General features: G+C 72.8%; 53 protein-coding genes (1 of these 53 only partly in view). 31 read left to right on the plus strand and 22 right to left on the minus strand.

Going from position 1 to position 55,872, the window contains the following annotated elements:
• Positions 1-229: 229 nt before the first annotated feature.
• Positions 230-1,378, plus strand: coding sequence for a cystathionine gamma-synthase (locus tag ACIF6F_RS30845; RefSeq protein WP_399954260.1), 1,149 nt, complete (start codon positions 230-232; stop codon positions 1,376-1,378).
• Between the two features lie 90 nt (positions 1,379-1,468).
• Here ACIF6F_RS30845 and ACIF6F_RS30850 read toward each other — a convergent pair whose 3' ends face one another.
• The 3 genes from ACIF6F_RS30850 to ACIF6F_RS30860 all read right to left on the minus strand — a co-directional run bounded on the left by ACIF6F_RS30850 (position 1,469) and on the right by ACIF6F_RS30860 (position 2,815).
• The gene (locus ACIF6F_RS30850; protein ID WP_399954263.1) at positions 1,469-1,720 is read right to left on the minus strand and encodes a hypothetical protein; all 252 of its coding nucleotides are present in this window, start codon (positions 1,718-1,720) and stop codon (positions 1,469-1,471) included.
• The gene (locus tag ACIF6F_RS30855) at positions 1,717-2,235 is read right to left on the minus strand and encodes a sigma factor-like helix-turn-helix DNA-binding protein (RefSeq protein ID WP_399954266.1); all 519 of its coding nucleotides are present in this window, start codon (positions 2,233-2,235) and stop codon (positions 1,717-1,719) included. Before ACIF6F_RS30855 ends, ACIF6F_RS30850 begins: the two co-directional genes overlap by 4 nt.
• Before the next feature lie 70 nt (positions 2,236-2,305).
• Complete coding sequence (locus ACIF6F_RS30860) at positions 2,306-2,815, minus strand: MarR family winged helix-turn-helix transcriptional regulator (protein ID WP_399954269.1); 510 nt, start codon at positions 2,813-2,815, stop codon at positions 2,306-2,308.
• A 144-nt stretch (positions 2,816-2,959) separates the two neighbouring features.
• Between ACIF6F_RS30860 and ilvA the strand changes: the two genes are divergently transcribed.
• The 3 genes from ilvA (at position 2,960) to ACIF6F_RS30875 (ending at position 6,170) form a co-directional block, all read left to right on the plus strand.
• A complete protein-coding gene (ilvA, locus tag ACIF6F_RS30865; protein WP_399954272.1) occupies positions 2,960-4,189 on the plus strand; it encodes a threonine ammonia-lyase in 1,230 nt (409 codons plus the stop codon).
• 125 nt (positions 4,190-4,314) lie between these two features.
• Positions 4,315-5,331, plus strand: a complete 1,017-nt coding sequence (locus ACIF6F_RS30870; RefSeq protein WP_399954277.1) for an ATP-binding cassette domain-containing protein — start codon at positions 4,315-4,317, stop codon at positions 5,329-5,331.
• The gene (locus ACIF6F_RS30875) at positions 5,328-6,170 is read left to right on the plus strand and encodes an ABC transporter permease (protein WP_399954280.1); all 843 of its coding nucleotides are present in this window, start codon (positions 5,328-5,330) and stop codon (positions 6,168-6,170) included. Before ACIF6F_RS30870 ends, ACIF6F_RS30875 begins: the two co-directional genes overlap by 4 nt.
• A 122-nt stretch (positions 6,171-6,292) precedes the next feature.
• Here the strand turns inward: ACIF6F_RS30875 and greA are convergent, their stop codons facing one another.
• Together greA and ACIF6F_RS30885 are read right to left on the minus strand one after the other, a co-directional pair.
• Entirely contained in the window at positions 6,293-6,790 is a 498-nt protein-coding gene (gene greA, locus ACIF6F_RS30880) for a transcription elongation factor GreA (protein ID WP_399954284.1), read from the minus strand.
• Positions 6,791-6,911: 121 nt separating this feature from the next.
• Positions 6,912-7,319 carry a DUF4307 domain-containing protein gene (locus ACIF6F_RS30885; protein WP_399954287.1) on the minus strand — a complete coding sequence of 136 codons (408 nt, stop codon included), beginning with the start codon at positions 7,317-7,319 and terminating at the stop codon, positions 6,912-6,914.
• A 119-nt stretch (positions 7,320-7,438) separates the two neighbouring features.
• Here ACIF6F_RS30885 and mca point away from each other — a divergent pair, with 119 nt between their 5' ends.
• Together mca and ACIF6F_RS30895 are read left to right on the plus strand one after the other, a co-directional pair.
• Positions 7,439-8,320: a mycothiol conjugate amidase Mca gene (gene mca / locus ACIF6F_RS30890; protein ID WP_399954290.1), complete on the plus strand. Its 882-nt coding sequence runs from the start codon at positions 7,439-7,441 to the stop codon at positions 8,318-8,320.
• Positions 8,313-8,549 (plus strand): hypothetical protein, encoded by a 237-nt coding sequence (locus ACIF6F_RS30895; RefSeq protein WP_399954293.1) that lies wholly within the window; start codon positions 8,313-8,315, stop codon positions 8,547-8,549. The genes mca and ACIF6F_RS30895 overlap by 8 nt, the downstream gene beginning before the upstream one ends.
• A gap of 254 nt (positions 8,550-8,803) precedes the next feature.
• On the opposite strand, the gene ACIF6F_RS30900 is transcribed toward ACIF6F_RS30895, so the two are convergent.
• Complete coding sequence (locus tag ACIF6F_RS30900) at positions 8,804-12,046, minus strand: tetratricopeptide repeat protein (RefSeq protein ID WP_399954296.1); 3,243 nt, start codon at positions 12,044-12,046, stop codon at positions 8,804-8,806.
• Between the two features lie 315 nt (positions 12,047-12,361).
• On the opposite strand from ACIF6F_RS30900, the gene ACIF6F_RS30905 reads away from it, so the two are divergent.
• Entirely contained in the window at positions 12,362-14,407 is a 2,046-nt protein-coding gene (locus tag ACIF6F_RS30905) for a thioredoxin domain-containing protein (RefSeq protein ID WP_399954299.1), read from the plus strand.
• A 97-nt stretch (positions 14,408-14,504) separates the two neighbouring features.
• Here the strand turns inward: ACIF6F_RS30905 and ACIF6F_RS30910 are convergent, their stop codons facing one another.
• Complete coding sequence (locus tag ACIF6F_RS30910) at positions 14,505-15,164, minus strand: hemolysin III family protein (RefSeq protein WP_399954303.1); 660 nt, start codon at positions 15,162-15,164, stop codon at positions 14,505-14,507.
• 227 nt (positions 15,165-15,391) lie between these two features.
• Between ACIF6F_RS30910 and ACIF6F_RS30915 the strand changes: the two genes are divergently transcribed.
• Positions 15,392-17,215 (plus strand): phosphoenolpyruvate carboxykinase (GTP), encoded by a 1,824-nt coding sequence (locus tag ACIF6F_RS30915; RefSeq protein ID WP_399954308.1) that lies wholly within the window; start codon positions 15,392-15,394, stop codon positions 17,213-17,215.
• Between the two features lie 160 nt (positions 17,216-17,375).
• Here ACIF6F_RS30915 and ACIF6F_RS30920 read toward each other — a convergent pair whose 3' ends face one another.
• From ACIF6F_RS30920 to ACIF6F_RS30950, 7 genes are all read right to left on the minus strand, one after another.
• Positions 17,376-18,326 (minus strand): S41 family peptidase, encoded by a 951-nt coding sequence (locus ACIF6F_RS30920; protein WP_399954311.1) that lies wholly within the window; start codon positions 18,324-18,326, stop codon positions 17,376-17,378.
• Positions 18,327-18,386: 60 nt separating this feature from the next.
• Entirely contained in the window at positions 18,387-19,001 is a 615-nt protein-coding gene (locus tag ACIF6F_RS30925; RefSeq protein WP_399954314.1) for a hypothetical protein, read from the minus strand.
• Positions 18,988-20,568 (minus strand): substrate-binding domain-containing protein, encoded by a 1,581-nt coding sequence (locus tag ACIF6F_RS30930; RefSeq protein WP_399954317.1) that lies wholly within the window; start codon positions 20,566-20,568, stop codon positions 18,988-18,990. Before ACIF6F_RS30930 ends, ACIF6F_RS30925 begins: the two co-directional genes overlap by 14 nt.
• Entirely contained in the window at positions 20,565-21,749 is a 1,185-nt protein-coding gene (locus ACIF6F_RS30935; protein WP_399954320.1) for a toxic anion resistance protein, read from the minus strand. Before ACIF6F_RS30935 ends, ACIF6F_RS30930 begins: the two co-directional genes overlap by 4 nt.
• Positions 21,749-22,840, minus strand: coding sequence for a substrate-binding domain-containing protein (locus tag ACIF6F_RS30940; protein ID WP_399954323.1), 1,092 nt, complete (start codon positions 22,838-22,840; stop codon positions 21,749-21,751). Before ACIF6F_RS30940 ends, ACIF6F_RS30935 begins: the two co-directional genes overlap by 1 nt.
• 52 nt (positions 22,841-22,892) lie before the next feature.
• On the minus strand, positions 22,893-23,972 hold the full coding sequence (locus ACIF6F_RS30945; protein WP_399954326.1) for a diiron oxygenase: 1,080 nt from the start codon (positions 23,970-23,972) through the stop codon (positions 22,893-22,895).
• 200 nt (positions 23,973-24,172) lie between these two features.
• Positions 24,173-25,171, minus strand: a complete 999-nt coding sequence (locus tag ACIF6F_RS30950; RefSeq protein WP_399954329.1) for a LuxR C-terminal-related transcriptional regulator — start codon at positions 25,169-25,171, stop codon at positions 24,173-24,175.
• A 327-nt stretch (positions 25,172-25,498) separates the two neighbouring features.
• Here ACIF6F_RS30950 and ACIF6F_RS30955 point away from each other — a divergent pair, with 327 nt between their 5' ends.
• The 4 genes from ACIF6F_RS30955 (at position 25,499) to ACIF6F_RS30970 (ending at position 28,710) form a co-directional block, all read left to right on the plus strand.
• Positions 25,499-25,681 carry a hypothetical protein gene (locus tag ACIF6F_RS30955; protein WP_399954332.1) on the plus strand — a complete coding sequence of 61 codons (183 nt, stop codon included), beginning with the start codon at positions 25,499-25,501 and terminating at the stop codon, positions 25,679-25,681.
• A 423-nt stretch (positions 25,682-26,104) separates the two neighbouring features.
• On the plus strand, positions 26,105-26,914 hold the full coding sequence (locus ACIF6F_RS30960) for an SDR family NAD(P)-dependent oxidoreductase (protein ID WP_399954335.1): 810 nt from the start codon (positions 26,105-26,107) through the stop codon (positions 26,912-26,914).
• Positions 26,915-26,918: 4 nt separating this feature from the next.
• Entirely contained in the window at positions 26,919-27,671 is a 753-nt protein-coding gene (locus ACIF6F_RS30965; RefSeq protein ID WP_399954338.1) for a TSUP family transporter, read from the plus strand.
• 61 nt (positions 27,672-27,732) lie between these two features.
• Complete coding sequence (locus ACIF6F_RS30970) at positions 27,733-28,710, plus strand: TauD/TfdA family dioxygenase (RefSeq protein ID WP_399954342.1); 978 nt, start codon at positions 27,733-27,735, stop codon at positions 28,708-28,710.
• Between the two features lie 188 nt (positions 28,711-28,898).
• Here ACIF6F_RS30970 and ACIF6F_RS30975 read toward each other — a convergent pair whose 3' ends face one another.
• From ACIF6F_RS30975 to ACIF6F_RS30995, 5 genes are all read right to left on the minus strand, one after another.
• Positions 28,899-29,276, minus strand: a complete 378-nt coding sequence (locus ACIF6F_RS30975) for a hypothetical protein (RefSeq protein WP_399954345.1) — start codon at positions 29,274-29,276, stop codon at positions 28,899-28,901.
• 144 nt (positions 29,277-29,420) lie between these two features.
• Entirely contained in the window at positions 29,421-30,632 is a 1,212-nt protein-coding gene (locus ACIF6F_RS30980) for a pyridoxal phosphate-dependent aminotransferase (RefSeq protein ID WP_399954349.1), read from the minus strand.
• Between the two features lie 296 nt (positions 30,633-30,928).
• Positions 30,929-31,939: a YdcF family protein gene (locus ACIF6F_RS30985; protein ID WP_399954352.1), complete on the minus strand. Its 1,011-nt coding sequence runs from the start codon at positions 31,937-31,939 to the stop codon at positions 30,929-30,931.
• Between the two features lie 67 nt (positions 31,940-32,006).
• Positions 32,007-33,578, minus strand: coding sequence for an amidohydrolase family protein (locus ACIF6F_RS30990; RefSeq protein ID WP_399954355.1), 1,572 nt, complete (start codon positions 33,576-33,578; stop codon positions 32,007-32,009).
• 89 nt (positions 33,579-33,667) lie between these two features.
• Positions 33,668-34,957 (minus strand): alanine racemase, encoded by a 1,290-nt coding sequence (locus ACIF6F_RS30995; RefSeq protein WP_399954358.1) that lies wholly within the window; start codon positions 34,955-34,957, stop codon positions 33,668-33,670.
• Positions 34,958-35,075: 118 nt separating this feature from the next.
• Between ACIF6F_RS30995 and ACIF6F_RS31000 the strand changes: the two genes are divergently transcribed.
• Genes ACIF6F_RS31000 through ACIF6F_RS31010 form a run of 3 tightly spaced genes read left to right on the plus strand, consistent with a single transcriptional unit; the run spans position 35,076 to position 37,305 of the window.
• The gene (locus ACIF6F_RS31000) at positions 35,076-36,104 is read left to right on the plus strand and encodes a sugar kinase (RefSeq protein WP_399954361.1); all 1,029 of its coding nucleotides are present in this window, start codon (positions 35,076-35,078) and stop codon (positions 36,102-36,104) included.
• A complete protein-coding gene (locus ACIF6F_RS31005) occupies positions 36,101-36,898 on the plus strand; it encodes an IclR family transcriptional regulator (RefSeq protein WP_399954365.1) in 798 nt (265 codons plus the stop codon). Before ACIF6F_RS31000 ends, ACIF6F_RS31005 begins: the two co-directional genes overlap by 4 nt.
• On the plus strand, positions 36,895-37,305 hold the full coding sequence (locus ACIF6F_RS31010) for a RidA family protein (RefSeq protein ID WP_399954369.1): 411 nt from the start codon (positions 36,895-36,897) through the stop codon (positions 37,303-37,305). The genes ACIF6F_RS31005 and ACIF6F_RS31010 overlap by 4 nt, the downstream gene beginning before the upstream one ends.
• A gap of 109 nt (positions 37,306-37,414) precedes the next feature.
• On the opposite strand, the gene ACIF6F_RS31015 is transcribed toward ACIF6F_RS31010, so the two are convergent.
• Positions 37,415-38,746: a M14 family metallopeptidase gene (locus ACIF6F_RS31015; RefSeq protein WP_399954375.1), complete on the minus strand. Its 1,332-nt coding sequence runs from the start codon at positions 38,744-38,746 to the stop codon at positions 37,415-37,417.
• A gap of 158 nt (positions 38,747-38,904) precedes the next feature.
• Complete coding sequence (locus ACIF6F_RS31020; protein WP_399954378.1) at positions 38,905-40,599, minus strand: chitinase; 1,695 nt, start codon at positions 40,597-40,599, stop codon at positions 38,905-38,907.
• Between the two features lie 405 nt (positions 40,600-41,004).
• On the opposite strand from ACIF6F_RS31020, the gene ACIF6F_RS31025 reads away from it, so the two are divergent.
• The 16 genes from ACIF6F_RS31025 to ACIF6F_RS31100 all read left to right on the plus strand — a co-directional run bounded on the left by ACIF6F_RS31025 (position 41,005) and on the right by ACIF6F_RS31100 (position 55,714).
• Positions 41,005-41,850, plus strand: coding sequence for a hypothetical protein (locus tag ACIF6F_RS31025; RefSeq protein ID WP_399954381.1), 846 nt, complete (start codon positions 41,005-41,007; stop codon positions 41,848-41,850).
• 419 nt (positions 41,851-42,269) lie between these two features.
• Positions 42,270-43,553, plus strand: coding sequence for an RNA-guided endonuclease IscB (gene iscB / locus ACIF6F_RS31030; protein WP_399954600.1), 1,284 nt, complete (start codon positions 42,270-42,272; stop codon positions 43,551-43,553).
• Between the two features lie 117 nt (positions 43,554-43,670).
• Positions 43,671-44,372 (plus strand): Flp pilus assembly protein CpaB, encoded by a 702-nt coding sequence (cpaB, locus tag ACIF6F_RS31035; RefSeq protein WP_399954384.1) that lies wholly within the window; start codon positions 43,671-43,673, stop codon positions 44,370-44,372.
• A gap of 7 nt (positions 44,373-44,379) precedes the next feature.
• The gene (locus ACIF6F_RS31040) at positions 44,380-45,687 is read left to right on the plus strand and encodes a CpaE family protein (protein ID WP_399954388.1); all 1,308 of its coding nucleotides are present in this window, start codon (positions 44,380-44,382) and stop codon (positions 45,685-45,687) included.
• Positions 45,688-45,690: 3 nt separating this feature from the next.
• A complete protein-coding gene (locus tag ACIF6F_RS31045) occupies positions 45,691-46,092 on the plus strand; it encodes a TadE/TadG family type IV pilus assembly protein (protein WP_399954391.1) in 402 nt (133 codons plus the stop codon).
• Position 46,093: 1 nt separating this feature from the next.
• Complete coding sequence (locus ACIF6F_RS31050) at positions 46,094-46,453, plus strand: TadE/TadG family type IV pilus assembly protein (RefSeq protein ID WP_399954394.1); 360 nt, start codon at positions 46,094-46,096, stop codon at positions 46,451-46,453.
• Entirely contained in the window at positions 46,450-47,808 is a 1,359-nt protein-coding gene (locus ACIF6F_RS31055) for a CpaF family protein (protein WP_399954397.1), read from the plus strand. Before ACIF6F_RS31050 ends, ACIF6F_RS31055 begins: the two co-directional genes overlap by 4 nt.
• Positions 47,809-47,847: 39 nt before the next feature.
• Positions 47,848-48,786, plus strand: a complete 939-nt coding sequence (locus tag ACIF6F_RS31060) for a type II secretion system F family protein (RefSeq protein ID WP_399954401.1) — start codon at positions 47,848-47,850, stop codon at positions 48,784-48,786.
• Positions 48,787-48,797: 11 nt separating this feature from the next.
• Positions 48,798-49,688, plus strand: a complete 891-nt coding sequence (locus ACIF6F_RS31065) for a DUF5936 domain-containing protein (RefSeq protein ID WP_399954404.1) — start codon at positions 48,798-48,800, stop codon at positions 49,686-49,688.
• Between the two features lie 6 nt (positions 49,689-49,694).
• Positions 49,695-51,053, plus strand: a complete 1,359-nt coding sequence (locus ACIF6F_RS31070; RefSeq protein WP_399954407.1) for a sensor histidine kinase — start codon at positions 49,695-49,697, stop codon at positions 51,051-51,053.
• A gap of 50 nt (positions 51,054-51,103) precedes the next feature.
• Positions 51,104-52,000, plus strand: a complete 897-nt coding sequence (locus tag ACIF6F_RS31075; RefSeq protein WP_399954410.1) for a response regulator — start codon at positions 51,104-51,106, stop codon at positions 51,998-52,000.
• A gap of 215 nt (positions 52,001-52,215) precedes the next feature.
• Entirely contained in the window at positions 52,216-52,446 is a 231-nt protein-coding gene (locus ACIF6F_RS31080; protein ID WP_399954603.1) for a hypothetical protein, read from the plus strand.
• 2 nt (positions 52,447-52,448) lie between these two features.
• The gene (locus ACIF6F_RS31085) at positions 52,449-53,081 is read left to right on the plus strand and encodes a pilus assembly protein TadG-related protein (RefSeq protein WP_399954413.1); all 633 of its coding nucleotides are present in this window, start codon (positions 52,449-52,451) and stop codon (positions 53,079-53,081) included.
• Positions 53,082-53,110: 29 nt separating this feature from the next.
• Positions 53,111-53,707: a hypothetical protein gene (locus ACIF6F_RS31090; RefSeq protein WP_399954417.1), complete on the plus strand. Its 597-nt coding sequence runs from the start codon at positions 53,111-53,113 to the stop codon at positions 53,705-53,707.
• 4 nt (positions 53,708-53,711) lie between these two features.
• Entirely contained in the window at positions 53,712-54,371 is a 660-nt protein-coding gene (locus ACIF6F_RS31095; protein ID WP_399954420.1) for an OmpA family protein, read from the plus strand.
• Between the two features lie 224 nt (positions 54,372-54,595).
• Entirely contained in the window at positions 54,596-55,714 is a 1,119-nt protein-coding gene (locus ACIF6F_RS31100) for a hypothetical protein (protein WP_399954423.1), read from the plus strand.
• Here the strand turns inward: ACIF6F_RS31100 and ACIF6F_RS31105 are convergent.
• On the minus strand, positions 55,711-55,872 hold the end of the coding sequence (locus ACIF6F_RS31105) for a Uma2 family endonuclease (protein WP_399954426.1). It continues 330 nt past the right edge of the window; 162 of the gene's 492 nt are visible here — the last part of the coding sequence; the start codon falls outside the window, past its right edge; it ends in the stop codon at positions 55,711-55,713. The genes ACIF6F_RS31100 and ACIF6F_RS31105 overlap by 4 nt on opposite strands.

Raw genomic sequence — 55,872 nt, forward strand, 5'->3', positions numbered from 1 at the left:
ACCAGGCCAGGCCCTTCAAGTGGACCAAGACCGCCGACCAGATCCTCGACCGCATCTGCCGCTACTGCGACAGGATCTCCAAACCAGGTCACTAGTCGTCCGCGGCCGACCCGCGCCTGCGGCCGCGCGACCGGCGCGCGGCCGCTCAGGGCCTGTCCGGCGGATCGCGGTCGGGGCCGCGGCGCCCCGCTCCGACCCTGTTCCGCCGGACAGGCCCTAGGCTCTGACCATGAGCCACGAGCAGCAGAGTTTCGAGACCCGCGCGATCCACGCGGGCAACACCGCAGACCCGCTGACCGGCGCGGTCGTGCCCCCGATCTACCAGGTTTCCACGTACAAGCAGGACGGCGTCGGCGGACTGCGCGGCGGCTACGAGTACAGCCGCAGCGCCAACCCGACGCGCACCGCGCTGGAGGAGAACCTGGCTGCCCTCGAAGGCGGCCGCCGCGGCCTGGCCTTCGCCTCCGGCCTGGCTGCCGAGGACTGCCTCCTGCGTACGGTCCTCTCGCCCGGCGACCACGTCGTCATCCCGAACGACGCGTACGGCGGCACCTTCCGCCTGTTCGCCAAGGTCGTCTCCCGCTGGGGCGTCGAGTGGTCCGTCGCGGACACCTCCGACCCGGCGTCCGTGCGGGCCGCGCTGACCGACCGTACGAAGGCCGTCTGGGTCGAGACCCCCTCCAACCCGCTTCTCGGCATCACCGACATCGCGGCGGTCGCGGACATCGCCCGCTCGGCCGGTGCGAAGCTGGTCGTGGACAACACCTTCGCCAGCCCCTACCTCCAGCAGCCGCTGGCCCTGGGCGCGGACGTGGTCGTCCACTCGCTGACCAAGTACATGGGCGGCCACTCCGACGTGGTCGGCGGCGCGCTGGTCACCGCGGACGAGGCGCTGGGCGAGGAGCTCGCGTACCACCAGAACGCCATGGGCGCGGTGGCCGGTCCGTTCGACTCCTGGATCGTGCTGCGCGGCATCAAGACCCTCGCGGTCCGCATGGACCGGCACAGCGCGAACGCGGCCCGCGTCGCGGAGATGCTGACCCGGCACCCCAAGGTCACCCGCGTGCTCTACCCGGGCCTGCCGGAGCACCCGGGCCACGAGGTCGCCGCGAAGCAGATGAAGGACTTCGGCGGCATGGTGTCCTTCCAGGTGCAGGGCGGCGAGGCGGCGGCCGTCGAGGTCTGCAACCGCGCCAAGCTCTTCACGCTGGGCGAGTCCCTGGGCGGCGTCGAGTCCCTGATCGAGCACCCGGGCCGGATGACGCACGCCTCGGTGGCGGGCTCGGCCCTGGAGGTCCCGGCGGACCTGGTGCGCCTCTCCGTGGGCATCGAGGCCGTCGACGACCTGCTGGCCGACCTCACGCAGGCGCTGGGCTAGCGGCGGGTCCCGCCCCTGGCGTACGGGGCTCCGGGCGCCGGCCTTCCGGTCGGCGGCCCGGACCCCCGGCGGGGCGTACGCGGTGCCGTCTCACCAGTCCAGCGGCGGCGCGATCGTCGACGGCGGCACGACCCACGGCCGGACGACCGAGGCCCACACCGCGAACGCGATCGCGGCCAGCACCAGCAGCGTCCAGCCGGCCCGGCGCAGGGCCCGCCGGCGGCGGAGCAGCCGGGCGCCGCGTACGGCGGCCTGCGCGGCCAGGTCCGTGGGCACCGCGGGATGCGGGCCCTCCAGCATCCGGCGGACCTCAAGCTCCTTGCGGTCGGGCAGCCCGCTCATGCGGCCCCCGCCCCGGCCCCGCTGCCGGCCGCGCCCGTTCCGGCCCCGCTCCCACCGGCCGCGCCCGCACCCGCCCCGGCCGCCGGCGAGCGCAGTGCCGACGTGGCCCGGCCGGCCAGCGCGCGCACCCGCTCGGGCGGCAGCCCCAGCAGGGCCGCGGTCTGCTCCTCGGCCACTCCCTCGTACACCCGCAGGGTGATCACCAGGCGTTCCTGCGGGGAGAGCCGCGACAGCACCCCGCCCCGGCCCCGGTGCCACCGCCAGGCGCCGCGGGCGAAGGCCAGGGCCAGCTCGGCGCGGGTGCGGTTGTACGGGTCGTCCGCACGCGCCCGCTCCCACCCGGCGTACGTCCGTGCCAGCGCGCCCGCGAGCAGCCGGCGCGCGCCGGGGTTGGCCTGGTCGGTTTCGGCCGTCAGCAGCGTGGCGACGTGCAGCAGCCGGCCGGCGGCGCCCGCGACGAATGCCTCGAACTCCCGGTCCCGGCGGTGTGCTTGACCGTCCGACCGTCCTGTCACACCCCTCAGTTGAGGGCAGCGGGCGGCCCCGGTCAAGAGGCGGGAAACCGGCGGTCGCGCGCGGTGCGCGTCAGGAGGCGGGACCGCCCTCGCCGGGGGCGCCCATGCGCTCCGAGAGGGACAGGTTGAACCGCGTGAGCAGGGAGGTGAAGGCCTCGCGCTCCTCCTCCGACCAGCCCTCCGTCACCTGCGCCATCAGCTCGCGGCGCGAGGAGCGGACCTCCTCCAGCCGGGCCAGGCCGCGCGGCGAGAGCGCCAGCACCACCGCACGCCCGTCCTCCGGGTGGGAGGTCCGCTTGACCAGGCCGGTGTCGACCAGCGGGGCCACCTGGCGGGTGACGGTCGAGGAGTCGATGCCCATGCCCGCGGCCAGTGCCTTGACGCCCATCGGGCCTTCCCGGTCCAGCCGGTTGAGCAGCAGGTACGCGGCGCGGTCCATCGAGTTGCGGGCCTGGCCGACACCGCCGAGCCGGGTCTGCTCGGCCCGCCGGGCGAACAGGGCCACCTGGTGCTGGAGGGCGTCGAGGAGACCGGTTCCGGCCTCGGCCGGCAGGTCGGGGTGGGCCGGGGTAGCGGGCATGGACTGGGGCTCTCTTCGCCAGGGGTCGACAGGATGGGGGACAGCGTACGCGGCCGGCGGGTGCCCCGTAGAGGGGCTGCGGAATCCCGGTGCGGGTATCCGCCGCCCCGGGCGTCCCGGTGGATCCGCTGCGAGACTTGCGGCATGAACTACCGCCTGTCCGCCCATGTTCCGCCGCTGATCCTCGACGACGTGCGAGGCGCCCAGAAGATGCTCTCGGGGGTCGCGAGGGTCACCGCCATGGAGGGCAGCAGGCACCTCTCCGCGCTGATCGGCTCCCCGGTCCACCTCAAGTGCGAGAACCTCCAGCGCACCGGTTCCTTCAAGCTGCGCGGCGCGTACGTGCGCATCGCCGGCCTGCGCCCCGAGGAGAAGGCGGCCGGCGTGGTCGCGGCCAGCGCGGGCAACCACGCGCAGGGCGTCGCCCTGGCCTCCGCCCTGCTGGGCGTGCGCTCGACGGTGTTCATGCCGGTCGGGGCGCCGCTGCCGAAGGTGGCCGCGACCAGGGAGTACGGAGCCGAGGTGCGCCTCCAGGGGCACGTCGTGGACGAGACGCTGGCCGCGGCCCAGGAGTACGCCGACCGCACCGGGGCGGTGTTCATCCACCCCTTCGACCACCGCGACATCATCGCGGGCCAGGGCACGGTGGGCCTGGAGATCCTGGAGCAGTGCCCCGAGGTGCGGACCATCGTGGTCGGCGTCGGGGGAGGCGGGCTGGCCGCCGGCATCGCGGTGGCGGTGAAGGCGCTGCGGCCGGACGTGCGGATCGTGGGCGTGCAGGCCGAGGGCTCCGCGGCGTACCCGCCCTCACTGGCGGCGGGGCACCCGGTGGTGCTGGACAACCCGGTGACCATGGCCGACGGGATCAAGGTGGGGCGGCCGGGGGACGTGCCCTTCGACATCGTCCGGGACTTCGTCGACGAGGTGCGCACGGTCTCGGAGGACGCCCTCTCCAGCGCCCTCCTGCTGTGCCTGGAGCGGGCGAAGCTGGTGGTGGAGCCGGCCGGGTGCAGTCCGGTGGCCGCGCTGCTGAGCGAGCCCGAGCTGTACCGGGGGCCGGTCGTGGCGGTGCTGTCGGGCGGGAACGTCGACCCGCTGCTGCTCCAGCGGATCCTGCGGCACGGCATGGCGGCCGCCGGGCGCTACCTCTCGCTGCGGCTGCGCGTGCCGGACCGGCCGGGGGCGCTGGCCGGCCTGCTGGGGGTGTTGTCAGTGGCGGATGCCAATGTTCTGGACGTGAGCCACGTACGTACGGACCCCCGGCTGGGGCTCACGGAGGTGGAGGTGGAGCTGCACCTGGAGACCAAGGGGCCCGAGCACTGCGCGGAGGTCGCGCGGTCGCTGCGGGACGCCGGGTACACCGTCCTGGCGTGATCGCGGCGGCAGGCGCCGTCCGTCCGTCCCGTTCGTGTCCGCCCCGCTCACCGGGCCGGGCGGCGCAAGCCCGCCGACCCTAGGATTTGCGTAGGAAACACCCGTTTGACACTGGGAGAATCCATATGCCAGGCGCGATCTACGCCGAAGGTCTGGTGAAGACCTTCGGCGACGTACGGGCCCTGGACGGCGTGGACCTCGATGTGCCCGAGGGAACCGTCCTCGGCCTGCTCGGCCCCAACGGCGCGGGCAAGACCACGACCGTGCGCGTCCTGACCACCCTCGTCCAGCCCGACAGCGGCACCGCCTCCGTCGCCGGGATCGACGTGCTCAAGCACCCGAACGAGGTGCGCCGCAGCATCGGCCTCTCCGGCCAGTTCGCCGCGGTGGACGAGTACCTCACCGGCCGCGAGAACCTCCAGATGGTCGGCCGGCTCTACCAGATGAACGCGAAGGCGGCGAAGGCCCGCGCGGCGGAGCTGCTGGAGCGCTTCAACCTCGCCGACGCCGCCGACCGCACGGCCAAGACCTACTCCGGCGGCATGCGCCGCCGCCTCGACCTGGCCGCCGCCCTCGTGGTCAGGCCGCCCGTGATGTTCATGGACGAGCCGACCACCGGCCTCGACCCCCGCAACCGGCAGGCCCTCTGGGACGTCATCGAGGAACTGGTCGCGGGGGGCACCACGCTGCTCCTGACCACCCAGTACCTGGAGGAGGCGGACCGGCTGGCCCACGACATCTGCGTGGTCGACCACGGCCGCGTCATCGCCCGCGGCACGTCCGACCAGCTCAAGGCCCAGACGGGCGGCGAGCGCGTGGAGGTGGTGGTGCACGAGCGGGAGCACATCGCGGACGCCGCCGGGGTGCTCACCGGCTTCGGCAAGAGCCCGGCCACCGTCGAGGAGCACACCCGCAAGCTCACCGTCCCCGTCACGGGCGGCGCCAAGCTGCTCGCCGAGGTCATCAGGGAGCTGGACGCCCGCGGGATCGAGATCGACGACATCGGGCTGCGCCGCCCCACCCTCGACGACGTGTTCATCTCCCTCACCGGCCACGCGGCCGCGCTCGCGGAAGAGGAGAACGGCACGGCGAAGGCGGACCGGCCCAGGGGCCAGAAGGCCCGTAAGGAGGCGGCCCCGTGACCGTCACCGGCACCGCACCGGCCCCGCGTCCGCGCGGCGGCGTGGTCCAGTCGATCGGCGACTCCCTGGTCGTCGCCAAGCGCAACCTCATCCGGATGGCCCGGATCCCCGAGATGATCATCTTCGGTCTGATCCAGCCGGTGATGTTCGTCGTGCTGTTCAGTTACGTCTTCGGCGGGTCGATGCAGGTAGGCGACACCACCGACCCCGCGGTCTACCGCGAGTTCCTGATGGCCGGCATCTTCGCGCAGACCGTCACCTTCGCCACCGCGGGAGCGGGCGCCGGCATCGCCGACGACATGCACAAGGGCCTGATCGACCGGTTCCGCTCGCTGCCCATGGCGCGCGGCGCGGTCCTCACCGGCCGCACCCTGGCCGACCTCGTGCAGACCGCGCTCACCCTGTTCGTGCTGGCGATGGTCGCCCTGCTCGTCGGCTGGCGCACGCACACCAGCGCCGGCGAGGTCATGGCCGGCTTCGGACTGCTGCTGCTCCTCGGGTACGCGTTCACCTGGATCGGCGCCCTGATCGGGCTGTCCGTACGCACCCCCGAGGCGGCCACCTCGGGCGGGCTGATCTGGCTCTTCCCGGTCACGTTCGTGTCGACCGCCTTCGTCGACACCAGCCAGATGACGCCCTGGCTGCGGCACGTCGCCGAGTGGAACCCCTTCAGCGCGACCGTGCAGGCGTGCCGGGAGCTGTTCGGCAACCCGGGCGTGGTGGACTCGCCGGCCTGGCCGATGCAGCACCCGGTGGAGGCCTCGCTGATGTGGTCCGTACTGATCATCGTGGTGTTCCGGACGCTCTCGGTCCGCAAGTACCGGTCGGCGTCGGTCTGACACGAGCCGGGGCCCGCCGGCCCGCCGGGCCCCGGCTCGACGGCGACGCGGACACCCGGATACGGCAGGAGCCCCCGCCCGGAGCGTTCCGGGCGGGGGCTCCCGCGTGAGCCGTGCGAGCGTCAGCCGGTGTACGGCTTGACGTCCAGGATGCGCACCGAGGCCTTCTTGCCGTTCGGCAGCTCGTACTCCGCGTCCTCGCCGATCTTCTTGCCGGCCACGCCCTGGCCCAGCGGCGACTGCGGCGAGTAGGTGTCGATCTCCGTGGAGGCGTACTCGCGGGAGGCCAGCAGGAAGGACATGGTGTCGTCCGGGTCGCCGTCGAAGGCGATGGTCACGACGGTTCCGGGGGCCACCACGCCGTTGGAGGACGGCGCCTCGCCGACCTTGGCGGACTCGAGCAGCTGCGTCAGCTGGCGGACGCGGAGCTCCTGCTTGCCCTGCTCCTCCTTGGCCGCGTGGTAACCGCCGTTCTCCCGCAGGTCACCCTCCTCACGGGCAGCCGCGATCTTCGCCGCGATCTCCGTGCGTGCGGGACCAGACAGGTACTCCAGCTCGGCCTTGAGCTGGTCGTAGGCGTCCTGGGTCAGCCAGGTGACGCTCTCGCTCGTCTGGGTCACAGGTGCTCCTCGTCGGTACTGGGATTACAAGCCGCCTCGCTCTGCCAGGCGAAACCACGAGCCTAACAATTCGGGGGAAAAAGGGGGAGGAGGCGACGAGTATGAAGTGTGTCAGTGCAGGTCAGCGGGAAGCGGCCGGCTGACACCCGACCAGCTCGACCGTCGTGGCCCTGCTGGTCGTCTTCAGCACGACCACCTCGTCGATACGGGATGCCCGCTGATCGAAGACGTAATCCTTGCGGCCGACCTCATTGTGGTCCCGGTCCTGGGAGCTGAGGGTGCACACCCCGCGCACCGAGGAGTCCTTGCGGACCTCCAGGTGCACCTTGACCTCGCCGTCCGAGGCCTGGAACTTGATCACCTCGGCGCTGACGGACTGCCCGGCGACGTAGTCCCAGCCGATCCAGCCGACCACGCCCAGCAGACCCACGCCCAGCACCGAGCCGATGATCTTGAGCTTCCGGTCCGCGCGCTCGTCCTGGGTACGGCCGTAACGGCCCTCCGGCAAGCCCTCGCGCACCGCGCTCATGATCGTTCCTCTCCTGGGGCCGTGGAATTTTCCGCCCCCCGATTCGGTCACTATAGAAGCCGCCCCCCGTCCGGCCGGGACGGCCCCGTGTTCGGCGCCGAAACACTGAGGATCGAGTCTTGACTGAGCAGCTTCGCCTGATGGCAGTCCACGCGCACCCCGACGACGAGTCGAGCAAGGGCGCCGCGACGATGGCCAAGTACGTGTCCGAGGGGGTGGACGTGCTGGTCGTGACCTGCACGGGCGGCGAGCGCGGCTCCGTCCTGAACCCCAAGCTCCAGGGCGACAAGTACATCGAGGAGAACATCCACGAGGTGCGCCGCAAGGAGATGGACGAGGCCCGCGAGATCCTCGGCGTCTCCCAGGAGTGGCTCGGCTACATCGACTCCGGCCTCCCCGAGGGCGACCCGCTGCCCCCGCTGCCCGAGGGCTGCTTCGCCCTGGAGGACGTCGACGCCGCCGCCGGCCGCCTGGTCGCCAAGATCCGCGCCTTCCGTCCGCAGGTCATCACGACGTACGACGAGAACGGCGGCTACCCGCACCCCGACCACATCATGACCCACAAGATCTCGATGGTGGCCTTCGAGGGCGCGGCGGACACCGAGAAGTACCCGGAGGCGGAGTTCGGCCCCGCCTACCAGCCGCAGAAGCTCTACTACAACCAGGGCTTCAACAAGCCGCGCACCGTCGCCCTGCACGAGGGCCTGCTCGCCCGCGGCCTGGAGTCCCCGTACGGCGAGTGGCTGGAGCGCTGGAAGGAGTTCGAGCGCACGGAGCGGACCCTGACCACGCACGTCCCGTGCGGCGAGTTCTTCGAGATCCGCGACAAGGCCCTGATCGCCCACGCCACGCAGATCGACCCCGACGGCGGCTGGTTCCGCGTCCCGCTGGAGATCCAGAAGGAGATCTGGCCCACCGAGGAGTACGAGCTGGCCAAGTCGCTCGTGGACACCACCCTCCCCGAGGACGACCTCTTCGCGGGCATCCGGGACAATGCCTGACATGAGCGCTACTCACGCCGCACTGGCCCAGCTCCTCCCGCTCGCCGGGGACGCCTTCGACAAGAACAAGGTGACCCCCGGCATCCTGGGCTTCATCGTGTTCGCGGTGCTGGCCCTGGGGACGTGGGGCCTGATGAAGTCGATGAACCGGCACATGGGCCGGGTCTCCTTCGAGGAGGCCCCGGAGCCGGCGGCCGCCGACGACCCGTCGAAGCCGGCCAAGGCCTGACCCGCGCCTCAGCCGCCGGTGAGGCCGGTCTCCGGTCTCGCCGGCGGCTGAGGCACGCGCCGACGCGGGGCATGGTCTGAGGCACGGGCCGAGGCGGCATGGCCTGAGGCACGCGCCGAGGCCGGGCATGGCCTGAGGCACGGGCCGAGGCGGCATGGCCTGAGGTGCGGGCCGAGGCGGCGCGGGCCGAGGCGTGGGCTGAAGCAGCGCTGCCTGAGGCGTGGGCCGAGGCATGGACTGCCCGGCGGCGCCCCTCAGCCGGTGCCGGCGGTGTCCTGGTCCCGCGCCGGGACCGGGACCCCCATGACCTCGCGGGCGTGGCGGGACGGGATCATGCCCAGGCGGTAGCCCTGCCAGCCCTCGGCGGGGTCCACACCGCGGTCCAGCATCACCGCGTACGCCTCCACGCAGTCCGCCAGCTTCGGATCCCGGGCCGGGTGGCCGCCGGCCAGCGACGCCAGCGCCTCCCGCGCCGCGTCCTCGCCGCCCGCGGCGGCGTACGGCAGCAGGGTGGCCCGCAGCAGCACCGCCCAGTCCGCGCCGCGCAGGTCCCCGTACGAGCGGAACAGCGCCACCGCCTCCTCGCACAGCGCCACCGCCTGCGCCACCCTGCTGTTCCCCGCGTCCACCACCGCCAGCTCCAGGCACGTCCACGCCTCCCCGTGGGCCACCCCGATCCGGTGGAAGTCCGCCCGCGCGTCCACCAGCAGCTGCCGGGCGAACCCCGAGTTCCGCAGGTTCCCCGTCTGCGCCGCCCGCAGGTCCCGCGTCACGCGCCCCGAATGGTGCCGGGCACAGGCCAGCCCGTACACGTCCCGCATCCGGGAGAACATCGTGCGGGCGCGCTCCAGCTCCCGTACCGCCTGGTCCGCGTCGCCCTGCTCCTCCAGCGCCTGGCCCAGGTAGTACAGGGTCCACGCCTCGCCCCGCGCGTCCTCCGCCTCCCGGTGCCGCAGCAGCGCCTCCCGCAGCCGCTCCACCGCCGCCGAGGCGTCGCCGTCCACCAGCCGCGCCCGGGCCAGCTGCGTCAGCGCCCACGCCTGGCCCCGGTCGTCGTGCGTGCGCCCGTACAGCTCCAGCGCCAGCCGCAGCTCCGCGTCCGCCGCCGGCACCTCACCCATCCGCAGGTACACCTGGCCGCGCTGGAAGTGCGCCCAGGCCTCGCCGTGCAGGCTCTCGCTGTCCCGGTGCAGCCGCAGCGACTCCGCCAGCAGCTCCAGCGCCTCGCCCAGCCGCGCGTTGTCCCGCTCCACCGAGGCCAGTGCGTGCAGCGCCCAGGCCCGGTCGCCGGCCAGCTCCTCGCCGGTCTGCAGCGCCAGCGCCTCGCGGATCCGGGCCGCCGCCTCCGTCAGGTTGCCCTGGTGGTGCAGCGTGATGCCCAGCGACACCAGGGCCCGCGCCGCGCCGGACTCGTGCCGGGCCTCGAAGTACGAGTCGACCACCGACGCCAGCGTGGTGCGCGCCTTGTCCAGCTCGCCCAGCTGCCGGGCCGCGATGCCCGTGCGCCACTGCACCGACCGCACCAGCAGCCCCTGGTCCACGGCCTGGGTCAGCTCGTTGATCTCCCCCAGCCGGTACAGGTCGCCGCGCAGCAGGCAGTAGTCGCACAGCGCGCCGAGCAGGTCCAGCACCGCGCGCTGGTCCACGCCCTCGGTGTGCCGCAGCGCCGCCGTGATGAAGCTCGACTCGTCGTCCAGCCACTGCAGCGCCGCCTCCAGGGAGGTGAAGCCGTGGCCGCCGACCGCGCCCTTCACGAAGGTGTCGGCGCGCGTCGAGGTCTTGCCGTCGACCATCCGGATCACGGTGTCGGCCAGCTGCGCGTAGTTCCGGATGAGGCGCTCGTGCGCCGCCGCGATCTCGGTACGGTCCTCCTCCTCCGCCAGCTTCGCGGCCGCGTACGAGCGCACCGCGTCGTGCAGCCGGTACCGCTCGCCGCGCACGTGGTCGATCAGGCCGGTCTTGGCCAGCTTGCCCAGCAGCCGCTGGGCCTCCGCCTCGTTGGTCTCCGTGAGCGCGGCCGCGGCCGCCGCGCCGAGCGAGACCCGGCCGGCCAGCGCCAGCCGCCGCAGCAGCCGCCGCGCCGGGTCGGCGAGGTGCGCGTACGACAGGTCGAGCGCCCGCTCGGTCACGTCGAGCGAGCCCGCGCGGTCCCGCAGGTGCAGCTCGAAGCGGCGGGCCGTGTGCGTGCCGAGCAGCGGGCCGGTCAGCCGCAGCGCCAGCGGCAGACCGCCGGTGAACCGCTGGATCGCGGCCAGCGCCTGCTCGTCGTACACGCTCGTGCCGGCCGCCTCGACCGCCTCCCGCAGCACCTCGGCGCCGTCCGCGTCGGCCAGCGCGGTCACCGGCAGCTGGTACACCCAGGCGGGGGTGTCCTCCGGCAGGACCAGCGGCCGGCGCGCGGTCACCAGCACCAGCGAGTCCGAGCGCTCCGGCACCAGCAGCCGCACCTGCGCCGGGTCCGCCGCGTCGTCCAGGACCACCGTCACCGGCAGCCCCTGGAGGTGCTGGTGGTACAGCTCCGCCAGCCGCCTGACCTGCTGTTCCGCGGAGGACCGCTCCCGGAAGAGCAACTGCTCGCGCGGGGCGCCCAGCCGGTTCAGCAGGTGCAGCAGCGCCTCCCGGGTGGGCAGCGGGGTCTCGCCGCTGAGCGAGCCGCCCCGCAGGTCCACCACGCAGGCCCCGCGGTACTGGTCCCGCAGGTGGTGGGCGGTCCGCACGGCCAGCGTGGTGCGGCCCACGCCCGGTTCGCCGTGCAGCACCACGACCACGGGCCGGGTCTCGGTGCTGGCCCGCGCGGCCTGCACCCACTGGGCGATCCGGGCCACCTCGGCCCGCCGCCCGGCGAACGGCCCGGCCGGCTCCGGCAGTTGCCCGAAGGACTGGGCCAGTACGTTCCGGCGCCGGGCCGCCGCGCTGCGGTCCGCCCCGCGCAGCTGCGGGGCCGCGCCGGTCTGCTTCGGGACGGTGCGGCGGGCGGCCTCGGAGACCATCCGCTGCTGGTCCAGGAAGGGCCGTACGCCCCGCACCTCCAGCGCCGTCAGCCACTGGAGCCGCAGCTGCTCGGGGCCGCCGGGCTGACCCAGGGCGCCGGCCTGGCGGTGGGCGGCGGGCCAGTAGTCGGCCGCGACCTTCGCAGCGGTGGCCGCCGCTCCGGCCGCCGCGACCACTGCCCCGGTACCGAGTGCCGCGCCGGCCTCCAGGCCCAGGGCCAGGTCCGTGACGGCGGCGGTGAGCGCGGCAACGCCGGTCACCAGGGCTGCCGTTGACGCGTTCACCCGGAAGGCGGCGCCGAGCGAGGGTGCCCCGGCGGCGGCTTCGTCGAGCGCCCGGGTGTAGGCCGCGTACTCGGGGGCCGCGGCGGCCGCCATCGCGTCCAGCGCCTCTCTCGCCCGCACGAGCAGGGGCCCCTCCTCCAGCCGCCCGCCGGACCGCCGCACCGCCTCCCCGACGGCCCGCGCCACCAGCTGCTCCGCCTCGCTCCGATGGCCGTCACGCATGCGCATCCCCCTCCGAGAGCCTGGCCAGGAGAACCAGTGTGCGGCGCGGAGCACGCCCGCGCGAGAGAACCCCGCGTGCATCAACCGGAGTTGAGCAGGATCAGAGCTTCGCGCTAAACCTCCGTGCGCGACCTCCGCGCGAGACGCCTGTGCAGCCGTCCGCGTACGCGCCCGCCCCGGCCGCCCCGGTCCGCCCCGCCCGCCCCGGTCCGCCCCGGCGCGGCCCCCGGACCGCGTCCCCTTTTCCGGTACCGGTGCGGGGTCCGGTTCGTGGCTTCGGGTGGTGGGGTTCCGGGCGTGGGGCAGGATGTGCGCATGCCGAACCACCTCGCTCATGAGACCTCCCCGTACCTCCTGCAGCACGCGGACAATCCGGTGGACTGGTGGCCCTGGTCGCCCGAGGCGTTCGCCGAGGCGCGTGAGCGGGGGGTGCCGGTGCTGCTCAGCGTCGGGTACTCGAGCTGCCACTGGTGCCACGTGATGGCGCACGAGTCCTTCGAGGACGAGCCGACGGCGGCCTACCTCAACGAGCACTTCGTCAACGTCAAGGTGGACCGCGAGGAGCGGCCGGACGTCGACGCCGTCTACATGGAGGCGGTGCAGGCGGCCACCGGGCAGGGCGGGTGGCCCATGACGGTGTTCCTGACGCCGGACGCCGAGCCCTTCTACTTCGGTACGTACTTCCCGCCGGAGCCGCGGCACGGGATGCCGTCCTTCATGCAGGTGCTGGAGGGCGTGCGCACGGCCTGGGTGGGGCGCCGGGACGAGGTGGCCGAGGTCGCGAAGAAGATCGTGCGGGACCTGGCCGGGCGGCAGCTCGACTACGGGCGGGCCGGCGTGCCGGGGCCCGAGGAGCTGGCACAGGCGCTGCTCGGGCTGACCAGGGACTACGACTCCCGGCACGGCGGGTTCGGCGGGGCGCCCAAGTTCCCGCCGTCGATGGTGGTCGAGTTCCTGCTGCGGCACCACGCCAGGACCGGCGCGGAGGGCGCGCTCCAGATGGCCGCCGACACCTGCGAGGCGATGGCGCGGGGCGGGATCTACGACCAGCTCGGCGGCGGTTTCGCGCGCTACTCGGTGGACCGGGCCTGGGTGGTCCCGCACTTCGAGAAGATGCTCTACGACAACGCGCTGCTGTGCCGTGCGTACGCGCACCTGTGGCGCAGCACCGGCTCCGACCTGGCCCGGCGGGTGGCGCTGGAGACCGCCGACTTCATGGTGCGGGAACTGCGCACGCGGGAGGGCGGGTTCGCCTCCGCGCTGGACGCCGACTCCGACGACGGGAGCGGCAAGCACGTCGAGGGTGCGTACTACGCCTGGACCGCCGCCGAGCTGCGCGAGGTGCTGGGCGACGAGGACGCCGGGACGGCGATGGCGTACTTCGGGGTGACCGAGGAGGGCACCTTCGAGCACGGCAAGTCGGTGCTCCAGCTCCCGCAGGACGGGCCGGTGGTCGAGGCCGCGCGGATCGCCTCCCTCAGGGAGCGGCTGCTGGCCGCGCGGGCGGGCCGGCCGGCGCCGGGCCGGGACGACAAGGTGGTGGCGGCCTGGAACGGCCTGGCCATCGCCGCGCTGGCCGAGTGCGGCGCGTACTTCGACCGCCCCGACCTGGTCGAGCGGGCCACCGAGGCGGCGGACCTGCTGGTGCGCGTCCACTTCGACGCGACCTCCGGGCGCGCGCGGCTGGCCAGGACCAGCAAGGACGGCGTGGTCGGCGGGAACGACGGGGTGCTGGAGGACTACGGCGACGTGGCGGAGGGCTTCCTCGCGCTGGCGGCGGTGACGGGCGAGGGGGTCTGGCTGGAGTTCGCCGGCTTCCTCGCCGACCTGATCCTGGACCAGTTCACCGCCGAGGACGGCACGCTGTACGACACCGCGCACGACGCGGAGCAGCTGATCCGCCGGCCCCAGGACCCCACCGACAACGCGGCGCCGGCCGGGTGGACCGCCGCCGCGGGCGCGCTGCTGTCCTACGCGGCCCACACCGGCTCGGAGGCGCACCGCACCGCGGCGGAGCGAGCGCTGGGGGTGGTGCACGCCCTGGGGCCGCGCGCCCCGCGGTTCATCGGGTGGGGGCTGGCCGTTGCGGAGGCGCTGCTCGACGGGCCGCGCGAGGTCGCCGTGGTCGGGCCCGCCGAGGACGCCGCCCTGCACCGGCTGCACCGTACGGCGCTGCTCGGGACGGCGCCGGGCGCGGTCGTCGCGGTGGGGGAGCCGGGCGGGGACGAGTTCCCGCTGCTGGCCGACCGGCCGCTGGTCGGGGGCCGGCCGGCGGCGTACGTCTGCCGGCATTTCGTGTGTGCGGCGCCGACCGGGGACGACCGGGCGCTGGCACGTGAGCTGGGGGCGGTCAGGTCGTAGTCGCAGTCATGGTGGAGGCTCACCGGCGGAGCGCCGGTGAGCCTCGTCGCCCTGGGCGTACGCCGTCCTGGCCATGCCTGCGCGTACGCCGTCCTCGCTACGCGTGCGTGTACGCCACCAGCGAGATGCCCACGTAGTGGGTGATGAAGGCCGCGAGGGTGAGCGAGTGGAAGACCTCGTGGAAGCCGAAGAAGCGCGGTGAGGGGTTCGGGCGCTTGATGCCGTAGATGACCCCGCCCGCGCTGTACAGCAGGCCGCCGACGATCACCAGGACCAGTACGGCGATCCCGCCCGCGCGCATGAACTCGGGGAGGAAGAAGACCGCGGCCCACCCCATCGCGATGTAGCAGGGGGTGTAGAGCCAGCGCGGTGCCCCGACCCAGAAGACGCGGAAGGCGATGCCGGCCGCGGCCGCGATCCAGACCGCCCACAGCAGCGTCCGTCCGGTGGAGTCCGGCAGCAGCAGCACGGTCAGCGGGGTATACGTCCCCGCGATGATCAGGAAGATGTTGGCGTGGTCCAGCCGCCGCAGGATCGCCTCGCCGCGCGGTCCCCAGGTGCCCCGGTGGTACAGCGCGCTGATCCCGAAGAGCAGGCAGGCGGTGAGTACGTACACGCCGCAGGCCACCCGCGCGCGGGTCGAGTCCGTGAAGGCCATGAGGACCAGGCCCGCGATCACCACGGCGGGGAACATCCCGGCGTGCAGCCAGCCGCGCATGACCGGCTTGGCGGGGGCATCAAGAGTCATGGCGGCCATGCTACCTACGGGTCCGTAGGTTGCCGGGAGGTGTCTTTTGCCGATTGTTCGCTTTGCCGAAGATTGAACCGAGTGGCGATGCTCACGTGAGAGGCCCCCTGGACATATGGGCACACGGCACGGATGATCAGATGAGTGCGGTCGGCACCGGATGAGCAGCTACGACGCGTCCGGGTCGCAGCCCCCACGGGGCATACATCTTAAAAACCCCTCTACAAGGAGCAATCGTGGCGCGCGACAACGCGGCTCCCCTTTCCACCCCCACCAACCACCAGGAGCTCGTCTCCTGGGTCGAGGAGATCGCAGCCCTCACCCAGCCCGACCGGATCGTCTGGTGCGACGGTTCCGAGGCCGAGTACGAGCGCCTGTGCGAGGAGCTCGTCGCCAAGGGCACGTTCAAGAAGCTCGACCCGGTCAAGCGCCCGAACTCGTACTACGCGGCCTCCGACCCCACCGACGTCGCGCGCGTCGAGGACCGCACCTTCATCTGCTCCGAGAAGGAGGAGGACGCGGGCCCGACCAACCACTGGAAGGCCCCGGCGGAGATGAAGGAGATCTTCGCGGGAGAGAAGGGCATCTTCCGCGGTTCCATGAAGGGCCGCACGATGTACGTCGTGCCCTTCTGCATGGGCCCCGTCGGCTCGCCGCTGTCCGCGATCGGCGTCGAGATCACCGACTCCGCCTACGTCGCCGTGGCGATGCGCACCATGACCCGCATGGGGCAGCAGGTCCTGGACGAGCTCGGCACCGACGGCTTCTTCGTCAAGGCCGTCCACACGCTCGGCGCGCCGCTCGCCGAGGGCGAGGCCGACGTGCCGTGGCCCTGCAACAGCACCAAGTACATCTCGCACTTCCCGGAGACCCGCGAGATCTGGTCCTTCGGCTCGGGCTACGGCGGCAACGCCCTGCTCGGCAAGAAGTGCTACGCCCTGCGCATCGCGTCCGTCATGGCCCGCGACGAGGGCTGGCTGGCCGAGCACATGCTGATCCTGAAGCTCACCCCGCCGCAGGGTGAGGCCAAGTACGTGGCCGCCGCCTTCCCGTCCGCCTGTGGCAAGACCAACCTCGCCATGCTGGAGCCCACGATCCCCGGCTGGACGGTCGAGACCATCGGCGACGACATCGCCTGGATGCGCTTCGGTGAGGACGGCCGCCTCTACGCGATCAACCCCGAGGCCGGCTTCTTCGGCGTCGCGCCCGGCACCGGCGAGCACACCAACGCCAACGCCATGAAGACGATGTGGGGCAACTCCGTCTTCACGAACGTCGCGCTGACGGACGACGGCGACGTGTGGTGGGAGGGCATGACCGAGGAGGCGCCCGCGCACCTCGTCGACTGGAAGGGCAACGACTGGACTCCGGACTCGGAGACCCCCGCCGCCCACCCCAACGCCCGCTTCACCGTCCCGGCCTCGCAGTGCCCGATCATCGCGCCCGAGTGGGAGGACCCCAAGGGCGTCCCGATCTCCGCGATCCTCTTCGGCGGCCGCCGCGCCTCCGCGGTGCCGCTGGTGACCGAGTCCTTCGACTGGAACCACGGCGTGTTCCTCGGCGCGAACGTCGCCTCCGAGAAGACCGCCGCCGCCGAGGGCAAGGTCGGCGAGCTGCGCCGCGACCCGTTCGCCATGCTGCCGTTCTGCGGCTACAACATGGGCGACTACATGGCCCACTGGGTCAAGGTCGCGGCGGACAAGGACCAGGCGAAGCTCCCGAAGATCTACTACGTGAACTGGTTCCGCAAGAACGACGCGGGCAAGTTCGTGTGGCCGGGCTTCGGCGAGAACAGCCGCGTCCTGAAGTGGATCGTCGAGCGCCTCGACGGCAAGGCCGAGGGCGTCGAGACCCCCATCGGCATCCTGCCGGCCAAGGACTCGCTCGACACCGAGGGCCTGGACCTGCCGGCCGAGGACCTCGACTTCCTCCTGACGGTGGACAAGGAGGTCTGGCGCGAGGAGGCGGCGCTGGTCCCCGACCACCTCAACACCTTCGGTGACCACACCCCGAAGGAGCTGTGGGACCAGTACCACGCGCTCGTCGAGCGCCTGGGCTGAGCCCTGACCCCCGCGAGGGGGTGACGAAGAACGTGGGAGCCCCCGACCAAGCGGCGCCCGACGCAGCAACGGCCCGCCGGTCCTCGTGACCGGCGGGCCGTCGCCGTTCCGCGGCGGGGGCGGCCCGCAGTCCCGGCAGCCGTCCCGCGCGGGCCGGTCCTCAGCCCCGGCAGCCGTCCTGTGCGCGCAGCCACTGCTCGGCGGCCGCCGGCGCCCGCTCCTCCCCGGTCTCCTCGTCCGGGGCGAGCGGGCCCTTGTGCACCGTGCCCGTACGGTCGGCCTCGTACGAGCCGGCGAGCAGCAGCAGGGCGCCGTCGGACAGCCGGTGGGCCGCGTTCCCCGTCGTCAGACCGGCCGTCGGCTCGCCGAACGTACGGGTCGCCGGGCGGCCGCGGAAGGCGATGGCCGCGGCCTCGGCGGCGCTGGCCGTGCGGTTGCTCGTCAGGACGGCGACCGGCGGCCCGGGCCGGGGGAGCGGCTCGGCCGGTCCCCAGTCGGGGAGCTGCCCGCCGGGCGTACCGCTCCGGACGACCCAGGGCGTACGCCCTCCGCCGGGCGTCACGAACGCACCCACCGTGCCGTCACCCAGTACCGCCCCCACCGCGCCCAGCAGCGGGAACATGTCGCCGCCCGGGTTGGACCGCAGGTCCACCATCCACCCGCACGCCCCCGCCGCGGCCGCCTTCGCCACGGCCTCCCGCCCCCGGCGCACGTACTCCGCGCCGGCCCGCTCGTTCGGCACGGCCGGCAGCGTGACGTGCGCGATGCGCCCCGGCAGCAGCTCCACGACCGGCGGCTCGGCGTCCTCCGCACCGGTGACCTCCGCCGCCTGCGCCGGATCCAGCAGTTGGCTGTGCCGGTCCCCCAACTCCCGCAGCGCGTCCCGGATCGCCGGGTACGTCTGCGCGGGCGTCCGGGCCCGGTCCCGATCCGCCCGCCGGAACGCCGCCTCCCGCACCGCGGCCCAGTCGGCGGTGTCCCGCAGCACCGAGTGCCGCTCCGCCACGGCGAGGGCGTCCTCCAGATACGCCCGCGCCTCGCCCCCCAACGCCCCGTCACCCGCCCCGCCCCCGGAGCACCCGGCCCCGGCCAGCACGACTCCGGCCACCACGACCGCCCACCTGCGCACAGCGCCCCCCCGTTGATCATCGGTGGGCCGACCCTAGCCCGGTCAGGAGCGGCCGCGGTCTTCCAGGTAGGTCGTGTGGGTCTGCTGGCGGCGGGATTCGGTGTCGCGGAGGGCGGTGGTGAGGCGGTCGGCCTCGTCGTAGAGGAGGTTCAGCTGGTGTTCCAGGTGGCGGTCCGGGGATTCGGTGCCGGGGTTCAGGCGGCTCCACCAGCGGGCGCGGTGGTACGTGTCCACGCACTCCGGGACGTCCTGGCGGACGGCCCGGGAGAGGGTGTGGACGGCCTCCGGGTCGGCGGCCAGGACGTCCGAGACCCAGGTCGGGTCCAGCAGCGCCTCGTAACGGGCCATCAGCTCCGTCAGCTTGCCGGCCGCCGCCGGGTTCAGCTCCACCTCCGCGATGTACTGCTTCAGCGTCGCGAAGTCGTCCCGGAGGGTGCTCAGCTGCTCCGCCGGGTCCGGGAAGTCCGGTACGGCCACGTGCTCCGGCGGGGCGATCAGGGCGGCCGCCCCGTACAGGCCGGCCACCACGACCGGCCAGTACGGGCCCGCCACACCGGCCAGGGTGAGGCCGACGCCCACGACGCCGGCCGCGCTGCCGGCCAGGTTCTTCTTCGATTCCAGGTACGTCAGGGCGCGGTTGCCCCTACTGGTAGCCACGGATCTCCTCGAAGGCGCCGTCCAGGGAGCTGTTGCCGCCCGTCGCGTCGAAGAGGCGGCCGCCGGTCAGCTCGGTGATGTGGGTCAGTTCGGCCTTGTCGGAGTCGCCGAAGAGGATCGCGAAGACCGGCGTGGACTTCCCCTCCGGGGACTGCCGGGCGTAGAAGGCGTCGAACTCCGAGGCGTCCGCGCCCTCCGTGTTCTCGCCGTCCGTCATCAGGACGATCGAGGTGAAGGCATCCCCGCTGCCGCCGCCGATGTGCTCGTACGCCTCCTTCAGGCTGCTGTAGACCGCCGTGCCGCCGTCCGGTGTGAGCGCGTCGATGTCCGAGCGGATCGCGTTCAGGGCGGTCGTCGGGCTGCCCGGGTCCACCACGTGGGTCGTGGTCTTCTTCACCTTCGAGCCGAAGGGCATCAGCGTCACCTCCTCGCGGTCCCGGAAGCGCCGGCCCACCGGGGAGTCCCCGCTGCCCGTCAGCTTCGCCAGGGCGTCGCGGAGCCTGCCGATGCGGTTCTCCTCCTCCATGGAGCCGGAGGTGTCGAGCACGTACACCGTCCGCGAGGGGCGGCGCAGCTCGTTCTCGTACGAGGCCAGCAGGCCGTCCGCCACGGAGCGGGTGCCGGGGAAGGGCAGTTCGCGGCGCTTCGTGGGCGACAGGCCCGGGCCGAGCGCCACGCCCGCCGTCACCGGCCGCCGCAGCGTGGTGTCCGTGATCCGCTTCTGGGCCTCCGGCGTCCGCAGGTACGCGGTCAGCGAGCGCATCGAGGTGCGCGCACCCTGCGGCGCCGAGGTGAGCAGCGCGAGCGGGTAGTCGGCCGTGACCACGCCGTCCTTCGGACGGATCACCGTCAGGTCCTGCTTCAGGGAGAGCAGGACGGATTCGTAGTTGACGAGGGCGTCCACCGAGCCCCGGCGGGTGTAGGCGTCCGCCAGCCAGCCCGAAGAGCCCGAGGTCAGCTTCTGGCCCTTGAAGAACTCCTTCAGGGCCGGGGAGGCCTTGGCCACGTCCGCGTCGGTCAGGGCCGCCTGCGCGCCCGACAGCCCCGAGGCCACCGAAACCAGTGCGGAGAAGCCCGAGTTGGAGCGGACCGGGTCGGTCATCCCGTACGTCAGCCGGCCGGCCTTCACCGCCTGGTGCAGCTGCGACCAGGTCAGCTCGCCGTCCTTCCAGCCCAGCCGGTCGGCGGTGGCGCGCCTGACGCCGATCGCCACCGGCGAGGTCATCACCGGCGTCTCGTTGGTGACCTTGCCGCCCGCCTCGGGCCGCAGCCTGAGGTAGTCGTTGGAGGACAGCCAGACCGCGTCGTACGCGCCGTCCGCCTTCCCGGAGGCCAGCTTCTCCACCGCGTCGAGCGTGCCCGACCAGGTGAACTTCACCGTGACGCCGGTCTTCTCGCGGGCCGCGTCCAGCACCGGCTGCATGTCGGACAGCTCGGAGGAGGCCAGCACCCGCAGCGTGCCCTCCTGGTACGGGAGGGGGCCGGCGTCGGGCTCCGGCGCGCTGTCGCACGCCGTCAGCACCAGGCCCAGCGCGAGCAGTGCGGCGGTCGTGATGCGCTTCCTCACCGGCCACCGCCTTCCAGGGCACCGGTCTGCCGCGTCCGCTCCAGGTACGCCGTCGCCGCCTGGAGCTCCCCGGTCAGCGACTCGACCGTCGCCGCCATCGACTCCGTGGCCTGCACCTTGTACGTGTCGATCGCGTCCAGCGTCCGGTAGATCTGCCCGAACGCGGTCCGCAGCGTCTCCGCGCCCACCGCCGGGTCCGCCGCGATCCGCTGGATCTCGCCGGTCTGCGTGGCCAGCATCTCCGCGTTGCCGCGGATCAGCTCCTCGGTCGTCCCCCGCAGGGCGTTGACCTGCTCGACCACCTTGCGCTGGTTGTCCAGGGCGGAGGCCAGCATCACCGCGATGCGCAGCGCCGACACCGTCGTGGTCGCCGCCCGCTCCACGCCCTTGATCAGCTCGTCGTTGTTGCGCCGGACCACGTCCATGGCCAGGTAGCCCTGGGCGCAGACCGCGAGCTGGGTCAGCAGGTCCTGGTGCTTCTGCCGGACCGGGAAGAGGACGTCCGCACGCAGCGCGTCCGCCTGCTGCGGGTCGGCGGCCCCGACCTCGGCGACGCGCTGCTCCACCGCCGCGTCGAGCGCCTCGGTGAGCACCGCGTACTCCTGGAGCTTGCCCATGGTCTCCCACAGGCGGGTGCGCTCGGTGTGCAGCGCGGCGTTGTCGCGGCGCAGCTCGTCCTGGCCGCCGCGCAGGGCGCCGACGATGCGGTTGAGGGTGGCCTGCGACGAGGCGTACTTCGCGACGTGGTCGCGGAACCTGTTGCCGCCCGGCAGCTTCGACAGCAGCTTGCCGAGCCCCTTGCCGGGGGTGTCGCGCGGGTCGAGGTCCTCGACCGTGCGGCGCAGCTCCACCAGCGAGGACGCGACGCGGGCCTGGGCCTCGCCGCCGCCGTCCGCGCCCAGGGAGCGTACGGCCCGGTCCAGCATCCGGTTGGACTGCTGGGCGGCGCTGCGGATCTCGCCCGCGCCGAGCCCCGCGATCTCCCCGATGCGTCCGGCGAACTCCGGCGAGCGGGCGTCGAGGCCGGCCAGCGAGCCGACGTACTCCCCGGCCCGGCGGGCCATCTCCTCGCGTACGCCGTCCTGGAGCGGCACCAGGCCTGCGGCCTGCTCCCGGCGGACCGGGGCCACGGGCTCCGGGGCGGTCAGGACGAGCTGTCCCGGCTCTTCTGCGGTGGTCATCAGTGGCCCCCCTGGCCCTTCGCCCGCGCGGCCATCTCGTGCAGGACCTCGACGGTCGGCACGGGCGCCTGGCGGATCCCCGTCAGCTTCTGGTTGAGGTAGGCGGTGTGCGGCGCGGTGGCCGCGGTGAACTCGGACAGCGCGCCCTGCGGCCGGTAGCCGTGCCGTACGGCCAGCTCGCGCAGCCGCTTGTCGGTGCTCAGCAGCTCGCCGAGCGCCTTGCCGTCCTCGGTGAGCGGCACCAGGGTGTGGTCGCTGGGGACCGTGGTGTCGGGGTAGAGGACCACCAGGTCGCCGGTGTCCTGCTTCTGCTGGAGCAGGGCGGCCACCTGGGACTCGTACACGAGCACCAGGGGGTTGCCCACCCCGCTGATGAAGTCCCGGAACGGCGCGTCGGTGCTGGTCTGCTGGGCGCCCTGGGGGGCGATGAGCCTGCGCAGCAGCGGTGCCGTGCGGTCGATGCCGGCCTTGTCGGCGACCACCCTCTGCTGCTCGGCCACGAAGGAGGTCATGGCCAGGTACAGGGCACCGGAGTTGGAGCTCCCCGGGTCGGTGGTGCTGATGTAGAGGGAGCCGCTCAGCTCGGCGTGCGCGCCGGCGCCCTTGAGCTGCTGCCAGGTGCGGTCGGCGGCCACGGCCTTCAGGAACGGGTCCATCAGCAGCGTGCCCGACTTGGCGCCGGCCTTGCGGACCAGGCCGTTGTCCGCCAGCACCCCGGCGGCCGCGCTGTGCGCCACGATCACCAGTGGCGAGTAGAAGGGGCGGGCCGCGGTCACCTTCAGGGGTGACTTCGCGCGGACCGCGTCGGCGGGAGCCTTGCTCCCCGGAAAGGCGAAGTCGTAGTCCTTCAGCGGGAGCTGGTCCATCGCCCAGGACCCCGAGGTCTCCGTCTCCACCGTCCAGCCCTTGCCTGCAAGGGCCTCGACCACGTCGGGATCGTCGAAGAACTCGGCCTTCTCCGACCCGATCACACCACGCACGGTCTTCGTTGCCGTGCCGCCTATTCCCTGACCTCCGCGCCCTGCCAGAACGGCGAAGACAACTCCGCCGATCAGCAGGACCGCCAGGGCGATTCCCAGGATGCGTCTCACAGGGGGCAGCGTGCTCGCGGAAACCCAGGTTCCGGTGTTGGTCGAATGAACGTCAGGTGACGTGACCGTCCCAACTGAGCCCGTGCGCGGCCAGTTCCTCCCGTACGTACGGATCGTCCAGCGCCCCCAGCTCCGCGAAGTGGCGCAGGGCGGGCCGGGCGGCCTCACGGCCGTACGCGGCCACCGCGTGCGGCGGGTGGGTCTCGGCCAGCACCTGCTCGGCCTCTCCCGGCCGCAGCCCGGCCGCGGCCAGGTCGGCGCGGAGGGCGGGGAGGTCGGGGCCGAGGAACGCGGCGACGGCCCGCGGGACCAGCCGGCCGGCCGTGCGGCGCTGGCGGGCGTCGAGCCGGGCCCAGAGCAGGCGCAGGAAGGCCGCGAAGTAGGCGTGGTGGCGGGCTTCGTCCCGGGCGTGGTCGCGCAGGGTGTCGCGGAGCGCGACGGGCATCAGGGGGTCCTCGGCGCCGGCCGGCAGGGTGGCGGAGACCAGGGTCTCCGAGCAGACCACGAAGACCAGTTCGGCGAGCTGCGCGGACCGGGGCCCCACGGCCTCCCGGACCGTCGCCAGCCGGGCCAGGAAGGCCGGGGCGCCGGTCTCGGGTGCCGCGACGCCGGTGGCGTGGCGGAGCTGGCGGGCGAGGTCGGCGGCGGTCAGCGCGTGCCAGGCCTCGTCGCAGTAGAGCTTGTACGCGTCGAAGCGCATCTCCTCCGGCAGTTCGACGCCGAGGGTGCCGTGTGCGATGCCGAGGGCCGTGCGGTTGACGACCAGGTGCTCCAGGCGTGCGGTGAAGTCGAGGTAGCGGTGGGCGTGCAGCGCGAGCAGCCGGGTCCGGGCGGGGGCCGGCAGCGCCCGGACCAGGGGGTGGCCCGTGACGGGCGCGAGGGCCGGCGAGAAGGGTGCCGTCCCCGCGGGGAGCACGAGCGTCCGGCGCAGCGGGGGGCGGGCGGCGACCCGCTCGTACCAGTCGCCGAAGGGGCTGCGGTACGGGGCGGGGCCGTACGGGGAACCGTCCGCGGGGGCGTCCGCCGGTGCGGCCGGGTACGGGGGGCCGCCCGCGCCCGGCGGGACGGGCGGCGGCGGGGGACAGGGGGCGAGGGCGGTACAGCCCGTGAAGAGCCCGGCTACGCCGCACATGACGAATCCACCTCGGGGAAAGGGGCCTTAAGGGGGTGAATCGATCGTGAACCGGTCCGGCCGGGGACGCCAGGGCCCGGCGCTGGCCACAACCAGCCGCGGCCTCACCCGGCCAGTGGCCGCGGCCGCGCGGGACGGGCGCAGCGCGGCGCCGGCCGGCCGCCGTCGGCCCCGGGCGACGGGTGCGCCGGGCCCCCGGCTCACTCCTCCGTGAGCCAGCCGCGGGCCATCGCGCGGGCGCCCGCCTGGAAGCGGCTGTCGGCGTCCAGCTTGGCCATCACGTCCGTCAGCAGCCGGCGCAGGGTGCGCGGCGAGACGCCCAGGGAACGGGAGACGGCGTCGTCCTTCATGCCCTGGAACAGCATCCGCAGCAGCGCGCGCTCGCGTTCCGTCAGGGGGTCGTCGGCCGGTGCCGGCGGTTCGTTGTCCGGCAGCTTGGCCCCGTGCACCCAGAAGTGCTCGAAGACCCGGCACAGCACCTCCACCACCCGCGGGTCGGTCATCAGCACCGCCGCCTGCCGGTCGTCGGGGGAGGGGGCCGCCGCGTACGCCTGGATCCCGTCGACCACGATCAGCCGGAACGGCAGCACCGGGGCGATCCGCACCTCCGCGCCGGACTCCTCCAGCGCCCGCAGGTGGGCGCGGCCGTGCGGGACCCGCAGCATCGCGTCCAGCTGGAGCGTCCGCATGCCCACGCCCCGGTCGAGGAGTTCGTGGTTGCGCCGCATGCCGTCGGCGAGCTGCGCCGGGCTGCGGGGGCGGCCCGGGTGCATGGAGAGGATCTCCTTGCGGGCCCGGGCGGTGGCGCTCTCCAGGGAGGCGCCGATCTCGGCCTCGCCCACGATCAGCTCGCTGCCCGAGCCGAGTGCGGGCTCGGCCAGACCGGGCGCGGAGGTCAGGCGCGCGTCGATGGCGGCGAGGGTGGTCTGGAGCTGCTGGAGCCGGGCCATCCGCTCGGCGTTGTACTGCTGCTCCTGCTCGAAGAGCCGGGCGAGGGCGGCCTCCGGCGTGACCGGGAGGGGCTCGCCGGTCACCGCGTGCCGGTGTACCAGCCCGCACTGGGTCAGCCCGGCCAGCGCGGCGGCGAGTTCCGCCTCGGAGAGGAGCAGCTCGGCGCGGAGCGCGGCCAGCGGTCTGCCGGGTGCGGCGATCAGCTGCCGGAACACCTCATGGGTGAAGTCGAACTCTTCCTTCTGCATGGTCAGCAACCCCCCGTGGTGGCCCGTCCCCCCTGGCCGTCCCCACCGCGCGGGATCATAACTATGTGAGCCTCCGAATGCCCACCGTGATTGGTTCGGTCCAACATGCGGGCGGCGGACGCCACCCCCGATGTCCAGGATGCGGACCGGGATCTCGGAATGGCCGTGTCCAGCCATGGCCGAACCTGGCCGATGGAACTCCCTTTCCCAGCTCCTGTGGCCGGGACAAGATCTCCTTGAAAGCGCCGACCAGGGAGCGGCGCCGCCCGGCCGGGCTTCCGGCCGTACCGGCACCGGCTCCCACTCGCCCTCAAGGACTGAGAACTTATGCGCCTCTCCGCTCTGCTGCCCTCCTCCTCCTCCGCTTCCGTCGCGGCCGCCGTCGCCCTCGCCGCCGGTGCGCTGGTCGTCGCGGCGCCGCTCGCGGCCGCCGCCGGCACCACCGCGCAGCCGGGCCAGACCGTCACCGCTCCGGCCGCCGGCGCCGGTACGGACGACATGACCTGGTAACTCCCGCCGCCACCGGGCCACTTGGGCCAGGAGCACCGGCACGACCCGTACGACCGCACCACCCCGTACGCGGCGGCCCACCCCGTACGACCGCACCACCCCGTACGACGCCCCACCCGGCACCACCGCCCCACCCCGCGCGCCGTACCCGCGCCCCGTACCGCCCGCGCCCCGCGCGACCCGTGCGCCACCCGCACCGCCCGCGCCCCGCGCCATACCACCGCTCACCGCTCACCACCCGCGCCGCCCGGACCCGTACCGATCCGGCCGCACGGCACCCCGCGCGCCATCCGCGCCGCACCACCCGCACCACCGACGGCAGTCCTGACGGCCCCCCGCGCCGCAGGACCGGGCCGCCATGCCCCGGCACGCCCCACGACCGGCCGCCGGGCACGAAGGAACCGCACTCAGGAGGACACTCACTTGACCCCCACACCCACCCCCACGGACGCCGGCGCCCCCGCCCGCCGCGTCAGCGTCGTCACCGGCGCCGGCAGCGGCATCGGGGCCGCCACGGCCCGCGCCCTGGCCGCGGCCGGCCACCACGTGGTCCTGACCGGCCGCCGCGCCGAGCTCCTGGAGCGCGTGGCCAAGGAGATCCGGGCGGCCGACGGGACCGCCGCGTCCGGGGGCAGCGCCGAGGTGTACCCGCTCGACATCACCGACGCAGCCGCCGTACGCGCCTTCGCCGAGCACGTCGGCCCGGTCGACGACCTGGTCAACAACGCGGGCGGAGCGGTCGGCGCGGAGAGCGTCGCCGACGCCGACCCGGCCGACTGGCGGGCGATGTACGAGGTCAACGTCCTCGGCACGCTCCGGCTGACCCAAGCCCTGCTGCCCGCCCTGGAGGCGAGCGGCCGCGGCACGGTCCTGGTGCTGTCCTCCACCGCGGCCTTCACCGCCTACGAGGGCGGCGGCGGTTACGTCGCCGCCAAGGCCGGCGCCCACGCCCTGGCCGCCACGCTCCGCCTGGAGCTGTGCGGCCGCCCGGTCCGCGTCGTCGAGATCGCCCCCGGGATGGTCAGGACCGACGAGTTCGCCGTCAACCGCTTCCGCGGCGACGAGGCCAAGGCCGCCGCCGTCTACCAGGGCGTGGCCGAGCCACTGCTCGCCGAGGACGTGGCCGACACCGTCGTCTGGTCCCTGACCCGCCCCCCGCACGTCAACGTCGACCTGCTCGTCGTCCGTCCCCGGGCCCAGGCGGCCCAGCACAAGATTCACAGAGAGGCCTGAGCCCGTGGAGATCGGACTCCTCACCGCGGCGGCCTTCGTCGCCGGATTCATCGACTCGATCGCCGGCGGCGGCGCGCTGATCCTCGTACCGGCGGTGCTGTTCGCCGGCTACGCGCCCCAACTCGCCCTGGGCACGGAGAAGTACGTGTCCACGGTCGGCACCGTGGCCGCCCTGTGGAACTTCGCCCGCAGCAAGAAGGTCATCTGGAAGCTGGTCGGCGCGGGCGTGGTCTTCGCGCTCGTCGGCGCGTACGCCGGAGCCAAGGTCATCCTGCTCTTCGACGCCGACACCATCGGCAAGCTGATCACCTTCCTGATCCCGGTCGGCCTGTTGCTGACCCTGCTGCCCAAGCGCAACAAGCACGCCGAGACCCTCACCGAGCTGCACGGCCTCACGCTGTGGCTGTGGGTGCCGCTGCTCTGCTTCGGCATCGGCTTCTACGACGGCTTCTTCGGCCCCGGCACCGGCTCCATGCTGATCCTGGGATTCCACCTGCTGCTGCGGGTGGGCCTGGTGGAGTCCTCGGCGACCGCGAAGGTCTTCAACCTCGCGTCCAACGTGGGCGCGCTCGTCGCCTTCGTCATCTCCGGCCACATCCTGTGGCTGATCGGCATCCCGATGCTGCTGGCGAACATCGCGGGCAACTGGGTCGGCAGCAAGGCCACCCTGCGCGGCGGGGCCAAGGTGGTCCGCGCCACCCTCGTCGCCTCGCTCAGCGTCCTCTTCGCCTCCCTGATCCTGCGCTACGTCGTCTGACGCGCGCCGAAAGAAAGCAGGTCCCTTCGCGGGGACACCCTCTCAAGGAGCAGACATCACCGTGCTCAGCACCGCAGTACCGCCCGTCGTCCAGCTCGCCCTCACCGACGCCGAGTCGGAGCGGGCCCACCGCAGCATCCTCGCCAACCTCCCGCCGGACGGGCTCGACCCGGACCTGGAGACCGTCATCCTCGGCCGGATCGGCGCCGAGGCCCTGATCGGCGCGCTGTCCCCGGAGGCGCTGGCCGAGGTGGCCGGCTTCCCGCGCTCCGGCTCCTGCCTGATCGTGGTGCGCAACCTGCCGCAGCAGGAGCGCTGGCCCGCCTCGCCCACCAGCGGCTGGGCCGCCGAGCGCGACCTGTCCGTGGTCAACGCCCTGCACCTGGGCATGCTCCAGCTGATGGGCATCGCGCCGTTCGCGGTCGGCTACGAGAACGCCGGGCACCTGCTGCGGAACGTCGTCCCCAACCCCGCGGCGGCCGGCACCACCAGCTCCTGGGGCGCCGACCAGGAGTTCTTCTGGCACACCGACAACCCCCACCTGGGCTTCGGCGCCCCGGGCTGCGACCCGCGCCGGTACGTGCCGCGCTTCCTGACCTTCTGCGGGATCCGCAACGAGGAGCAGGTCCCCACGGACGTCATGCCCCTGCCGTACGCGCTGGAGGCGATGGACGAGGGGCTGCGCGAGGACCTCGGGCGGGCCTGGTACGAGGTGGCCGCGCCGGACTCGGTGCGCCCGGGGGAGGGCGGCGACCGCCAGGCGCTGCGGTCCGTCCCGCTGCTGGAGCCGGCCGGGGCCGAGGGCGGGCTGCCGCGGATCCGCTTCGACCGGGGGACCACCACGGCGGCGGTGCCGGAGGCGTTCGACGTGCTGGCGCGGTTCTCGGACGCGCTGGAGGCGGCCCCGTACGAGAGCCTGCTGCTGGGTGCCGGGGACTTCCTGGCCTTCGACAACTACCGGGTGCTGCACCGGCGCGTGGGCTTCACCCCGGCGGGCAGCGGCCGCGAGCGCTGGCTGCGCCGCTGCTACGCGGGCTGAGCGGGCGCCGCTCTGCTGCGCGGGCCGAGCGGCAGCCGCGCCGGCTGAGCGGCAGCCGCGCCGGCTGAGCGGCAGCCGCGCCGGCTGAGCGGCAGCCGCGCCGGCTGAGCGGCAGCCGCGCGGGCCGAGCGCGTACCGGAAGGTCGTGGCACCCGGTCCGGAGCCTCCCCGGCCCCGGACCGGGGCCGTCAGTGGGCCGCGGCCGGCTTGAGGGCGGCGGTGTGGGCGTCCATGCGCGTGGCGGCCAGGATCGCCGCGGCGGTGTCGGCGCGGGACGCGGCGACGACCAGGGCACGGGCGGCGAGGTCGTGGGCGCGGTGGTGCAGGGCCTCGGTGTCGGCGTCGGAGAGTCCGGCGTGCCGGGCCGGCGGGGTGCCCCGGAGTCGGGCCACCTGGCCCGCGATCTCCTCGGCCGCCTCGTCCAGGCCGAGCTCGTCGGTCACGGCGAGGAGGGCGGCCAGGTGCCCGGCGAGCTGGATGTCCAGCTCCTCACCGCGGCTGCGGTGGGGGTAGTCGGGGCGGCCGGGCATGCGGTGGACCGACTTGGTGCGGATCGGCTCGTACATGGGGATGGCCTCCTGGCGTGGTCAGGAGGCCATCCTACATTGGAATGGTTCTAAAGTAGAGCTGGGTCCAGGGTATGTGTCAGGTAAAGGAGTCGGGCCCCGCGTCCCCTGCTGTGCGACAGGAGATGCGGGGCCCGAAGTGCGTCACGGCTGGCCGTAGCCGTCGAGGAAGTTCCCGATCCTGGTCACCGCGTCGCCGAGGTCCTTGGCGTTCGGCAGGGTGACGATCCGGAAGTGGTCCGGCTCGGGCCAGTTGAAGCCCGTACCGTGCACGACCATGATCTTCTCGGCCCTGAGCAGGTCGAGGACCATCTGCCGGTCGTCCTTGATCTTGTAGACGGCCGGGTCCAGCCTCGGGAAGAGGTAGAGCGCGCCCTTGGGCTTCACGCAGCTGATGCCGGGGATCTGCGTGAGCAGCTCGTACGCCGTGTCCCGCTGCTCCAGCAGCCGCCCGCCGGGCAGCACCAGGTCCTCGATCGACTGCCGGCCGCCCAGGGCCGTCGCCACGGCGTGCTGCGACGGCATGTTCGCGCACAGCCGCATGTTGGCGAGGATGGTGAGGCCCTCGATGTACGAGGCCGCGTTCTTCTTCGGGCCGCAGACCGCCATCCAGCCGGCGCGGTAGCCGGCGACGCGGTAGTTCTTCGAGAGGCCGTTGAAGGTCAGGGTGAGCAGGTCCGGCGCGATGGCGGCGGTGTTGGTGTGCGTGGCGCCGTCGTACAGGATCCGGTCGTAGATCTCGTCGGAGCAGACGATCAGGTTGTGGCGGCGGGCGATGTCCGTGAGGCCGCGCAGCATCTCCTCGCCGTAGACCGCACCCGTGGGGTTGTTCGGGTTGATGATCACGATCGCGCGGGTGCGGTCGGTGACCTTGCGCTCGATGTCGGCGAGGTCCGGCATCCAGTCGGACTGCTCGTCGCAGCGGTAGTGCACGGCGGTGCCGCCGGCGAGGGAGACCGAGGCCGTCCACAGCGGGTAGTCCGGCGCCGGTACGAGCACCTCGTCGCCGTCGTCCAGCAGCGCCTGCATCGACATCTGGATCAGCTCGGAGACGCCGTTGCCGAGGTAGATGTCCTCGACGTCCAGGTCGATGCCCTTGGTCTGGTAGTGCTGCATCACGGCGCGGCGTGCCGAGAGGAGGCCCTTCGCGTCCCCGTAGCCGTGGGCGTTGCCCAGGTTGCGGAGCATGTCCTCAAGGATCTCGGGAGGGCACTCGAAACCGAACGCCGCCGGGTTTCCGGTGTTGAGCTTGAGGATGCGATGACCTGCTGCTTCAAGCCGCATCGCCTCTTCGAGCACAGGGCCCCGGATCTCGTAACAGACGTTCGCGAGCTTCGTCGACTGGATCACCTGCATACACAGGAGACTACGGGGCCGCGGCGGTGGCCCGCTGGGCCTTTCCGCCCACCGCCCGTCCGGCGATTTGTCCGGTTTCCCCCTTCGTAAGGTTCCCCGGCACCGGCCCCCTTGGATTCCTGCCCCCCGACCCGGTCCGGGCCTGTGGATCCCACCCCTCCGGTGACCGTCCCCGGCTCCCGTGTTGCGCTCGTCACGCTGCTGCGCGCGGGGCGTGCGCGGGGGCGCGGGCAGGAGGCGAGGTCGACGGGCAGCCTTGCGGGTCTGGTCGTCTGTCCGTTGTGTTCCGGGGAGGGTCAGAGGGCGTGGGTCGTGGCCAGCGCCCCGAAGGCGACGATCAGGGCGCTGATGGTGAGGTTGACGGCCCGGTGCTCCCAGAAGACCGCCACGAACTCGCGGATCGTGGCGCTCGGCCAGAAGTAGCGGGCCGTCGGGGACCCCAGCACCTGGCCGTTGACCCCCGCCCGGCGGGCCGTCATCGCGGCCCGGAACGCGTGGAAGTTGTTGGTGACGACCACGCAGCGGTACGCGGGGTCCTCCGCCAGCATCAGCTCCCGGCTGAACCGCATGTTCTCGTCCGTCGTACGGGACCGCTCCTCCACCCGCAGGTGCTCCTCCGGCACGCCCCGCTCCCGCAGCCAGCCGGCCATCGCCCGCGCCTCAGGCAGGCTCTCGTCCGGCCCCTGCCCGCCCGAGGTCAGCAGCAGCGGCGCCGGCCCGCCGCGGGCCACCTGGGCGGCGTAGATCTCGCGGCCCTTCTCCAGTCGCGAGGCCAGCAGCGGCGGGACGCGCTCGCCGCCGATCAGCCCGGAGCCCAGCATCACCACGAAGTCCACGTCGCCGCGCACCCGGATCCGGCCGTAGAGGTAGGCGTACCCGAGGAAGCACAGGAAGATGAACGAGACGTAGGCGACCAGCATCACCAGCGTGCCGACGATGCCGTCCAGCACCGGCGAGCCCTCCGTGCCGACGGCCACCAGCAGCCCGATCATGCAGAAGATGCCCACGCCCGCCATCAGGGACAGCAGGTTGGCCGGGCCCCGGCCCTCCTTGCGGACCATCGTCATCCCGTTGGCGACCAGGAAGACGCCGAGCGCGACCGTGCCGAGCGCGGGGACGGCGAAGACGGTCAGCAGGATGATCTCCGCCGCGAGGTACGGGAGGTGGCGGATCTGGGCCAGCAGCGCCAGGGACAGCGTGATGAAGGTCAGGCCGAGCAGCACCGCGTTGCGGAAGCGGCGCCGGTCCTCGCGGACGCTCAGGCAGAAAGCGGCGAAAAGCAGGGCAGCGGGGACGAAGGCCAGCATGCCGCCATCGTAGGCCGCACACGTTCGACGACGCGGGGTTCCCGGTGATCCGCCCCGGGGCCCCGGATCAGTCCCCGCGCCGGACCGCGCGGCCCGCCAGCACGTCCGTCCGCCGCCCGTCCCGCACCGTGAAGCGCCCGTCGACCAGCACGTACGGGATCCCGGTCGGCGGGGTCCGCGGCGCCGCGAAGGTCGCGCCCGCGGCCACCGTCTCCGGGTCGAACAGCACCAGGTCCGCCCGGTACCCCTCGCGGACCAGTCCCCGGTCGGACAGGCGCAGCCGGGCCGCCGGCCGTCCGGCGAGGTGTGCCACGCACTCCTCCAGCGAGAGGACGCCGAGTTCGCGTACGTACCGGCCCAGGTAGTGGGGGAAGGTGCCGTGGGCGCGGGGGTGCGGCTTGGCGCCGCGGAGGATGCCGTCGGAGCCGCCGGTGTGCGCGGGGTGGCGCATGATGGCCCGTACGTTCTCCTCGTGGCCCACGTGCTGGAGCACGGTCGGCCCCAGGCGGTCGCCGAGCAGCAGCCGCCGGGCCGTCTCCCAGCCGTCGAGGCGCCGCCCCACGTACCCGGCCAGCGCCGGGTCCGACACCCCGGAGACCTCGACCGACGACCAGTCCACCGGCACCCCGTGGCACCCGTCCGAGCCCTCCACCTCCATCGCGTGCCGGATCCGCGCCGCGGTCGCGTCGTCCCGCAGCCGCGCCAGCACCGCCTCCGGGCCGCCCTCGTTCGCCCAGCCGGGCAGCAGCGCCGCCAGGGTCGTGCAGCCCGGGGTGTAGGGGTAGGTGTCCAGCGTGAGGTCGGCGCCGGCGGCCAGGGCCCGGTCCAGCAGGGCCAGCAACTCGCCCGCCCGGCCCGCGTTCTCGGCGAAGTTCATGGTGGCGTGCGCCAGGTGCAGGGCGCAGCCCGCCTCCTGCGCGAGCGCCACCATCTCCTCGTACGCCGCCAGCGCGCCGCGCCCGTACGAGCGGTGGTGCGGGCAGTAGTAGCCGCCGTACTCCGCCACCACCCGGCACAGCTCGGTCAGTTCGGCGCCGTCCGCGTACATGCCCGGCGTGTAGGTCAGCCCCGAGGACATGCCGACCGCGCCCTCCGCCAGCCCCTGAGCGACGAGCCCGCGCATCCGGTCCAGCTCGTCCGGGCGGGCCGGCCGGTCGCCCCAGCCCATCACGTGGGCGCGGACCGTGCCCTGCGGCACCAGGTACGCGGCGTTCACGGCGATGCCCTCGCCGCCGAAGCCCCGGTCGAGGCGGTCGAGGTAGCCGGCGACGGTCCGCCAGTCGAAGTCGACGTCCGAACCGTCGCCGTTCCAGCCGGTGATGGCCCGGCGCACCTCGTCGAGGGTGCGGTCGTCCACCGGCGCGTACGACAGGCCGTCCTGGCCCAGCACCTCCAGGGTCACGCCCTGGAGGGCCTTGGCGCCGTGGTCGGGGTCGGTGAGCAGGGCAAGGTCGCTGTGCGCGTGCATGTCGACGAAGCCCGGGGCCAGGGCGAGCCCGTGGCCGTCGAGGGTCTGCCGGCCGCCGCCGGGGATCCGGCCGATCGCGGCGATCCGCCCCTCGTGCACGCCGACGTCGGCGGTGTACGAGGGGCCGCCGCTGCCGTCGACGACGCGGACTCCGCGTACCACCAGGTCCACGGCGGGGGCTCCTTCGCTCGGGGCGGGGCGGGGCGGGGCGGGGCGGGGCGGGGTGGTCGGGGCGGGCCGGGCGGGGCCCGGGGCGGGGCTCAGAAGAAGGTGCGGACGAAATCGGTGACCGTGCCGTCGTCCGCCACCACCGGGATCAGCGGCCACTTCTCGAAGATCGTGCACGGGTGGGCCATCCCCAGCCCGACCCAGTCGCCGACCTCCAGGTCCCCTTCCCCGGCCGTCTCCAGCCAGGCGTGCTGGTCCGACAGCTTGACCACGGCCGTCCCCTCGGGGGCGGGCCGCTCGACCCCGTCGCGGGCCCCGCGCACCGCCTCGACCACCGGGAGCCCGAGGTCGTACGCGATGTCGCGCTTGCCGGCGTTGACGAAGGCCTGGGTGGGCGTGGGCCGGGAGACGACCTGGGTCCACAGCCGGAACGCGGGCAGCAGGCCGCCCTCCTCGGGGACGCGGTTGAAGGGGGTCAGCCCCTCGTACCAGCCCCGGTCGTGCGAGACGTACGCGCCGGAGCGCAGCAGCCGCAGCACCGGCAGGGACAGCTCCGGCACCTCCGCGAACACCTCGGCGACGGCGTCGAACCACTCGCTGCCGCCCGCGCTGACGACGATCTCCGCCAGCCCGGTCCCGGCGAACCGGCCCGCCTTGTCGAACTCGGCGGCCAGCCCCGTCAGGCGGCGCAGCCAGGCCCGCACGCCGTCGGCGTCGGCGCCGGGCATGGTGGCCTCGTACCCGGCCACGCCCACCAGGCGCAGGGTGCCCGCGGCGGAGACCGCGTCCGCGACGGCCGTGCAGTCGGCCTCGGTACGGGCGCCCGTGCGGCCCTCGGCACCGGCGCCCAGCTCGACCACGACGTCGACCGGCCGGCCCGCGCCGGCCGCCCGCAGCGCCGCGTCCATCAGCTCGACGCCGCGCACGGAGTCGACGTAGCAGACGAAGCGGAAGTCCGGGTCGGCGTCGAGCTCGCGGGCCACCCAGGCCAGGGCGGCCGCGTCGACCAGCTCGTTGGCCAGGAAGATCCGCCGGATGCCGAACGCGCGGTAGACGCGGGCCTGGTGGGGCATGGCGGCGGTGATGCCCCAGGCGCCGTGGTCCAGCTGGCGCTCGAACAGCTGCGGGGCCATGCAGGTCTTGCCGTGCGGGGCGAAGGCCAGGCCGTGCCGGGCCGCGTACGCCCCGAGCGCGGTGAGGTTGTGCTCCAGGGCGGTGGCCGAGAGCGTCAGGACGGGCGTGGTGAACCCGCCGGTGTAGAGGTCGCGGTGCTGGGCGGCGAGCTCGCCGACGGTGAGCCCGGCGGCCTCGGCGTCCGGGGGCAGCCCCTTGAAACGGTGGTCGACGGTCTCCTCTGCGAGTCGCCGCACGCGGTCCTCCATGCCCAGCCTCCAACTGCCGTACGGGTGTTGCGTATGTTGCAACGGTCGTTGCGGTGCTCGCTCCACGCTGTCTAGCATCCGGGTGGAGCGCTGGTCAACGAGCCTAGGCGGGTGACGGATGGATCTGGTCGCGGTGGGCGAGTCGATGGTCGCCCTGCGGCCCGCTACCCCCGGCGCGGGACTCGCGGACGCCGACACCTTCGTACGGACCGCCGGCGGTGCCGAGTCGAACGTCGCCTGCGCCCTCGCCGCCGCGGGACACCGCACCCGCTGGCTGAGCCGGGTCGGCGACGACGCCTTCGGCCGGTACGTCACCGCCGGCGTGGCCGCGTACGGGGTGGACGTCTCCGGAGTCGTACGCGACCCCGGGCGCCCCACCGGGATCTACTTCCGCACCGCCGCCGACCGGGCCGCCGGAGCGGACGGCGTCGCCTACTACCGGGCCGGCTCGGCCGCCTCCGCCATGGCCCCCGGCTGCTTCGGCCCCGCCCTGCTGGCCGCCCGGGTCCTGCACCTCACCGGCATCACCGCCGCCCTCTCCGAGGGCTGCGCCGACCTGCTGCTCGCCCTCACCGGGGCACCCCGCGCCTCCCTGGTCTCCTTCGACCTCAACCACCGCCCCGCCCTCCGCCAGGACCCGGCCCTGCTGCTGACCCTGGCCCGCCGGGCCGGCCTGGTCTTCGCGGGCGCCGACGAGGCCGCCGCCCTCTGGGGCACCATCGGCCCCGCCGCGCTGCGCGCCCTGCTGCCCGAGCCCGCGCAGCTGGTGGTCAAGGAAGGGGCGCGCGGGGCCACCCTGTTCACCCGGGAGAGCGGCACCGGCGACACCGAGGTCTTCGTGCCCGCCCCGCGCGTGGACGTGGTGGCCGCCACCGGTGCCGGCGACGGGTTTGCGGCCGGCTACCTCGCGGGGGTACTCAGGGGGCTGGGCCCCGAGGAGCGGCTGCGCCTGGCACACCGGTTCGCCGGGGCCGCCCTCGCCACACCGGGCGACGTGCCACCGCCGGGGGACACCACCGCCACGGCCTCGGCAACGACGCCGGCCCGGGTCACGGCCCCGGCCCGGGCCACCGCCCCGCCGGCACCCCCGGCAGCGGTCCCGGGCACGCCCCGGACCACCACCCCACCAGCGGAGGACACCCCATGAGCCAGACCGTCGACCGGGCCCTCGGCATCCTGCCGCTGCTCGCGAAGGGCCCCGCCGACCTCGGCACCGTCGCGGCCGCGCTGGACGTCCACAAGTCCACCGCCCTGCGCCTGCTGCGCACCCTGCACGAGCACCGCTTCGTCCACCGCCAGCAGGACGGCCGCTACCGCCTCGGCGCCCGCCTCTTCGCGCTCGCCGCACAGGCCGTGGAGAACCTCGACGTGCGCGAGATCGCCCACCCGCACCTCGTCGAGCTCAACGAGCGCACCGGCCACACCGTCCACCTGGCCGTCCACCAGGACAACGAGGTGCTCTACATCGACAAGATCGACAGCCGCTACCCGGTCCGGATGTACAGCCGCATCGGCAAGCCCGTCGCCATCACCGTCGCCGCCGTCGCCAAGCTGCTCCTCGCCGACCTGCCCCTCCCGGAGCGCACCGCGCTCGCCGAACGGCTGGACTACCCCGCCTACACGCCGCGTTCGACACCGGACGCCCGGGCCTTCCTGGCCGAGCTGGCCGTCGTACGGGACCAGGGCTGGGCCGCCGACCTGGGCGGGCACGAGGAGTCCATCAACTGCGTGGCCGCACCGGTGCGCGACTACGCGGGGCGGGTCGTCGCCGCGCTCTCCCTCTCCGCCCCCAACGTGGTCGTCAGCGCCGAAGGGCTGCTCGCGCTGCTGCCCGAGGTGCGCCGCACCGCCGCGGCGGTCGGCCACGACTACGCAGGAACCGACAGCACGGACCACGTGCACCACACCGACCACGCCGACAGCAAGGAACCCACGACGTGACCGAGAAGACCGCCGTCACCCCGCCCGCCCACACCGCCCCGCCCGCGGCCTTCTCGCACGGCGTGCGCAAGGGCAACATCCTCCAGGTCGCCGGCCAGGTCGGCTTCCTCCCGGCCGTCGGGGGACAGCCGCCCACGGTCGCCGGGCCCACCCTGCGCGAGCAGACCCTCCAGACGCTGGAGAACGTCCGCTCGGTGCTGGAGGCGGGCGGCGCCGGCTGGGACGACGTGATGATGATCCGCGTCTACCTCACCGACACCGGCCACTTCGCCGAGATGAACGAGATCTACAACGCGTACTTCGAGGAGCAGGCCCTCAAGCAGGCCCCGGCCGCCCGCACCACCGTCTACGTCGGCCTCCCGGCCGGCCTGCTCGTCGAGATCGACGCCCTGGCCGTCCTCGGCTGACGCCCCCGTCCGCCCACCCGCCCACCCGCCCACCCGCCGGTCCGTCCGGCCGGACAACGGAAAGGGGCGCCCCCCTGGCGGTGGGGCGCCCCTGGTCACGCGGCGGGCGTCAGACGCAGTACGTCGACTCCTTGCCGATGGACCGGTACATGCAGTCCGCGTTCTCCAGCAGCTGGAGCACCGCGTCCTTGTTCCGGCTCGTCTCGCGCTCGATCACCTCGTCGGGCGGGTAGAAACCGCCCTCCCAGGAGGTCTCCGGGTACATCTCGAAGGTGTAGCCGAAGATCTTGTGCACGCCCCACAGCCAGTCGTCGATCGACCCGTCCGTGATGTAGAGGTCGCTCGACTGCTCGGGGGTGTAGCCGTTGCTGGCCGCCATCTTGCCGCCGACGGTCGCGAAGGCCTTCTGGTCGTCGACGGTCAGGCCCGCCGCCGTGTCCGCCGTGGTCCAGCCGTACGGCCACAGCACCAGCTCGCTGTACGTGTGGAAGTCGATCGCGGCCTTGATCTGCTGCTTGCCGCCGACCACCCGGCTGCGCACGAAGTCCGAGACCACCTTCACCTCGGGCGCCGACTCGGGCGCGGTACCGCGGTAGGTCTCGGAGGACTTGCTGCCGCTGGAGCCGCCGCAGCAGCCCCACTTGTAGTTCCAGTTGCGGTTCTCGTCCGTGCCGACGTACGAGGAACCCGAGTTGGGCTGGCGGTTCTTGCGCCACGAGCGGTACGAGCCGGTGGCGATGTCGTACTCGCCGCCGTCGGGGTTGAGGTCCGGGACGATCCAGATCTCGCGCTCGTTGACCATCTTGGTGATGCGGGCGTCGGAGCCGTACCCGGCGCCGAACTCGCGGAGCAGGTAGAGCGCCATCTCGACGGTCAGGTGCTCGCGGGCGTGCTGGTGGTGCGTGAAGAGCACCTCGGGCTCGGCCTCGTCGGTGCCGACGTTGTCGCTGATCTTGATCGCGATCAGGTCGCGGCCCTGGTACGACTTCCCGATCACCCGCTTGCTCATGATGGACGGGTACGCGGCGAGCCGGGTGTCGATCTCCGCGTTCATCTCGGCGTAGTTGTGGTACCGCGAGTCGGCCGAGGGGAAGTCCATCGGGGTGGCCGCGACGCCGGGGGCGTTGCGGTTCGCCGGTCCGGGCAGCGCCTGGAGGCGGTAGCCCATCGAGCGCAGCTTCTTCGCCTGCATCGGGTCGGCGCTGACGACGACCGTGTGGTCGCCGACCTCGTCGATCGACACGCCCGTGCGGGCCACCGCGGTCCGGTCGGCGGGCGTCGAGGGGCCGTGGATCTCGTACTGGACGATCGCCTCGTCCTGCGTCGCCGTCGACGGAACGGGAGCGGGGGAGGCGTTGGCGCTGACGCCGACGGCGGGTGCGCCGAGGGCGAGCGCGAGAAGGGCCGCGAGGGTGGCGGCCTTTCTGGGGCGTAGCCGCATTGAGGTCTCCTGGGGTCGGAGGTGTGGGGGTGGCTCCGTGCGGACGCGCACAGCGTGCGCTCATGACATGGCCCGGTCAAGAGCCGGAGTTCGGCCAAATCCGCACCCGTCCGGTAGACGTACACCCCCACACCCCTCACTCAGGGCGCGGCACTCCCTCAGGGGAGGGCGTGGACCTTCGGGCCCACCGCATTGGACCAGGCGCTGCCGGCCTTGGCGTCCCAGTTCGTGGACCAGGTCATGGCTCCGCGCAGGCCCGGGTAGGTCTTCGAGGGCTTGAAGGAGCCGCAGTTCGTGCCGCGGGCCAGGCAGTCCAGGGCGTTGTTCACGACCGTGGGGGAGACGTAGCCGCTGCCCGCGCCGCTGGTGGAGGCGGGCAGGCCCAGTCCGACCTGCGAGGCGTCGAGGCCGCCCTCCAGCTGGATGCAGGCCAGGGCGGTGAGGAAGTCCACCGAGCCCTGCGAGTACACCTTGCCGTCGCAGCCGAGCATGGCGCCGCTGTTGTAGTACTGCATGTTGACGACGGTGAGGATGTCCTTCACGTTCAGCGCTGTCCTGAAGTAGGCGTTCGACGTCGACTGCATGTCGATCGTCTGCGGAGCCATCGTCAGGACCAGGCCCGGGCCCGCCTTCTGCGAGAGGGACCGGAGCGCCTGGGTCATGTAGGTGGCGTTGAGGCCGTTCTCCAGGTCGATGTCGATGCCGGAGAAGCCGTACTCCTGCATCAGGGCGTACGCGGAGTCGGCGAGGGCGTTGGCCGAGGCCGAGTCGTTGACGGTGATGGTCCCCTTCTCGCCGCCGACGGACAGGATCACCGACTTGCCGGCCGCCTTCTTCGCCGCGATGTCGGCCTTGAACTGGGCGGCCGTGTAGCCGCCGAGCCCGGCCGAGTCGAGGTTGAAGGCGATGGCACCGGGCGTGGCGGTGGCGTCGGCGAACGAGACCGCGATGATGTCGTACTGCGCGGAGACGTCGGAGATCCGCTGGACGGTCGCGCCGTTGTTGAAGTTCTGCCAGTAGCCGGTCAGGGCGTGCTTCGGCACGGACGGGTTGGGGTTGGTCCCCCCGCTGGTCGTCGTGGCGCTGACGGCTGGCGACTTCGGGCCCTCGCCGGCCGCGTTGTACGCGCTCACGGCGAAGGAGTACGTGGTCGACGCGGCCAGTCCGGTGACGGTGGTGCCGGTGGCTCCGGTGACCGTCTTCACCCGCTGGCCGTCCTGGTACACGTGGTAGCCGGCGGCCCCGGCGACCGCGTTCCAGGTGAGGTTCACGGAGGAGGCGGTCGGGCCGCCGGCGGCCAGGCCGCCGGGTGCGCCGGGTACGGAGGGGCCGGGGTCGGTGCCCCCGCCGCCGTCGGGGCCGAAGACGCTGAACTCGTCCGCGAAGTAGGCCGGCTGGCCGTACCAGCCGTGCGTGTAGACGGTCACCTGGGTGGTGTTGGCGCCGGTGGTGAAGGTGGTGGAGAGCTTCTGCCAGGCGCCGGTGCCGCCGGGGGTCCAGGTGGAGACGTCCGAGGTGCCGGTGCCGGTCGCGCCCAGGTAGACGTACGAGCCCTGCACCCAGGTGCTCAGCGTGTACGTGGAGCCCGGCTTGACGGTGACGGTCTGCGCGCAGCGGGCGTTGTCCTGGCCCGAGGGGGTGGCCTTGAGCGCCGCGGTGCCGGTGTGGACGGGGGAGGAGACGGTGGTGCCGCTGCCGGCGGAGCAGGTCCAGTTGGCGAGGCCGTTCTCGTAGCCGCCGTTGCGGGCGACGTTGACGTCGGCCGCCCGGGCCGTGCCGGCGGCCAGGGCGGTGAGGCCCGTGGCCGTCAGGACGGCGGCGGAGAGCAGGGAAAGGGAGCGTATGCGGTTCACGAAGGCTCCGTGGGGGGAGTGTTGGCGGTGGTGGGGGCGCCCGCCATCAAGTTGGTCCAGACCAATCGCCCTGTCAAGGGTCTGGGCGCCATTGCCCCGCAAGGGGGGGTGCTGACCGGGTTTGATCATGTGTTGGCATAGGTAAATCGGCCAGTGACCGAATTCATGCGCTCCCGTCACATTTCTTTTCCGGTCCCGGGGTAGAACTGCGGGATCGCCCTCCGCACCCTCTTGTCCCGGTTTTCGGCCAACTGTGACCCGTCGTCAGCCCACAGGAAAGAACAAGGCCCTGCCCCGGCAGGTATGACGCGGATAAGGTGCTGGAGCAGGAGGGACGAGCAGTGATCATTTGCGGTCGCGCAGCACGTGCGCGCCCGCGGTGAACGGGGTGAACGGGGGATTCACGTGCCGACCGCCATCGCAGTCACCAGTGCCGACCTGGTGCTGCCCGCTCCGGACCGCCACACTCCGCCCGCGGTGACGCTCCAGTCCCCGGAGGCCGTGGACCTGGAGGGCTCGCTCGCCGAGACGGCGGCGCTGCTGGAGCGCCACGGCTACCTCGTCGTGGTCGTACCCAGCTCGCTTCCGGCCGCTTTCGTCCGCCGCCTGCACACCGTTCGGGCGATTCTGGAGAGTGACCGGATCGCGCTGCTCGACATCGATCTGCCGCCCCTGGGCATCGCCCTGCTGGTGCGTCAGCTCCGGCAGCTCTCGATCTGCGACTTCAGCCCGGGCGTCCTGGCCTCGGCCGCCCGGCTGCTGGCGCACTACGTCTACGCGGGCGCGCTGCTCGGCACCGTGGCCCGGCTGGACCGCGTACCGGTCAGCCTGAAGAGCCACGCCAAGTCCTGGATGCCGGGCTCGCAGTTCGCCGTGCTCGCCAACCCGCAGCCGCGCCTGGTCCGCCTCGGCGCCCAGGGCGCGGAGCCCCTCCCGGGCCCCGACTTCGGCACCCAGCTCACCTTCGCCCGCGGCCAGCTCGCCTCCGAGTGGGTGGCCGCCGAACTCGCCCCCGCCTGGCAGGTCCAGGGGGTACTGGAGAGCCCGCTGCCGGCCGACTCGGCCGGCTGGTGGGGCACCCCGCGCCTGGTGGAGTTCGCGGCCGCCATCCCCGACATCTCCGTGCTGTACCAGCTGGTGGCGTCCGTACGCCGGGCCGACTGCCACTGGTGCGGCCTGGAGCTCATCGGCGACCGCTGCGGCTTCTGCCAGGCCCCGCTCGCCCCGCCACCGCTGGCGTCGGCCTCGTAGGGGTGCGGCGCCGCCGAGTACCCCCCGCATCCAGAGGACTCACCGACTGACGACGACCGACGAGGTAGCCCGGCTCGTAACGGGATCCCCCTCGTGAAAGAGGGGCTCTCAGCCCGCTGGGCTGAGAGCCGCCGTTACCAGCACCAGCCGACAACGCATATTGGAGGTGACTGAAGTTGGCTACGTTCCGCGTAGGCGAGAAGACCCACCCAACTGTGCTTCACCAGCAGTTGGCTCTGGAACTCGGCCCAGCAGACAACCCCGGGATCAGGGACGAAACGGGGGCCGAGCGCCGTGAGGCAACCGGCGTGGAACGTGTGCGAGGTGAGATCACCGCTGCTTCACCTGGCAGCGATGACGTCACCCCCGGCCCCCCCGGGGTCGGGGAGGAGCCGCGTGAGCGGCACCCGTTCGTGTTCGTGCTCGACAAGCACGGACACCCGTTGCAGCCGTGCACGCCGGCGAGGGCGAGGAAGCTGCTCCAGAAGGGCAGGGCTGTCGTTCACCGTCACACGCCGTTCGTGATCCGGCTGAAGGACCGGACTGCAGCCGACTCGGAGGTGGACGGCGTCGCGGTCGGCATCGACCCCGGCTCCCACCACACCGGTCTCGCCGTATTCACCACCCAGGCGGGCGAGCGCCGGGCCCGGTATGCCATTCGGCTGGACCACCGGGGCGCGTTGATCCGCAAGAAGCTGGAGCAGCGCTCGGCCTACCGTCGCGGCCGCCGCACCCGGAACCTGCGCTGCCGCGCCCCGAGGTACCTCAACCGGACCCGGCCGGCCGGCTGGCTGGCGCCATCGCTGCGACACCGGGTGGAGACGACCATGTCGTGGACCGGCCGCCTTGCGCGTTGGGCACCGGTCAAGGCGGTGCACGTGGAACGCGTCGCGTTCGACACCCACGCCCTCAGCGCCGGGAAACCGCTGGAGGGGTTGGAGTACCAGCAGGGAACCCTCCACGGATACGAGGTACGTGAGTACCTGCTGACGAAGTTCGGGCGGGCCTGCGTGTATTGCGGCACCATGAACGTCCCCCTCAACATCGACCACGTCCACCCCCGCTCGCGAGGCGGGACGGACCGGATCTCCAACCTCGTCCTGGCCTGCGTCCTCTGTAACGAGACCAAGTCGAACCGCCGCTTGGAAGAGTTCGCGCCGAAGCGGGCTGCCGGCATCCTTCAGAGGGCCAAAGCCCCGCTGCGGGACGCAGCCGCCGTCAACGTCACTCGTTGGGCACTGTGGCGGGCCCTCAACGCGACAATGCCCACCCACACCGCCGGTGGAGGCCGCACCAAGTGGAACCGCACCCGCTGTGGCTTGCCGAAGACCCACACCCTGGACGCCCTGGCCGTCGGCAAGCTCCACTCGATCACCGAGACCGTCACCCGCGTCCTGGTCGCCGGATGCTTCGGGCGCGGAACCCATGCCCGGACCCGACCGGACAGGCACGGTTTCCCTCGCCTGCGCATGCCCCGGCAGAAACAGTTCTACGGCTGCGTCACCGGCGACCTCGTCCGCGCTGTCGTCCCCACCGGCAAGAAGGCAGGAACCCACACCGGCCGCGTCGCCGTCCGCGCCAGCGGCAGCTTCAACATCACCACTGCCGACGGCACCGTGCAGGGCATCCGGCACCAACACGTCCGGCGCCTCCAACGCGCCGACGGATACGCCTACACCACCATCCCCGAAGGCAAACCCTGACCTGCGGCCCAGAGCACGGCCTTTCGCTCTGACGGCGAGACCCCGCCCACCGCCCTGCTCGGCAGCGGCTTCGTTTCCTCCCCAGGCTGAAGCCGGGGGTATCCACGAAGGAACCTGATGAACTCACGCCAGCGACGCGGTGTCATCCTGCTCCTCCTCTCCGTCCTGTGCGCCTTCGCGGCCTTCGTCGGAGTCCTCTCCGTGATCAGCGACGTCAATTCCAAGGTCGGCCCCGAGGTCGTCGCCTACCGCGTCAAGAGGGACATAGCACCGTACGCGGAGCTGTCCGCCGGCCAGTTCGAGCGGGTCAAGATCCCCAAGCGCTGGCTGCCCGACACCGCGGTCACGGACATCGCCGCGGTCGAGCGCAAGACCGTACTCACCACGCTCCAGGCCGGCTCGCTGCTCCAGGCCGACATGATCGTGGACCGGCCGCAGCTCAAGACGGGCGAGCAGGAGATCGCCATCATGATCGACGCCGAGACGGGCGTGGCGGGCAAGATCCACCCGGGCGACAAGGTCAACATCATCGCCACGTTCGAGGGCAAGAAGGACGGCGCCCCCGACGTCTCCAAGATCATCGTCACCAACGCCCGCGTCCTGAACGTCGGCAAGCTGACCGCCCTGGAGAGCGAGGGCGACCGCCGGGGCTCCTCCGAGGCCGTCCCGATCACCTTCGCGCTGGAGACCAAGGACACCCAGCGCGTCGCGTTCGCCGAGTCCTTCGCCGAGCACGTCCGGCTGGCCCTCGTCGCCCCCGGCAGCGACACCTCCCTGACCCCGGCCGAACGCATGTACACCCTCGAAGGGGACAAGTGAGGCCCGGATGACCACACGTATCCTCCCGGCGGTCGGCGACCCGGACGCCGCCCGCTCCATCACCACCCTCCTCAGCCAGCTCCCGTCCGCGGAGCCCGGCGCGCCCGTCACCGACTCCACCTCGCTGCTCGACACCCTGGCCCGCCTCGCGGCCGAGTCCATCGAGGAGCTGCCCGAGGTCGTCCTCGTCCACGAACGCATCGGCCCGGTCCCGGCCCTCGAACTCATCCGCGAGGTCGCGCTCCGCTTCCCGGCGGTCGGCGTGGTGCTGGTCACGGCGGACGCCGGCCCGGCCCTCTTCTCGGCGGCCATGGACTCGGGCGCCCGCGGCCTGATCGGGCTCCCCCTCTCGTACGAGGAGCTCGCCGCCCGCGTCCAGGCCGCCGCCCAGTGGTCCGTGGGCGTACGCCGCCACCTGGGCCGCGGCGGAGACGTGTTCACCGGCCCCGGCGGCTCCGTCGTCACCGTCACCGGTGCCAAGGGCGGCGTCGGGACCACCTTCGCCGCCGTCCAGTTCGCCCTGGCCGCCGCCGCGTCGGGCCGCCGTACCGCCCTGGTGGACATGGACCTCCAGGCCGGGGACGTCGCCTCGTACCTGGACGTCCAGTTCCGCCGCTCGATCGCGGACCTCGCCGGGATCCAGGACATCTCCCCGCGCGTCCTCCAGGACGCGGTGTACGACCACCGGACTGGGCTGGCCCTGCTGCTGGCCCCCGGCGACGGCGAACGCGGCGAGGAGGTGAACGACCGTGCGGCCCGGCAGATCGTGAGCGCCCTGAGGAACCGGTACGAGCTGGTCGTCATCGACTGCGGCACGCAGATGAACGGCGCGAACGCGGCAGCGGTGGAGATGGCCGACGTCGCCGTCCTGGTGACCACCCCCGACGTGGTGGCGGTCCGGGCGGCCAAGCGCATGGTGCGCATGTGGGAGAGGCTCCAGGTCAGGAAGGCGGAGGAGACGGCGATGGTCGTCAACCGCTACACCAAGCACACCGAGATACAGCCCTCGCTGGTCGAGAAGATCACCAAGACGAAGGTGGCCCGCATCGCGGTCCCGGCCGCCTACAAGGAACTCCAGGGCGTCGTGGACGCGGGCCGCGTCCAGGACCTCGACAACCGCTCGACGGTCAAGCAGGCCCTGTGGGGCCTGGCGGGCGAACTGGGCCTGACGAAGCCCCCGGACGACCAGCCCCGTACCCCGGCGGGCCGCGGCGGGCAACTGGCCCTCCGCGCGGGCGGCGACCGCGGCTCGATCGGCCTGTGGAAGCGCCGCGGCACGGGAGCCCCGGCACTGCCGGCGGGGGAGGGGGACTGAGTGGTGTCCGGGATACGGAGGCTCCGGCCCGCGACCGGCTCGGACCCTGACCGGGACCGGGGGCAGACGGCGGTGGAGTTCGTGGGCACCTGGCCCTTCATCCTGCTGATCGTCGCGGCCGTGTGGGAGTGCGCACTGATCGGGTACGCGTTCATTCTCGTCGGCAACGCGGCGGACGAGGCGTCCCGCGCCGGCGCCGTGCACGGCAGCGCCGCCTGCCAGGCGGCGGCCGAGGAACACATCGCCGCCTCCTGGGGCGTGACCGCGAACTGCCCGCCCAACGGCGGCCGCCTCTACTGCGCCACGGTCTCGGTCAGGGTGCCGGTCCTCTACCCCGGACTCGACCTCGGCGGCATGACCATCACGGGCCGCGGCGGAGCGGTGGACGAGCGGACGGAGGACTGACATGAGGAGAGGGAACGGATGCGACCGCGGGCAGGTCCTCATCGAGTACGCGGGCTTCCTGCCACTGCTGCTCCTGGTCGCCGTCGCGGGCCTCCAGATCGGGTACGTGGCCTACGCGTACGAGCAGGCCGGCACCGCCGCCCGCGCCGCGGCCCGCTACCAGGCGCTGCACGGCACGAACGGCGCCGCGGCCGGCCGGGCAGCGATCAACGACGGCCTCGCCGAGCACTCCACGATCACCGTGGACAGCTCGGGCGACCGGGTCAGGGCCGAGGCACGGCTCCGCATCACCTCGATCGTGCCGGGCCTGAGCTTCGACGACGCCGTCCGCACCGCCACCATGCCGAAGGACGCCGAATGACCTTTCGCGAGGGCCGGGGCGGCCTGAGCGCCCGCATCCAGTCCCCCGAGGAGCACCACAGCGCCCGGGAGGACGGCCACCTGGTCGCCGCGTACCGGGCCAAGCTGCTGGAGGAGATCGACCTCGCGGAGATGTCCTCGCTCGCCACCACCGAGCGCAGGGCACGCCTGGAACGCGTACTCGGCCACATCATCAGCCGCGAGGGGCCGGTCCTCTCGACGGCCGAGCGGTCGCAGCTGATCAGGCGCGTCGTCGACGAGGCGCTCGGCCTCGGCGTCCTGGAGCCGCTCCTGGAGGACGCCTCCATCTCCGAGATCATGGTCAACGGGCCCGACCACATCTACGTGGAGCGGGCCGGGCGCGTGGAGCAGCTCCCCCTGCGCTTCGCCTCGCACGAGCAGCTGATGCAGACCATCGAGCGCATCGTCTCCACGGTCAACCGCCGCGTGGACGAGGCCAACCCGATGGTCGACGCGCGCCTGCCCAGCGGCGAGCGCGTGAACGTCATCATCCCGCCGCTGTCCCTGACCGGCGCGACGCTGACCATCCGGCGCTTCCCGCGGGCCTACACCCTGCAGGAGCTGATCGGCCTCGGCTCCCTCGACGAGCACATGCTGTACCTGCTCGCCGGCCTGGTGCAGGCGAAGATGAACGTCATCGTCTCCGGGGCCACCGGCACCGGGAAGACCACGCTCCTCAACGCCCTCTCCGGCCTCATCCCCGAGGGCGAGCGCATCATCACCATCGAGGACTCCGCTGAGCTCCAGCTCCAGCAGTCCCACGTCATCCGCCTGGAGACCCGGCCCGCGAACGTCGAGGGCAAGGGCCAGATCACCATCCGCGACCTGGTCCGCAACTCCCTCCGCATGCGCCCCGACCGCATCATCGTCGGCGAGGTCCGCGGCGGCGAGACCCTCGACATGCTCCAGGCCATGTCCACCGGCCACGACGGCTCGCTCGCCACCGTCCACGCCAACAGCGCCGAGGACGCGCTGATGCGCCTGCAGACCCTCGCCTCGATGTCCGAGGTCGAGGTGCCCTTCGTGGCGCTCCAGGACCAGATCAACAGCGCCGTCGACGTGATCGTCCAGCTCACCCGCCACGCGGACGGCTCCCGCCGGATCACCGAGATCGCGATCCTCGACTCCCACGGCCGGGAGCCGTTCCGCATCACCTCGGTCTGCCGGTTCCTCGCCCAGCCCATCGCAGGCGACGGACGGGTCTACGGCCACTTCGAGTACCACCCGCTCCCGCGCCGCATCGCCGACCGCCTGTACATGAACAACCAGCCGATCCCGCAGGCCTTCGGGGTCGCCGTGACAGAGGACCAGCTCACCACCCGGATCGCCGACTAGCCGTACCGGCACCACACGACGAGGAAGCCGCCACCCGACATGAACAACATCGCACTGCTCACGATCGGCGTGACCCTGCTGGGCAGCGTCCTGGTGGTCCTCGGCGTGCACGCCTACACCACGGGCAGGGCACAGCGGGCGGCGCTGATCGACCGGCTGTCGTCGGCCGGCCGGATCGAGTCCGGGGGCCGCCGGCGCAGGTTCCGGGGAGTGGACCGCAGACTGCGCAGGACCCGGCTGGGCCTGGCCATCGAGCGCAAGCTCGCCGCGACCGGCCTCGACCTCACGCCCGGCGAGTTCTTCGTCTACATGCTGGGCGGGGTCCTCGGCGTCTGGCTGGTCGCCGCCTCGATGCTCGCGGCCTTCTTCGGACCGGTGGCGGGCCTCATCGGCCTCTGGGGGGCCAACGCCTTCCTCAACTGGCAGCGCGGCAAGCGCATCGAGAAGTTCATCAACCAGCTCCCGGAGCTGTCCCGCATCCTCGCCAACGCCACCCAGGCCGGCCTCGCCCTCCGCACCGCCATCGCCATGGCGGCCGACGAGCTGGAGGCCCCGGCGGGCGAGGAACTGGCCCGCGTCGCCGACCGGCTGGCCGTCGGCGCCTCCATCGACGACGCGCTGGGCGAGCTGGCGGACCGGCTCCCCTCCCGCGAGCTGGTCGTCCTGGTCACCACCCTCGTCCTCTCCAGCCGGGCCGGCGGCGCGATCGTCGGCTCCCTGCGGAACCTCACCGTCACGCTGGAGCAGCGCAAGGAGACCCGGCGCGAGATCAAGACCCAGCTCTCCCAGGTCACGGTCACCGCGTACGCCGTACCCGTCATCGGCGTCGGATCGCTGCTGATGGTGGACGCGATGATGCCCGGCGCACTCGACCGCATGACCGGCGCCTTCATCGGCCAGACCGCCGTGATCATCGCCATCGGCCTCTTCACGGCCGGCTTCGTCATCATCCGCCGCCTGTCCAAGATCGACGTCTGAGGGAGCAGAACATGACCGCCCTCCTGCTCGCCCTCGCCGCCGCCCTCTGCGTCATGGGCGCCTTCCACGGCATCCGGATGTACCGCGCCGAGGTGAAGCTCCCCTCGGACCTCGTCCTCGCCCTGGAGGTCGGCTCCACCCGCACCTCCGCGGCCGGCTCCGTCATCGACCGCATGGGCATCCGCTACGCCCCCGCCGTCCTGCGCATGATGGGCCCGGCCCGGGTCGGCAGGAAGCGCAAGCAGATCGACATGGCCGGCAACCCCGGCGGTCTCACCATCGACCGCTACGCCGCCCGCCGCGCCGTGTACGCGGCCCTCGGCGGCGTCGGCGCCTTCGCGATGCTGATCAACGGGCAGCTCGTACTCGCCCTGCTCATGATCGCCTTCGGCGCCTTCTGGATCGAGGTCGGCCTCTGGTCCGCCGTCCGCGTCCGGCGCGACGACATCGAGCGCACCCTGCCCGACTTCCTCGACGTCCTCGCGGTCGTCGTCAGCGCCGGCCTCAGCTTCCGCCAGGCCCTGGAGCGGGTCGCGGACAAGTACCGGGGACCCTGGTCCGACGAGGTGCGGATCACCCTGCGCCAGATGGACATGGGCGTCAGCCGCCGCCAGGCCTTCGACGAACTGCGCCAGCGCAACGACAGCGAACAGGTCGCCCAGTTCGTCACCGCGCTCCAGCAGGGCGAGGAGCTCGGCTCGCCGATCGTGGAGACGCTCATCCAGATCGCCGAGGACATGCGCCGCGCCGACGCGCAGAACGCCCGCCGCCGGGCCGCCCGCGCTGTCCCCAAGGCCACCTTCGCCGTCACCACGTTCATGCTGCCCGGCACGCTCATACTGCTGGTCTGCGGGTTCATCTACGGCGCCAACCTCGACTTCGACGCCTTCCTGGGCGGGTGAGGCGCCGTGTACTCCGGCACGACGAACCCGACCCTCCAGCTCCGCGGCCCGCTGCGCGAGCTGGAACGGGTGCGCGCCCTCCCGCAGCAGCAGCCCGCCCCCGCCCTGTCGATCCAGATCAACGCCCTCCAGGCCATGTGCCGCCAGGTCTTCGGCTTCCGGCTGGCGATGATCGCCCTGGGCACGCCCTTCGCCCTCGGGCACACCGCCCCGGGCCTGGCGACCTGGCTGGTCGGCGGCGCCGTACTGGTCACCTTCATGGGCTCGTACCTGCTCTTCCGCGACTGGGAGCGCTTCGGCCCGCTGCTGCTGAAGTACCGCTGGGTGCTGGCCGTCGACATGTTCTTCAGCACCCTGCTGCTGGTCACGGCTTCGCCGGAGTCGCCGCTGGGCTTCGTGATCGTCTGCACCCCGCTGCTGGCCGGACTGGTCTACGGGTGGCGCGGCTCCGCCATCTACGCCGCCCTCCAGGCCAGCGCCGTCGCGGGGGTGTACGCGGCCGACTCCGGCCTGAACGCCACGGCCGTCGGCGCCGTCATGCTGCCGGGGCTCTGCCTCATCGCGGGCGCCGTCGGCGTGGCCCTGCGCAACCTCCTCTTCCGCTTCGGCACCGCGAGCCAGGCGCTCACCGAGACCCGGGCCCGCCTCGCCGTCACCGAGGCGGTGGGCGAGGAGCGGTCCCGCCTCGCGCGGGAGATGCACGACTCGGTGGCCAAGACCCTGCACGGCCTCGCCCTGGCCGCGGACGGGCTGGCCTCCTCGGCCGGCCGCATGGACCCGCTCACGGTGAAGCACCAGGCCGAACTGGTGGCGCGCTCGGCCCGCCGGGCGGCCGCCGAATCGCGCGAACTGCTGGCGGACCTGCGCCGCGACGGCGACCTGGGCGGCGGCGTGCAGGTCGGCGAGGAACTCGACGCACGCGTACGCGACTTCGGTGCGCGGACCGGCATCCCGGCCGAGTTCCGGCAGCTCGGATCCACCCCCGCCCCCGCCGTTCCGCACACCGTCGCCCGCGAACTCCTCACCGTCGCCTCCGAAGCCCTGGAGAACGCCCACCGGCACGCACAGGCCCGGCACGTCGTCGTGGAGGCCGGCATCGTCAACAGCCTGCTCCGCATCAGCGTGCTGGACGACGGCAAGGGCCTGCCGCCCGGCACCACCCTCGAAGAACTCCGCAGGTCCGGCCACTTCGGCCTGGTCGGCATGGTCGAGCGCGCCGCCTCCATCGGCGCCCGCATCCGCATCGGCCGCGGCCGCACCGCCTCGGGCACGGAGGTACGCCTGGACCTGCCGGTCGCGGCCCTGACCCCGGCCCAGGGCCTGCCCCTGAGTCCTACCCAGGCCCCGTCCCCGACCCCGCACTAGAGCGACCGGCTCACCCACGTCCCCGCAACCCACGAGAGGAGGCCGCACCCATGCCGGACGACCCGTTCCACGTGTCCCAGCACAGCAGCTCGGGAGCCGCATCGCTCCGCTCCGAGCACACGCCCGCCCACGTGCCGATTCCCCTGCCGGCCGCGGCGTTCCCCGATCCCTTCCCGTCCCCTCCGCTGCGCGTGGTCGTCGCCGACGACAACCCCGTCGTACGGGCGGGCCTCACGGTCCTCCTCGGCGGCCGCGAGGACATCCAGGTGGTCGCCGAGGCCACCGACGGCCGCCAGGCCGTCCAACTCGCCCAGCAGCACCGCCCCGACGTGGTCCTGCTCGACGTGCGGATGCCGGGCGTCGACGGCATCTCCGCGCTGCCGTACCTGGTGCAGATCGCGCCGGTGATGATGTTGACGTACAGCCGTGAGAACGAGATCGTCCGTGAGGCGCTGAGGCTGGGCGCCGGCGGGTACCTGGTGCACGGCGAGTTCACCGCCGACCAGCTGGTGCATGCCGTAAGGGACGTCAAGGAGGGCCGGGCCCACTTCACGGCGACGGCCGCGGGTGCGTTGCTGGCGCAAGTGCGGGAGGGGGCGACGGGCCGGGATTCGCTGCCGGAAGGGCTGGGGCAGGTCTTCGCTACGGGGGTTCCCTACGCCGGAAATCCTCAGCAGACCCCTTCGCAAACGCAATCTCGTATGGCACAGTCTTCTGAGCGGTCACACAATCACACGGGTTTCGGGCTGAGTTCGAGGGAGGTGGAGATCATGGACCTGATCGCTTCCGGGATGAACAACCAGCAGATCGCCGCCACCTGCTTCATCAGCGAGAAGACGGTCAAGAACCACATCAACCGGATCTTCGCGAAGCTCCACACCGCCAGCCGCAGCGAGGCCATCGCGGTCTGGCTGGGCACGGCCCGCCCGGGGGTGGGCCATGCGTGAGGCCGGTAGTGCGGGCCCGCGGGCCCAGGCCCCGGATTGGGCCCGCGGTTGGGCCCTGGGACCCTCAGCCGGGAGGGGTTCCCGCCCGTACGTTTCTCGTGTCGAAAGCGGCACCGGCGAAGACGCCGGGGAGTCCGCAGGCACTACAGAGACTTGCGCGTCGGCCGATCACCGGTCGGCCGGACCGGGAGGGGAATCCCATGTCGAACGACAAGATGCTCAAGGCCGCCATCGACACCAAGATCCGCGTGAACGGCTGGGCCAACACCGCGGTGACCCGCATTCAGAAGCGGTACGCGAACCTGGACCGCGGCCAGACGGCCTTCGAGTACCTGGGCATCATCCTGGTCGTGGTGGCGCTGATCCTCGCGATCGTGGCGTCGGGCATCGGCGCGGAGATCACCAAGAAGATCAAGGAGCAGGTCGAGAAGATCAAGGCCGGCTGATCTTGCACGTCGGTCTCAAGCAGGACAAAGGGCAGGCCTTCCCCATCTACGTCGTAGTGGTGGCGGGCCTGCTCTTTGCCGCGTTCGCTTTCTTCGCCGTCGGCATGGCCTCCGCCACCCGGAGCACAGCACAGGGTGCCGCTGACGCCGCCGCCCTCGCCGCGGCCACGGACGCCCGTGACCACCTCAAGCCCGGCCTCAGCCTCGGACTGCTCAAGCGGGAGGACTGGGAGAAGCTCCTGCGGGGCGAGCTCCTGGACCTAGAGGGTGCCTGCGGGGCGGCGCGCGCCCTCGCGGCGGACAACCGTGCGTCCTTGGAGTCGTGCTCGGTCGTGCTTCCGCGCTTCGAGGCGTCGGTCAAGACCGACAAGGCGGTCGGCGAGTCCGTGGTCCCGGGGACCAGCACCATGCACGGGACCGCCGATGCCGCCGCCGTGATCGAGCCGCGCTGTCAGCTGGGCGACGACCCGGTGGACCCAGGCGACGGTGACGACCCGCCGCCCGGCGATGACGACGACAAGCCGAAGCCCTTCGACCTGAAGTGCAAGGGCGGAGACGTGACGTTCGATCCCCTCAACCCGGATCCCTGGCGCGAGCTGGCAAAGCTCCTCTTCAGCGTGCGACTGGTCGACTAAAGCGAACGACAGACAAGGAAGCGGCACACATGAGCATTCGGCAGACGATGAAGGTCCGCGGGGGAGCGGCCGCTGTAGCCATGGCGGCAGCGCTGACCCTCACGTTGGCCGGTTGCGGTGGCGGGGATGACGGGAAGCAGCCCGACAAGGCTGGCCAGTCGTCGGCCGCGAAGCCGCAAGGGGGCGGGAGCGCTAGCCCTAATGCTGATGAGACGCCTGGCGACGACCAGGTACTTGCGACCGTGCGCGGCCGCGAAGGCACGGTACTGACCATCAGTTCCGCGAGTCGCGACGCAGGCGGCTTCATCACGATCAATGGCCAGATCAAGAACACCGGCGACAAGACCTTCGTGGACACAGCGCCGTGGCGAGGCAACGAAGAGGCCGTCGTTGCGAGTGGCGAGTCCGTTGCAGGCGCCACCTTGACGGACCCCGTGGGCAAGAAGCGCTATTACGTGCTCCGGGACACGGACGGAAAGTGCTTGTGCACCATGGGTGTCTCCAGCATCGATGCCGGTCAGTCTGTGCCCTTCTTCGCCCAGTTCCCCGCGCCGCCAGAGGGCACAGCCGAGGTCTCCTTCCAACTGCCCACCTTCGCCGCCGCCACCGTCAAGATCTCGGGATGAGGCCATGACCGAGAACCAACTTCGGCGCTCACCAAAGCCATCGCACCTCGCCGCCATCACGGCCGCGGCCACCCTCCTGATCACGGGCGCCCACGTCCTCGGTGCCACTGCCGCGAGGGCCGACGACAAGCCGTCCGTGCCGCCCGGCACCGAGGCGTCGTCGCAGCCCGACGTCCCCATCGACTCCAACTCCCCCGGTCTCAAGCTCCCCCAAGGCGCCACCCTCGCCCCGCCCAAGGTGCTCGACATCGCTCAGGTCGTCGAGGACCTCGGTGGCGAGGAGCGCCGCCAGGACACCAACGAGACCATCATGATGGCGTTGCAGGCCGAGGTGCTGTTCCCCAAGGACAGCGCCGTCCTCAACGCCCAGGCCACCGCCCGCATCCAGGCCATTGCCGCCGAGATCAACAAGCAGAAGGCCACCAAGGTGCGCGTCTTCGGCTTCACCGACAACCTCGGCACCTACGAGCACGGCAAGGTGCTCTCCAAGCAGCGCGCCGACGCCGTCCAGCGGCAGCTCGCCAAGGACCTCGACCCCGGCATCACCTTCGACATCCGCGGCTACAGCGAGGACTACCCGATCGCCGACAACGGCACCGAGGAAGGCCGCAAGAAGAACCGCCGCGTCGAGATCTCGTTCCCGCGCGGTGAGGGCGGCCAGTAGCCAGGGAAGAAGCAGTACAGGAACGAACGAACCCACCGACCCCGCACCGTCGGTCCACGCACGAACCGGCCCCGCCACCCACCCGGCGGGGCCGGTTCTGCCACGTGCACGCGCAGCAGCCAGGGGGAGACGAAGCGATGGCCGGTTCGGGTACAGCCTTGAGACGCGGGTACGGGCATGGGTACGGGTACGGAGGGGACGGGCGGCCCGGGGCCGGTTCGGGGATGCCCACGCAGCTGCGGGCCGTCGTGGTCCTGCTCTACGTGCTGTTCGGGTTCACCCTGCTCGGCGCCGCCGGCATGCTGCTGGCCCAGGGGCGGCTGGACGCCGCACTGTTCGGGAGCCTCGCCGTCACCGCCGCGCCCGGGCTGCTGGCGTGGGTGCTGGCCCGGCTGGTCAGGACCGGTGGGCTGGTGGTCTGGGCCGGGATCGTGCTCGTACAGGCCTGGCTGCTGCTCTTCGCCGCCGCCACCGCCGCCTTCCGGGGCGACCTGCGCGGGTACAGCCAGCTCCTCGTACCGATCCTTATCGTCCTCGCGCTCGCCCACCCGGAGAGCCGTGCGTGGTTCGGGATCGGGCGTCGGGGGAGGGGCGGGGACCGGGGGCAGAGCGCCGTCGAGTACCTGGGCATCGTCCTCGTCGTGGTCGTGGTCATCGGGGCGATGGCGGTCAGCAGCGTGGGCGGCCAGATCACCGGGCGGCTTGAGCAGGCCGTGTGCGCCCTGGGTGGCGGCGGGTCCTGTGGCGGGGACGGTACGGATGATCTGGCCGGCAGGCCGCTCATGAGGCCGCCGTGGCCCGCCGACCCCACCGATGAGCCCGGCCCCGGCGGCGGTCGGCAGCGCGGCGAGGACGACAGCTCCGACGGCCGACGGCGCGCGAGCGGCGGCCTCGAAGGCGGCAGCACGGCGGCCGGCCTGGGCGGCGGCGCCATCGGTGGCGGCGGGGGAGCGCTGGGCGGCGTCGGGACCGGTGCCGTGGGCGGCGGCGGTGGGGGCGCGCTCGGCGGCGTCGGTGGCGGTGCCGTGGGCGGCGGCGGTGGCGGAGCCGTGGGCGGCGCCGGCGGAGGCGCGGCCACCACGGAGGGCCAACGGGCCACCAACGGCGGTACGGAAGGCCGACGGCACGCCACCTCCGGCGCCACCGAAGGGCGACGCGGCATTGGCGAGGGCGCCACCCAAGGGCAGCGCGGCAGCGGAGACGGCGGCCAGGAGGGCACCCGACGCCGGGCCGGCGACTTCCTCCAGGACGCCGGCGCCATCCTCATCCCCGGATACGGCGCCGGAGGCATCGGCGGCGCGGGCGGCGCCATCGGGAACGCCGAACGCGGGCGCCGGGGCTAGGACCCGGCAGCCGCAAACGTGGAAGTGTCGAGCTCGAAGCCGAACGGCTCGGGGATGCGCAGCGGCGCCCAGAACGACACCGCCGTCCTGGACCGGTAGCCGTTCGGCGAGGGGCCGGAGAGACAGGTGATCTCCGACCCCTGATCCCGCCGGGCCCC

The sequence above is a fragment of the Streptomyces sp. NPDC086023 genome (genome assembly GCF_044540325.1).
Taxonomy (GTDB): Bacteria; Actinomycetota; Actinomycetes; order Streptomycetales; family Streptomycetaceae; genus Streptomyces.

Coding starts and splice junctions, on each gene's coding strand:
- ACIF6F_RS30845 (WP_399954260.1), top strand. CDS start 230: ATGAGCCACGAGCAGCAGAGTTTCGAGACCCGCGCGATCCACGCGGGC.
- ACIF6F_RS30850 (WP_399954263.1), bottom strand. CDS start 1,720: ATGAGCGGGCTGCCCGACCGCAAGGAGCTTGAGGTCCGCCGGATGCTG.
- ACIF6F_RS30860 (WP_399954269.1), bottom strand. CDS start 2,815: ATGCCCGCTACCCCGGCCCACCCCGACCTGCCGGCCGAGGCCGGAACC.
- ilvA (WP_399954272.1), top strand. CDS start 2,960: ATGAACTACCGCCTGTCCGCCCATGTTCCGCCGCTGATCCTCGACGAC.
- ACIF6F_RS30870 (WP_399954277.1), top strand. CDS start 4,315: ATGCCAGGCGCGATCTACGCCGAAGGTCTGGTGAAGACCTTCGGCGAC.
- ACIF6F_RS30885 (WP_399954287.1), bottom strand. CDS start 7,319: ATGAGCGCGGTGCGCGAGGGCTTGCCGGAGGGCCGTTACGGCCGTACC.
- ACIF6F_RS30895 (WP_399954293.1), top strand. CDS start 8,313: ATGCCTGACATGAGCGCTACTCACGCCGCACTGGCCCAGCTCCTCCCG.
- ACIF6F_RS30900 (WP_399954296.1), bottom strand. CDS start 12,046: ATGCGTGACGGCCATCGGAGCGAGGCGGAGCAGCTGGTGGCGCGGGCC.
- ACIF6F_RS30905 (WP_399954299.1), top strand. CDS start 12,362: ATGCCGAACCACCTCGCTCATGAGACCTCCCCGTACCTCCTGCAGCAC.
- ACIF6F_RS30910 (WP_399954303.1), bottom strand. CDS start 15,164: ATGGCCGCCATGACTCTTGATGCCCCCGCCAAGCCGGTCATGCGCGGC.
- ACIF6F_RS30935 (WP_399954320.1), bottom strand. CDS start 21,749: ATGACCACCGCAGAAGAGCCGGGACAGCTCGTCCTGACCGCCCCGGAG.
- ACIF6F_RS30945 (WP_399954326.1), bottom strand. CDS start 23,972: ATGTGCGGCGTAGCCGGGCTCTTCACGGGCTGTACCGCCCTCGCCCCC.
- ACIF6F_RS30950 (WP_399954329.1), bottom strand. CDS start 25,171: ATGCAGAAGGAAGAGTTCGACTTCACCCATGAGGTGTTCCGGCAGCTG.
- ACIF6F_RS30955 (WP_399954332.1), top strand. CDS start 25,499: ATGCGCCTCTCCGCTCTGCTGCCCTCCTCCTCCTCCGCTTCCGTCGCG.
- ACIF6F_RS30975 (WP_399954345.1), bottom strand. CDS start 29,276: ATGTACGAGCCGATCCGCACCAAGTCGGTCCACCGCATGCCCGGCCGC.
- ACIF6F_RS30980 (WP_399954349.1), bottom strand. CDS start 30,632: ATGCAGGTGATCCAGTCGACGAAGCTCGCGAACGTCTGTTACGAGATC.
- ACIF6F_RS30985 (WP_399954352.1), bottom strand. CDS start 31,939: ATGCTGGCCTTCGTCCCCGCTGCCCTGCTTTTCGCCGCTTTCTGCCTG.
- ACIF6F_RS30995 (WP_399954358.1), bottom strand. CDS start 34,957: ATGGAGGACCGCGTGCGGCGACTCGCAGAGGAGACCGTCGACCACCGT.
- ACIF6F_RS31000 (WP_399954361.1), top strand. CDS start 35,076: ATGGATCTGGTCGCGGTGGGCGAGTCGATGGTCGCCCTGCGGCCCGCT.
- ACIF6F_RS31005 (WP_399954365.1), top strand. CDS start 36,101: ATGAGCCAGACCGTCGACCGGGCCCTCGGCATCCTGCCGCTGCTCGCG.
- ACIF6F_RS31015 (WP_399954375.1), bottom strand. CDS start 38,746: ATGCGGCTACGCCCCAGAAAGGCCGCCACCCTCGCGGCCCTTCTCGCG.
- cpaB (WP_399954384.1), top strand. CDS start 43,671: ATGAACTCACGCCAGCGACGCGGTGTCATCCTGCTCCTCCTCTCCGTC.
- ACIF6F_RS31040 (WP_399954388.1), top strand. CDS start 44,380: ATGACCACACGTATCCTCCCGGCGGTCGGCGACCCGGACGCCGCCCGC.
- ACIF6F_RS31050 (WP_399954394.1), top strand. CDS start 46,094: ATGAGGAGAGGGAACGGATGCGACCGCGGGCAGGTCCTCATCGAGTAC.
- ACIF6F_RS31055 (WP_399954397.1), top strand. CDS start 46,450: ATGACCTTTCGCGAGGGCCGGGGCGGCCTGAGCGCCCGCATCCAGTCC.
- ACIF6F_RS31060 (WP_399954401.1), top strand. CDS start 47,848: ATGAACAACATCGCACTGCTCACGATCGGCGTGACCCTGCTGGGCAGC.
- ACIF6F_RS31065 (WP_399954404.1), top strand. CDS start 48,798: ATGACCGCCCTCCTGCTCGCCCTCGCCGCCGCCCTCTGCGTCATGGGC.
- ACIF6F_RS31075 (WP_399954410.1), top strand. CDS start 51,104: ATGCCGGACGACCCGTTCCACGTGTCCCAGCACAGCAGCTCGGGAGCC.
- ACIF6F_RS31080 (WP_399954603.1), top strand. CDS start 52,216: ATGCTCAAGGCCGCCATCGACACCAAGATCCGCGTGAACGGCTGGGCC.
- ACIF6F_RS31090 (WP_399954417.1), top strand. CDS start 53,111: ATGAGCATTCGGCAGACGATGAAGGTCCGCGGGGGAGCGGCCGCTGTA.
- ACIF6F_RS31095 (WP_399954420.1), top strand. CDS start 53,712: ATGACCGAGAACCAACTTCGGCGCTCACCAAAGCCATCGCACCTCGCC.
- ACIF6F_RS31100 (WP_399954423.1), top strand. CDS start 54,596: ATGCCCACGCAGCTGCGGGCCGTCGTGGTCCTGCTCTACGTGCTGTTC.